The following is a 57,392-nucleotide window of genomic DNA, read 5'->3' as shown; positions in this document are numbered from 1 at the left end:
GAGAAGTTGGCGAGGTGACCCGACGCCTGCCACACCTGCGGCGGGCTCAGGATCGCTGCGTCGATCAGCACGACGTCGTCACGCTGCTGCACCATCGAGCGGATCCACGCCTCTTTGACGTTCCTGAGCAGGAGCGATCCGAGCGGTCCGTAGTCGTACGTGGAACGGAATCCTCCGTAGATCTCGGCGGACTGGTACACGAATCCGCGGCGCTTGCAGAGGCTGACGATCTGTTCGAGGTCGGTTGCGGCCATATGGCCCACAGGCTACGGGTCGCCGCTCGCGATGCCCGGATTCATTTCAGGCGGCGTTGGCGACTGGACGACGGCGCAGCGAAACCGGGCTCAGGTGATTCGGCTCCGATCTCGTTCACGTACTGCGCGGGTGCGATGCGTACGCGGGTGGACGGTCGTCGTTCCCCGACATCGTTCTCGCCGATTTTTGCAAGACCGTCGATCCGTCGTGCTCTTGTCGTGCATGTTCACATCACGCATCAACCACCGCCGCCATCGCTCGATCGCTGCACTCGCCATCGCGACACTGTTCGTCGGGTCCGCCTGCGGGTCGGCCGAGAGGTCGTCATCGGACTCCGTGGCTCCCGCCACCGCCGTCAGTGCCGAGGGCACCGTCGTCTCCGATCCCCCATCGACGGCCTCGGATCCGGAAGCTGAGCCAGTTCCGGAACCCGAACCCGAACCCGAGCCGTTGCCGGAACCCGAACCGCTGCCGATCGCCACACCGGAGCCGCAACCGGAACCCGAGCCGGAACCCGAACCGGTCGACGAGGTCGCGGTTCCCAGCGACGACGACGGCGATGGCTGGGATGGGGCCTGTGGGCCGAACGATCCGATGCCGGCCGGTGCGGAGTACATCAGCAGCACCACCGTGCAGTTCGGCGACGGCGTGCCGAACACCGCAACCGCCTACCTCCACGACGGCGAGTGGAAGCTGCGGATCGACGGACCGGTGGTGAGCGACGAGATGTCGCTGCCGGCGCCTGATTTCGGGATCGTCCGGGTCCTCACCGCCGCCCCGGTGAACGACTTCGGCGGCGACGAGATCCTGGTGCGCCTCGACACCATCGCCGACCTGAGCATGATCGGCATCTTCGGACAGCACGACGGCTGCCTGTTCCGCCACACCACCGGCGATCTCGGGCCGGTGGCGCTCACCGTCGGCGTGCACGACGGCGCCATGTTCGGCATCACCTGCCACACCGACGAGTTCGGTTCGTTCATCACCTCACGCTCCGCCACGGCGAACGACGACGACACCTGGAACATCTACGGCACCTCGTACACCTACGACTCACCGACCAGGCTGCAGGCCGGCGACGGCGCCCACGAGTTCGCCGTTCCCACCGGCGACCCGAGGCTCGAGTCGTTCACCGACATCCAGTGCGGCGACCTGCTGCCCGGCCAGTTCTGAGCTGCGGCTTCAGCTCAGCCGTGCCGCCAACTCGATGAGGTCGGCGAGTTCGTCGACCTCATCGGTGTCGATGTCGTCGGCGAGGCGACCGGCCGCCGACGCCACGTCGTCGAGGTCGATGTCGTCGGCGAACGGATTGTCACGGAGCTTCTCGGCGAACGTCGCGACCACCGTGGCCAACTGGAAGTCGACCGGCGTGTCGGCCCAGTTCGGCTCGATGTCACGCATGTCGATGTCCTCGTCGATCTCGACGACGTCGCCGGACTCCGGATCCTCCCACCGCAACGACACCACACCGAGTTCGGCCCGGTCATCGACCGACACGCCTCGGGCCAGCTCGATCTCGTAGATCGCGGTCACCTGGTGTGCGGCACCCAACTCGCCGGCGTCGACGTCGTCGTTGCGGAAGTCGCTGTCGCGGACGCCGCGGTTCTCGAACCCGATGAGTCGGTACGCCTCGACGACGTCCTCGTCGAACTCGACCTGGATCTTGCCGTCTTTGGCGACGATCAGGAGGGTCGAGGTCAGCTCGTCTTCGAACAGCCGCTCGGCCTCGTCCTCGGTGTCGACGTAGGCGTAGAAGCCGTCGCCCTGATCCGCGAGTTGCTCCATCGTCACGTCGTTGAAGTTGCCCATCCCGAAGCCGACGGTGACCAGGTCGATGCCGTTGTCGGCATCGCCGCGGATCATCGCTGCGAGTTGATCGGGGTCGGTGACTCCCGCGTTGGCCACACCGTCGGACGCGATGACGACTCGGTTGATGCCCCCGTCGTCGAACGACTCGCGAGCCAGTTCGTAGCCGAGCGCCAGCCCGGCCTGGAGGTTGGTCCCACCGGTCGAGTCGAGATCGTCGAGCGCATCGAGGATGACGTCGCGGTCCGACACCGAGGTCGGCTCCAGCACGATCGATGCGCCTCCCGCGTAGCTCACGATGGCGACCGTGTCGTCGTCGGCGAGCTCGTCGACGAGGATCGACAGCGATGTCTTGACCAGGCCGAGACGGTCGTCACGATTCATCGACCCCGAGGTGTCGATGACGAAGGTCAGGTTGGCGTCGCCGCGATCCGCGTCGTCCACCACTTCGGCCTGCACCCCGACCCGCACCAGCACGTTGTCGTCGTCGAACGGTGACGGCCCACCATCGACGGAGATGTCGAGACCGGAGCGTGGGATGTCGTAGTCGTAGTCGAAGGCGTTGATGAACTCTTCCGGCCGGACCGACTCCCGAGGCGGGAGCGACCCTTCGTCGAGCCAGCGTCGAGCGATCGAGTACGAGCCGGTGTCGACGTCGAGCGCGAACGTCGACAAGGGGTCGACGTCGGTGTCGATGAACGAGCGGTATCCGTAGTCCTCGAACCGGTTGTCGTCGAACCGAGCTTCGCTGTCGATGTCGCCCGGGTCAGGTGCCTCCTCGTCGGCGGGCGCTTCCTCCCCGAAGAGCCCGTCGTCGGTCGATTCGAGCGATGCGTCGTCCGCCGCCGCCTGCTCTTCTGCGGGCTCCTCGGCGGGTTCGTCAGCGGGTTCCTCGCTGGGTTCCTCGATCGGCGCTTCGGCGTCGATCGACTCGTCGGGCGGTGGTGCGGGTTCGGTCACCAAGTCGACTTCCGCGTCTCCGCCCTCGCCCCCTCCCCCGTCACCGAAGAGACCGTCTTCCGACGCTTCCTCGGTCGGCGCCGACTCCTCGGCATCTCCCCCGTCGTCGTCACCCCCACATGCGGTGAAGACGACTCCCAAGGCCACCAGGGCGGCCAACTGCTTGTTCACGTTGCTGCGTTTCATGGCGGGTTGGACGCCGCCGGGGACCCCGAATGTTCCCCACCGTCGCGATTTGTGCAAGATCCGGGTTCGCTGCGCCTCTTGAACGGCATGAACCCGACACGTCGCATCCAGACCGCCCTCGCCGCCAGTGCACTCGTCATCGGAACCGCATGCGGCTCCACGTCGACCACGAGCACGTCCGACACCGCAGCGCCGACAACCACCGCGTCACCGGCGACCACAACGGCGCCGGTCACCACCGACGCGCCGGTCACCACCGCGGCGCCCGCCACCACGGTCGCACCGACCACCACGGTCGCCGCCGAGGACGTGACACCTCCCACGACGACCCCGCCGACCACCACCATCGCGCCCGAGCCCGAGCCCGAGCCCGAGCCGGAGCCCGAGCCGATCGACGACCTCGTGGCCGTTCCCGAGCCCCCGGTCCCGGTGGCACCGTGTGGCTCGTTCGAACCGATCTCCGGGTCGGCCACGATCACCGCCGACCTCCTGCTCGACCTGCGAGCCGACGGCACCGCCGACGACCGGGTGCTCACCTACTTCGACGGCTCGTGGAAGGTGCGGACGATCATCGACGACATCACCTCCGAGGTGACCGTCGACGATGTCGGCCCCGCTGCAGTCCGCGTGCTCGGTGCCGCAGACGTCGGGATCGTGCGACCGGGCAACGAGATCATCGCCGTCACCGGTGCCGGTGCGTCGACTGCCAAGATCGGCGTGTTCGGCGATGTCGCCGACGGCTGCCTTGCTCAGTACACCTGGCAAGACACCACACCGCTGGCCTTCCACGTCGGCGGGGGCATCACCCACGGCGACAGCACCTGGTGCGGCGACGGCTACATCGGCGCCACGAGCTACGAGCAGGACGAGTGGGGCACCTACTCCGCAGGCGGAGCGGCCTACGAGGAGATGTCGCTCGGCGTCTTCGGCTACATCAGCGCCTCGGACGACTACAGCGAAGGCATGGCCCACGAGGACCTCACGCCGATCACCTTCGACTGCTTCGGGCTCGTGCTCTGATCAGTGCGACTCGAACATCGCCGTCGCCTTGAGCCGACGTTCGAGCTGGAACTCCAGCGCCTTGGTCGCCAGGCTCGCCACCTCGTGCGTGGCGGGCGACTCGGGCTGGGCCAACGCCCCGGCGAGACGCCCACCGAGGATGTCACGGAGCAGGCCGAGCGCTTCGGCACTGATCGCCTGACCCGACCGACACGACCGACACAGCACACCACCTTCGTTGAGGTCGAAGGCGACCATCTGCGTGTCGGGTTCGGTCTCGCCACAGCGGATGCACCCGTACAGCTCCGGGTGGAAGCCCTCGCGGGCGAGCAACTTCCAGTAGAACGCGGGGATGTTCAGCGGCGCAGGCTTGTCGGCGATGGTCCGCAACACGCCGACGAGGCTCTTGTAGAGCGCCGCGTTGGGCTCACGTTCGAGCGACAGTTGATCGACCGCCTCGAGCGCGGCGAGACCTTGCGACGCCCGGTCGAGCGACGACAGCATCGGCGACAACGGTTCGATCGCCTCGGCCTGGCTGACGATATCGAGTTCACGGCCGCGGTACAGCAGGAGCTTGACGTGGCTCATCGGTTCGAGTCGGGCACCGAACTTCGAGCGGGTCTTGCGCACGCCCTTGGCGACGGCGCGGACCTTGCCGTTCTCGAGCGTGTGGATCACGATGATGCGATCCGACTCACCCAGCTTGTACGTCCGCAGCACGACGCCGACGTCGTGATACAGCCCACTCACGATCGGGCACCGTCGCGATCGCTCAGCACCGTCACCCGACCGATTCGTCGGTCTTGTCGGCGTCGTCGAGGCCGCCGAAGCGACGCTCGCGTTGCGCGAAGTCGGCGATCGCTTCGACGAGATGCTCGGTCGTCAACTCGTCCCACCCCATCGGACGGAACACGAGCTCGCCGTACGCCAGCTCCCACACGATCGACGGCGGCAGCCGGGTCGGCTCGCCGAGGACGACGATGAGGTCGGGTTCACAGTCGGCCGGTGCGTAGAGCACCTCGGAGATGATCGCCTCGTTGATCGGTTCGTCGGGAGCGATCTCGGCCATCGCGTGAGCAAAGCGAGCTCGCCCGTCACCGATCGGGTCGATGATGACGTGGCACGAGCCGACGTCGCGTTCCCAGCGTTCGCTGTCGCTCGGACGTACTCCGGGTTCGAACGCTCGCAGCGTGAGGTAGGTGGCGCCGGCGTTGGCCGCGACCTCGCCGAGTTCGTCGACGCGCTGATCCCACCGTTTGACGCCGAGGTCATCCCAGTCGCCGAGGGTCCCGCCGACGATCATCACGTGCCGGAGGAACTGGCGCGTCGGATCGATGCTCTGGATCGCATCGGGATGTGGCGTCGTCGCGGGCGTCGGTGCCATCACACCATCATTCCACGATCGGTGCCCGATCCGACGGCCACCCCTCGCGATAGGTTCAACATTCGTGCCCGGTGAGCAATCCATGTCCCAGAACGACGGCATGCTCCATGTCGCCTGCATCATGGACGGCAACGGCCGATGGGCCGGCGCCCGAGGCCTGCCTCGTACCGACGGGCACACCGAAGGCGAAGAGAACCTCGCCCGTCTCGTGCGCATCGCGGTCACTCGTAACATCGACTACCTCACCGTGTTCGGCTTCTCGACCGAGAACTGGCGGCGACCGCGGCCCGAGGTGCGCCACATCCTCGGCCTCCATGAGAAGCTGTTCGGACGCGTCGCCGAACTCAACGAGCTCAACGTGCGCATCCAGTGGATCGGGCGTCCGTTCGATTCGAGCGAGGCCAAGACCCCGCGCTACGTGCAACGGGCGATCCGCAAGGCGATCAACGACACCGCGGGCAACACCGGCATGACGCTGACCGTTGCGTTCGACTACGGCGGCCGCACCGAACTGGTCACCGCCGTGAAAGAGGCGCGTCGCACGCCAGGCGGCGTCACGGTCGACTCGATCTCCGAGCACCTGTATCTCCCCGACCTCCCTCCCGTCGACGTCCTCGTCCGGACGAGCGGCGAACGGCGGGTGTCGAACTTCCTGCTCTGGCAAGCAGCCGGTGCCGCCATCTACTTCACCGACGCTCCGTGGCCGGACTTCGATGCCACCGAACTCGACGCGGCGCTCGCACTGGTCGCGGCTCCATGAGCGACGACCCCACGGTCGAACTGAACACATCGCTGAGCACGGTCACCTCCGAACTCGATCGAAGCGAAGTTCGCGAGGGCCAACATCGGATGGCCCGTCTCGTCGAAGATGCGATCGCGGGCAAACGCCACCTCGTCGTGCAGGCCGGAACGGGCACCGGCAAGACGCTCGCCTATCTCGTGCCGGCCATCACGACCGGCTCGTCGGTCGTCGTGGCCACAGCGACCAAGGCGCTCCAAGACCAGCTCGCCACCAAGGACCTCCCGTTCCTCGCCGAACATCTCGGTATCGACTTCGATTGGGCCGTGCTCAAGGGGCGCAGCAACTACGTGTGCCTCCAGCGCCTCCGCGAGGTCGAGAACCCGGCGCAGGGCGAACTCGACCTCGGCGACATGGCGGTGGTGACCAAGGCCGAGATCAAGAAGATCGCCGCATGGGCAGCCGACTCCGACACCGGCGACCAAGCCGAACTCGACTGGACGCCATCCGACAACGCCTGGCGAGCCGTGAGCGTCGGCAGCGACGAGTGCCCCGGCGCCGAACGCTGCCCGCTCGGCGATCCGTGCTTCGCCGAGCAGGCCCGGCGTCGGGCACAGGCTGCCGACGTCACCGTCGTCAACACCCACCTGTACGGGCTCAACGTCGCCGCCGAGGGAGCGGTGCTCCCCGACCACGACGTGGTGATCTTCGACGAAGCCCACGTGCTCGAAGACGTCATGAGCGACACCGTCGGGGTCGAGATCTCGCCCGGCCGGTTCATCGCGCTGGCCGCCACCATCCGCCGCATCATCGACGACCCGCAGCTGATCGCCTCGGTCGCGGAACTCGGCGAAGGTCTCCGCGACGCGCTGTCGGGCCACATCGGGGAGCGACTTCCCAATCCGCTCCCCGACTCGATCCAGGAGCCGCTCAACGATGCCCGCCTCAAGCTCGGCGCGGCGAACGACGTGATCGTCTCGCTCACCACGAAGAGCGAAGACGCCAAGCAGCGGCAGTTGCGCGCTCAGACCATGACCGGGCGATCGATCCAGCAACTCGACATCGCCATCGAAGGCCGCGAAGGCTACGTCGCGTTCGTCTCCGGCTCGCGTGACTCGCCGCGTCTCGAGGTCGCACCGCTCGACGTCGGCCCGACGATGGACGAAGGCGTCTGGAAGCGTCGCACCGCCATCCTCACCAGCGCAACGATCCCGTCGTCGCTGGCCACACGGGTCGGCATGCCGGCGAGCGACGTCGACGTCGTCGATGTGGGCAGCCCGTTCGACTACGAGTCGAACTCGATGCTGTACTGCGCGATCCACCTGCCGAACCCGAACTCGCCCGACTTCCGAGCGAAGGCCAACGACGAACTCGAAGCGCTCATCCGCGCCGCCGGTGGGCGGACGCTCGCGTTGTTCACCAGCTACAAGGCGATGGACGAAGCCGCCGAGGCGATGCGGTCGCGTCTCGACAACGAGATCCTGACCCAACGCGACATGCCGAAGACGGCGCTGGTCAAGGCGTTCGCCGACGACGAGTCGACGTGCCTGTTCGCCACCGCCGGGCTGTTCCAGGGCGTCGACGTTCCCGGCAAGACCCTGTCGCTGGTCGTCATCGATCGCATCCCGTTCCCGCGCCCCGACGACCCGCTGCTGTCGGCCCGACGTGATCTGCTCGGTCGGAGTGCGTTCAGCGAGATCGACATCCCACGAGCGTCGATGATGCTCGCGCAGGCCGCGGGTCGCCTGATCCGGTCGGCGACCGACACGGGGGTCGTGGCCGTCATGGACCCGCGTCTCGGCAAGGCGAACTATCGCTGGGACATCGTCAAGGCCCTCCCCCCGATGAAGCGGACGCGACACCGATCTGAGGTCGAAGCGTTCTTGCGTACGATTTCGGGGAGCCCCGACGAATAACGTCTGGGCATGGACAACGAGTCAGCCCGCACGCAACTCATCGCTCAACTCCGCCGCACCATCGAACACATCGACGCCGGCACGATCCCGCTGGTCGACGACACCATGTCGATCCCCGTCGATCGCTACCAGAACCAGGAACGCTGGGAGGAGGAGATCGAGAAGGTCTTCAAGACCGTTCCGCTCATGATGGGCTTCTCCTCCGAGCTGAAGGAAGCCGGCGCCTACAAGGCCATGGACGTCTGCGGGATGAAGTTCATCCTCACACGTGGCAGCGACGGTGAGCTCCGAGGCTTCGTCAACATGTGTTCGCACCGCGGCGCACAACTCGTCGAGGAAGGCAGCGGAGCGTCACGTCGCTTCACGTGCCCGTACCACGCCTGGAACTACGACCACGACGGCGCGCTCGTCGGCGTGACCAACCGCCAGGACTTCGGCGAGGTCGACACGAGCTGTCTCGGTCTGACGTCCCTGCCCGTCGCGGAGAAGTGCGGGCTGATGTGGGTCGTCCTCGATCCCAACGGTTCGATCGACATCGATGCTCACCTCGGTGGCTACGCGACGATGCTCGACCACTTCGACTTCGGCTCGTGGAACGTCGTGCACCAGCAAGAGGTACCCGGCCCGAACTGGAAGCTCGCCTACGACGGCTACCTCGACTTCTACCACCTGCCGTTCCTCCACCGCGACACGTTCGGACCCGACTACCCGAGCCGCCCGATCTACGACGCGTGGGGCCCTCACCAGCGGATGACCGCTCCGTACGAGGCGCTGGCGAAGTGGGCCGACGTGCCCGACGACGAGGTCGTGCTGAGCGAGATCGACGGCGGCGTCTGGACGATCTTCCCGCACGTCTCGATCGCCGGTTTCCCGGTCGGTGAGCGCGGTCTCATGGTGTCGCAACTCTTCCCCGGCGACACGCCCGACACGTCGAAGACCATCCAGAACTTCATCGTCACCGACGAGCCGACCGACGAGTTGATCGCTCTCGCCGCCAAGCACGCCGAGTTCTTCGATCACGTCGTGCGCAACGAGGACTACTACACCGGCATCCGCATCGGGAAGAACATCGCGTCGGGCGCCAAGTCGGAGTTCGTCTTCGGCCGCAACGAGGGCGGCGGCCAGTTCTTCCACACCTACCTCGACAGCCTCCTCGACACCTGACCCGCACCCCACCCGGCTTTACCCCTCAGATCCGTCATCGCTGACGCTTTGACGGGGCAGAACAGCGGGTGGGGCGCCGTTCAGTCGGCGAACGTGAACTTCAGCAGCGTCGGACGCCCCGGCGCTTCGATACGTCTGCCGTCGGCGTTCGTCCAGACGAGGTCGGCGTCATCACGACGTGTGAACCCGGCGGGCGCCATTGCCGTGTCGATCTGTTCGGTGATCGAGTCCATGGTCATGAACGTCACGCCGACGCTCATCACGACCAGTGGCGGATCATCCTCCGAGGTGACCAGCGTCGGTTCCAACCTGGCGGGAAGCAGGTCGGCCGTCGAGCGCAACGCACTCACCGATCGGTCGTCGTCCGGTGCACCCTGCACCGTCTCGTCGGCCGACCCCGACGTCTCGGACCCGCCGCTACACGAGGTCGCCAGCGCGACCGCGATCACGGAGATGAGCAGCAGTCGCATCACTCATTGTCGGCTGACGCTCGATCGAACTTGACGAATCCGGCCCGGCTCATGACGCCCCCCTTCCCGGTTTTGCCCCTGGGATCCGTCATCGGTGACGGATCGGAGGGGTGAAACGGGTCAGGCGAGGGTGTTGACGTTGTTGAGTTCGGTGAAAGCCTGCTCGAGGCGCTCGACGAAGCTCACCTCGCCGGCACGGAGCCAGACGCGAGGGTCGTAGTACTTCTTGTTCGGAGCATCGGCGCCGTTCGGGTTGCCGAGCTGGCTCTCGAGGTAGTCACGGTGCTCGTCGGCGTAGCCGCGCACACCGTCCCAGAACGCCCACTGCAGATCGGTGTCGATGTTCATCTTGATCACGCCGTAGCTGATGGCCTCGGCGATCTCCTCGGCGGTGGAGCCGGAGCCGCCGTGGAACACGAAGTTGACGGGCAGGTCGGAGTCGGTGGAGAACTTCTCGGCGATGTGCGCCTGCGCGTCACGCAGGATGGTGGGCGTGAGCTTGACGTTGCCGGGCTTGTACACACCGTGCACGTTGCCGAACGCGGCGGCGATCGTGAAGTTCGGGCTGACCTCCATGAGGCGCTCGTAGGCGTAGGCGACTTCCTCGGGCTTCGAGTAGAGGTCTTCGGGGTTGGCGTCGGAGTTGTCGACGCCGTCTTCCTCGCCACCGGTGATCCCGAGTTCGATCTCGAGGGTCATGCCCATCGGCGCCATGCGCTTGAGGTACTCGACGCACGTGTCGATGTTCTCCTCCATCGGCTCCTCGGAGAGGTCGAGCATGTGCGAGCTGAACAGCGGGCGACCCGTCGCCTCGAAATGCGCTTCGCCTTCGTCGAGCAGGCCCGAGATCCACGGCAGCTTCTTCTTCGGGCAGTGATCGGTGTGCAGGATGACGCGGGCGTCGTAGGCCTCGGCCATGGTCTGGACGTGCTTGGCGCCGGCGACCGAGCCGAGGATCGACGCGCGATCGCCGTCGACCGGCACGTTCTTGCCGCCGACGAAGGCCGAGCCGCTCGTGGAGAACTGGATGATCACCGGGCTGTTGAGCTTGCCGGCGGTCTCCATCACGGCATTCATCGAGTTGGTACCGATGCAGTTGGCCGCTGGCAGTGCGAACTGGTTGGCCTTCGCCAGAGCGAACAGTTGGTTGACGTGGTCGCCCGTCAGGACGCCGGCTGGGAACTCGTTGCTGATGTCGGTCACGCCACACAGTGTAGATGCCGACGCCGCACCGAGCCCGGTGCTCGAGCGCGAGCACCGGGCTCGGGCGCTCGGTTCGGCGCTCGCCGCGTCTCCGGCTCGGGCTCGCCGCTCGATACTGTCGACCGCCATGGACCGCGTCGTCACCATCGAACTGACCGAAGGCATCGCCTCGATCACCCTCGACTCGCAGCACAATCGCAATGCGCTCTCGAAGCAGTTGCTCGCCGAACTGCACGAGTGTCTCGACGACGCAGAGGCGGCCAACGCCCGCGCCATCGTCCTGCGTCACGAGGGGCCGGCCTTCTGCGCCGGGGCCGACCTCAAGGAACGAGCGGGCGACTCGGCGCCGGCGGGCGGCGCCGGCATCGATTCCAACCCGATGGTGCGTGCGCTGGAACGGCTCATGGACACCGAACGACCCACGATCGCTGCGGTCGACGGCGCGGTCCGCGCCGGCGGTATCGGACTGATGGCTGCCTGCGACCTCGTCGTCGTCGACGCCGCCACCACGTTCGCGCTCACCGAAGTGCGTATCGGTGTGGCCCCGGCGATCATCTCGGTGCCGATCCTGCGACGAGTACCGGCCGGGAAGATCGCCGCCGCGATGCTCACCGGTGAGCCGTTCGACGCTGCAGAAGCACGATCGATCGGACTCGTCACCCACGTCACCGACGACGTGGCTGCGACCGTTGCCGCGTTGTGTGACGGAGTCCGCGCCGGTGCACCGCGCGCCGTTCGCGAGACCAAGCGACTGCTGCGCCACGTTCCCACCCTCGAACGATCGGTCGCGTTCGCCGAGATGGAAGCACTCTCGACCGAACTCTTCGAGGGGCCCGATGCGGCAGCAGGCATGGCCGCGTTCCGCGAGAAGCGGACACCCGACTGGTCGAACGCCGACTGATCGGCGCGGCCACTTCGTCGCGGCATCGTCGTCGGCTCCGTTTCCATGATCGTGGATTCCCTGCGAGACTGAAGGCATGCCCAGCACTGTCACCAGCGAAGAACTCCACGCCCGCATCGTCGGCCAGAACATCCCGAAACGGTTTCTGGCGAACCTCGAACGCAACGGTGACATCGAGGTCTTGAACTGGCAGACCGCCGACGGCGGATGGGAATCGCTCACGCTCAGCCAGGTGGCCGATCACACCGCCCGCCTCGTCGCTGCGCTCAAGGATCTCGGCGTGTCGCCCGGCGACAAGGTCGTGATGATGATGCGCAACCGACAGGAGTTCCATGCGCTCGACCTCGCCGTGCTGTTCTGCGGCGCCACGCCGGTCTCCATCTACAACTCGTCGGCACCCGACCAGATCCAGTACCTCGTCAACGACAGCGGCGCCAGCGTCGCCATCCTCGAGGACTCGGGTTTCCTCGAGCGATTCGAATCGGTGCGCGACAAGATCCCGACCATTCAGCACATCGCGCTCATCGAGACCAACGACGAGACCGGCGACGACATCGTTCGCTACAGCGACATGGTCGCCTTCGAACCCGCCGACCTCGCCGCCGAGGCCGAGACGGCGACCCTGAGCGATCTCGCCACGATCATCTACACCTCCGGCACCACCGGTCCGCCGAAGGGCGTCATGCTCAGTCACAGCAACGTGGTCTGGACGCTCGAATCGGTCGGCCAGTCGATGCGCGATCAGACCGACATCGACGACTTCGCCGGCAAGAGCCACCTGTCGTACCTGCCGATGGCCCACGTCATGGAACGGTTGCTCGGCCACTACTACATGCTCGACTTCGGGACGAAGGTCTACTGCTGCCCCGAGACGAGCCAGATGCCGGCGATGCTGCGCGAGAGTCGCCCGAGCCTGTTCATCGGCGTGCCTCGTGTGTGGGAGAAGCTGTACGCCGGCGTCAACGCGGCGCTCTCGGCCGATCCGGACAAGGAACGCCAGTTCAACGAAGCGGTCGCGGCCGGGTCGCCGATCATGGCGAAGATGACCCGTGGCGAAGCGACCGACGAAGAGATCGCGACGTGGAACTTCCTCGACGGGGTCGGTTTCAAGCCCGTGCGCGAACTGATCGGTCTCGACCGCGTCGAGATCGGCATCTCGGGTGCCGCACCGATCCCGGCCGAGATCCTCGACTGGTTCCGCACGATCGGCGTGCCGCTCAGCGAGGGCTACGGCATGAGCGAGACGGTCGCCGTGCTGTCGTGGTCGTCGGCGGCCAAGCCGGGCTTCGTCGGGCAAGCCGCGACCGGTGTCGAGATCACGATCGCCGACGACGGCGAAGTGCTCGCACGCGGCGGCAACATCTTCGAGGGATACCTCGGGCTTCCCGACAAGACGGCCGAGACCATCGACGAAGACGGATGGCTCCACACCGGCGACATCGGCGTGCTCGACGACGAGGGCTACCTCAAGATCGTCGACCGCAAGAAGGAGCTCATCATCACCGCCGGCGGCAAGAACATCAGCCCGGCCAACCTCGAAGCGGCGCTCAAGATGATCCCGTTGATCGGCCAGGCGTGCGCCGTCGGCGAGCAGAAGCCGTTCGTCGCCGCACTCGTCGTTCTCGATCCCGACGCGTCGGCTGCGTGGGCCGCCGAGCACGGTCTCACGGGCGACGCCGCGACGATGACCGAGATGGCCAAGAATCCCGACGTGATCGCCGAGATCGAGGCCGGACTCGCCGACGCGATGGCCGACTTCAACAACGCCGAATCGGTGAAGAAGGTCAAGGTGCTCGGCGAGGAATGGCTGCCCGACTCCGAGCTGCTCACGCCGACCTCCAAGCTCAAGCGTCGTGGCATCCTGGCCACGTTCGCCGACGAGATCGAAGCGCTCTACGTCCGCTGATCGGCCGCGCCGGCCCTCGACGTCCGCGGGCGCGATCAGGGGCCGGTGCGATCAGGCGATCAGGCGGTAGCCGACCCCGCGCACGGTGACGATCAGCTGCGGATCGTCGGGGTGGTCTTCGATCTTCATACGCAGCCGACGCACGTGAGCGTCGACCAGGCGCGAGTCGCCCAGGTACTCGTACCCCCAGACGCGTTCGAGGAGCTGATCGCGCGACAGCACGGCGCCGGCATGATCGGCGAACTCGCACAGCAGGCGGAACTCGGTCTTGGTGAGGTTGATCTCGTTGCCCGCCTTGAGGACGATGCCTTGTTGACGACGTAGTTCGACGTCGCCGAACATCGAGGCCTGTGCCGTCGGCGACGAATCGTGGAGATGCACGCGTCGCAGCAACGAGCGGATTCGTGCGGCCAACTCTTTGGGCACCACCGGCTTGGTGACGTAGTCGTCGGCCCCTGCCTCGAGCCCGGCGACCATGTCGACGGTGTCGGTCTGCGCGGTGATGATGATGATCGGCACGATGCTCTTCGAGCGCAGCGCCCGACACACCTCGAAACCCGACATGTCGGGCAGCCGCAGGTCGAGCAACACCAGGTCGATACCCCCCTGGTCGAATGCGGCGAGGCCGTCGGTGCCGTTGGCGGCCTCGCGAACCGAGTAGCCCTCGTCCTCGAGTGCCAGCGACAGTGCCAGACGGATGCCGTCGTCGTCTTCGATGAACAGCAGCGACTCCATGCGCTCACCGTAGCCACTGCGTCACGATCCGACGAGTGACGGCGAACTCTCGACTCCCCATCGAAGCTTCGTCACATCTCGTGTGCGGCGGTCGTCGAGTGCCCTGTGGACGACGACGCGTCGATGCAGGTGGGCCGCGCTTTCACACACGATGATCGGTTTGTTACAGAAATCGCACACGGCTGCGGTTGCACTGTCACAGACCAGTCGCAGTATTGGTGATGTTCACGCTGCCCCGGTGAGGTACCTCCCTCCCCCTGGTGCCTCACCGGCAGCGAGAAACCCCGGCACCGGCGACACGCCGTCGAGCCACTCCCCTGCAACACTGTCTCCCGTGGCCCGCGAACGTTCACTCCGACTCCGAACTCGCGTCACGCTGTTCTTCGCACTGATCGCGCTGTTCGCCGGCACCCTGCTCATCGGCGTCACCTACGGGTTCGCGCGCAGCAACCTCCTCGACGAGCGCCAGGACTCCGCCCGCACCCAGGCCTTCGAGAACGCGGCCGCCGCCGCCGAGATCCTCGACGTCGACACCGAACAGATCGGGATCTTCTTCCGCGACGACCTCACGACCGAACCCGACGGGTTCGCGGTCCTCACCTCGTCGGGCATCGACGCCATCGAGACACGCACCGACTCCGACGTCGACATCGACGTGAGCCTCGATGCCTTCCCCACCCAACTGGTCGAGCACGTGCAGGCAGGAGGCTCCGGGCTCCAGTTCGCCGACATCGACGGCAAGCCGTACGTCACCGTCGGCGTCCACATCAACCGCCACGACGTCGGCTACTTCGAAGCGTTCCCCGCCGAGACCACCGACACCACCCTCACCGCGCTGATCACCGCACTCGGCCTCGGAGGCATCGGCACGCTCGTCCTCGCAACACTGTTCGGCTTCTCCACCTCGCGCCGTCTGCTCCGTCCGCTCTCGCGGGTCGCCGACGCCGCCGAGGAAATCGCCGAGGGTGGTCTCGACACGCGTCTCGACAGCGAGTCCGACCCCGATCTCGACCGCCTCGCCGGCTCGTTCAACGGGATGGCCGACGCCGTGCAGGCCAGGATCGAACGCGAGGCCCGATTCGCCTCCGACGTCAGTCACGAGTTGCGCTCGCCCATCACCGCCCTCACCGCGGCGGTCGAAGTGCTCGACGCCAAACGCGATGACATCCCCGAACGCACGCAGCAGGCGCTCGACATCGTCGTCAGCCAGGTGCGCCGGTTCGACAGCATGGTGATCGACCTGCTCGAACTCTCACGCATCGATGCCGGCGCCACCGACCTCAACGTCGAGACGCTCGACGTGTCGGATCTGACCCGGCGGGTCGCCGCCCGGTTCGGAGCGAGCGACGTGCCGATCTCGATGGCGCCCGACACCCCTCGCGAGATCGACGTCGACAAGGTCCGTTTCGAACGAATCGTCGGCAACCTCATCGACAATGCTCAGAACCACGGCGGCGGCGCGACGCTGATCGAACTCGGCCAGCCGCGCAGCGGGCTCCTGCGCATCGCCGTCGAAGACGCCGGGCCGGGCGTCGCCCGCAGCGAACGCGACCGCATCTTCGAACGCTTCGCTCGCGGCAGCGCCGCACGCCACCGGATCGGCACCGGGCTCGGCCTCGCCCTCGTCGTCGAACACACGAACGCCCTGGGCGGGGATGCGTGGGTCGAGGATCGAGCGGAAGGTGGCGCCCGCTTCGTGGTCGAACTCCCCGTCAGACAGGACGCCCGATGACTCTCCGTACACGCAAGCTCGCGACCGCACTCGTCGTCGCCGCGACGTTCGCGGCGGCATGCGGTGTGCCCGAGGGCCCCGACACGTTCGAGCAGATCGCCGACGCCGACGTCCCGCTCAACCTGGCATCGCCGTCGACCACGACCACCACCACGACCACCACGGTGCCCGTCGAGCCACCCGAGACCACGACCACCGCCGTCGACCCGCTGCCCGAACCCGAGACCGAACCGGTCAGGCTCTACTTTCTCGCTCGCGACGAACTCATCCCGACCCGCCGGTCGATCGAGACCGGGTTCGTGCCGTTCCAACTCATCGAACTGCTCACCGCCGGACCCGACCCCGAGACGAACCCCGGGCTCGAAACCGTCGTGCCCGACGACCTCGTCCGATCGATCGACGTGACCGCGGGTACCGCCACGGTCGACCTCGACAGCACGGTGTTCCGGCGCGTCCTGCGCTCCGACCAGCTCGCGCTCTTCGCACAGATCGTGCTCACTCTCACCGAAAGCGCGCCGCGTATCGGCATCGTCACGTTCACCATCGACGGGGCGCCCGAGAACGTGCCGATCCCCAACAACTTCTTCCGCCGCACCCTCACGTTCGACAACTACGCCCAGCTCATCGTGAACGCCGTCGTCACCCCGACCGTCACCACGACCGTTCCCCCGACCACGACCGTTCCCGAGGGCGGGGCGGAGGGTGACGCGGAGGGCGAGCCGCCGATCGACGACGACGTGGCAGCCGACGAGCTCGATGCGCCGACCACGGTGCCGACCGAGTCGACCGTGGCGCCGACGACCGCGCCGGGTTGAGTCAGTAACCGAGGCGCTCGACGCGCTCGGGCTTGCGCTGCCAGTCCTTGTCGACCTTCACACGCAGCTCGAGGTAGACGCCCTCGGGCATCTGGCGGCGGGCACGCTCGCCCACCTGCTTGAGCACCGACCCACCCTTGCCGATGACCATGCCCTTCTGGCTGTCACGCTCGACGATGATGTCGACCCGGATGCGCGGCCACTCCCACTCGACGACCTGCGTGGCGATCGAATAGGGCAGCTCGTCACGAGTCACGGCGAGCAACTGTTCGCGGACGAGTTCGGCAACCCAGCGTTCTTCGGGAAGGTCGCTCACCTCGTCGTCGGGGAAGTACTTCGGGCCGACGGGAAGACCTTCCGACAGGTACTCGACCAACTTGCCGACGCCATCACCGGTCTTCGCCGACACCGGGAAGTACTCGCGCGCTCCCAGCTCCGACGCCGCCGTGAGCATCTTGAGCACCTGTTCGGGCGACGCCGCGTCGATCTTGTTGACGACCACGATCGACTCGGCCATGTCGAGCTGACCGGCGACCCAGCGGTCGCCCTTGCCGAACGGCTTGGTCGCGTCGAGCACGAGCGCGGTCACGTCGACGTCGTCCATGCTCCCCAGCGCCGTCGCATTGACCCGCTCACCCAACGCCGTGACCGCCTTGTGGAGCCCCGGCGTGTCGACGAACACCAGCTGACTTCCCGGCCGGCTCAACACGCCCATGATGCGATGCCTCGTGGTCTGCGGTTTGTCGCTCACGATGCTGATCTTCTGTCCGCAGATCGCGTTGACGAGCGACGACTTGCCCACGTTGGGTCGCCCGACGAACGTGACGAAGCCGGAACGGTGGTCATCGTGGTCGTCGGTCATCCTCAGAGTCTGCCAACTGAAGGCGGCAAAGCAGCGCAAGTGCCGCCGCACCCGACGCTCGTCGCCCGTCTGCACCTCGCCTGTCGATGAGGTTCCGCGAGTGTGCTGCTTTGTAGTCTCCAACTCATGACACGCATGATCGAAGGAATCGCCGGACTCAAAGAGCTCGTCGGAGAGCACCTCGGCTACTCGCCCTACACCACCGTCACCCAGGAGCAGGTGCAGCTGTTCGCCGACGCCACCGGCGACCAGCAGTGGATCCACGTCGACGTCGAGCGAGCCAAGTCCGGCCCGTTCGGCGGCCCGATCGCCCACGGCTACCTCACGCTCTCGCTCGGCCCGATGCTCTCGCCGCAGATCTTCGCGGTCACCGGTATCGCCATGGGTGTCAACTACGGCGCCGGCAAGATCCGCTTCCCGTCGCCCGTCCCGGTCGGCTCGAACGTGCGCCTCGGCGTCACCCTCAAAGCCGTCGACGACATCGACGGTGGCGCACAGGTGACGCAAGAGTTCGTTTTCGAGGTCGAAGGCGCATCGAAGCCGTCGTGCGTCGCCGAAGTCATCTTCCGCTACTACGAGTGATCGGCTGAAGCGCCGTGACCGACACGACCGAACTCGGCCTCGCCGAGGTACTCGAAGCGATCTCCGACACCCGTCCAGACCAGGAATGCCTGGTGTTCGGCGATCGGCGGTTCACCTGGGCACAGGTGACCGAACGGACACGGCGCTTGGCCAACCACCTCCTCGGTGAAGGACTCGGCTGCCACACCGAGCGATCCGAACTGCCCGGCCACGTGTCGGGACAAGACCATCTCGCGATCTACCTCCACAACGGCAACGAGTACCTCGAAGCGATGCTCGGCACCGTCAAGGCCCGCGTCGCATCGCTCAACGTCAACTACCGCTACGTCGCCGAAGAACTCCGGTATCTGCTCACCGACTCGAACGCCGCGGCCGTCATCGTGCACTCGGCGTTCGCACCGACGCTCGCCGAAGTCCTTCCCGACCTGCCGAACCTGAAGGTCATCCTCCAGGTCGCCGACAGCAGCGGCAACGACCTCCTGCCCGGCGCCGTCTGGTACGAAGACGCACTCGCCGCAGCATCGGCCGACCGACCCGACGTCGAGTGGAGCCCCGACGACCTCTACATGCTCTACACCGGCGGGACCACCGGCATGCCCAAGGGCGTCATGTGGCGCAACGGCGACGCAATGCGCGCCTGCTTCGGCGGCTCCCCCACCGCCACCACGATCGACGAGTTCCTCGCCGAAGCCAACACCGGACTCAAAGCGCTCATCGGGCCGCCCTTCATGCACGGCGCCGGTCACTGGATTGCCTTTCGCACCTGGCTCGGCGGCGGCACCGTCCACGTCCCCTCGGTGCCCGAACACCTCGACCCCGCCGACGTGTGGTCGACGATCGAACGCGAGAAACTCTCGTTCCTGCTCATCGTCGGCGACGCATTCGCCCGACCACTGCTCGACGAACTCGACCGCACCACCTACGACCTCTCGTCGCTCGCCATCATCCTCTCCGGCGGAGCGGCACTCTCGGCGCCACTCAAACGCGAGTTCATCACGCACGTACCGCACCTCATGGTGATCGACGGCCTCGGCTCGTCCGAAGCGGGCGGACAGGTCTCGCACGTCTCCACCGCCGACGGCGCCTCGACCGGCACCTTCGAGATGACCGACGGCAACGTCATCCTCTCCGAAGACCTCGACGCCACCCTCGAACCCGGCCACGACGGACTCGGCTGGCTCGCCAAGACCGGACGCCTCGCGCTCGGCTACCTCGGCGACGAAGCCAAGACCGCCCGCACCTACCCCGTCGTCGACGGCGTTCGCTACGCCGTACCCGGCGACCGCGCCCGCCTCCTCCCCGGCGGCGCAACCGGCGCCGGCATCGTCGAACTCCACGGCCGCGACTCCGTCACCATCAACTCCGGCGGCGAGAAGATCTTCGCCGAAGAAGTCGAAGCCGCCGTCAAAGCCCACCCCGCGATCTACGACTGCATCGTCGCCGGACGACCGAGCGAACGCTGGGGCAAGGAAGTCGTCGCCGTCGTCCGCATCCGCGACGGCCACGACGTCACCGACGACGACCTCCTCACCGAAGCCGCCGAACACATCGCCCGCTACAAGCTTCCCAAATCCATCGTCCGAGTCGACGAGATCGTCCGCAGCCCCAGCGGCAAAGCCGACTACCGCTGGGCCGCCTCACTGGTCGCTGCACCCACCTCGTAGATCGCCACCTCACTGCGGTGAGCAGCGAGCCAGGCTTGCTCGCTGGCGCTCACGGCGCCGGCCGGCAGGCGCAACATCCTTCGCTGCACCCACCTCGTCGGTCGCCACCTCACTGCGGTGAGCAGCGAGCCAGGCTTGCTCGCTGGCGCTCACTGCGCCGGCCGGCCGTTACTCGGCTGGACGCTTCTCGCCGAAGGCCTTCCCCCTCTCGTTTCTCGACCTGGTTATTTTCATCCGGGATGGAAATAACCAGGTCGGGGGGCTGGGTGGGGTGGAAATTGCGGCATTGGTTCGGGGTCGTCATCTAGGGTCTGAGCAGGACTTCGGATACCGAAGCACAACACGACGCAGTGTGAACCTCACATGCAAGAAAGGCGGACCTCATGGGCCTCTTCGACAAGATCAAAGGCGAACTCGTCGACATCATCGAGTGGATGGACGACTCGCGTTCCACCCTCGCCTGGCGCTTCCCGCGCTACCAGAACGAGATCAAGAACGGCGCACAACTCATCGTGCGCGAAGGCCAGAAAGCCGTCTTCGTCTACCGCGGAGCGCTCGCCGACCAGTTCGAACCCGGTCACTATGAGCTGAAGTCCGAGAACCTCCCCATCCTCTCGACCCTCCAAGGCTGGAAACACGGCTTCGACAGCCCGTTCCGCAGCGAGGTCTACTTCATCAACACCCGCCCCGTCACCGACATCCGGTGGGGCACCCCGCAACCCGTCACCGTTCGCGACCCCGACTTCAAGATGGTCCAGGTCCGCGCCAACGGCCTCTGCGTCGTCAAGATCGAAGACGTCGAGATCTTCCTCAAGGAAGTCATCGGCACCGACTCCGCCGTCGAAGCCGACGAGATCACCGAACTGCTCCGCCGCGTCATCTCCATGGCGTTCTCCGACATGGTCATGGAGACCGGCCTCGGCGCCATCGACCTGCAAGGCCAACAGGTCGCACTGTCGGGCAAGCTCCGCGAGTTCGTCGAAGAGCGCGTCGACGACGAGTTCGGACTCGCCATCCCCGACATCACCATGAACATCTCGTTGCCCGACGAGATCACCCAGGCGATGACACGAGGCGTCGCCAAGGGCGTCGAAGCGTCCGGCTTCGTCGAGAACGTCGACCTCAACAAGTACCAGCAGGCGCAAGCCGCCGACGCGATGCTCGCCGCCGCCGAGAACGAAGGCGGCTCCGTCATGGGCGACATGATGCAGATGGGCATGGGCGTCGCCATGGCCGGACAGATGGCCAACCAGATGGGCGGGATGGGACAGCAGGCACCGCAACAGGCCGCACCCGCCGCCGCACCCGGTGGCGCTCCCCCGCCGCTGCCCGGACAGCGCATGTTCCACGTCGACCACGGCGGCAACGCCGGCGGCCCGTACAACATGGCCCAGATGCAGTCCGGCATCCAGGGCGGACAGGTCACCGGCCAGACCCTCGTCTGGGCCGAAGGCATGGCCGGATGGGCGCCGGCCCAGACCGTCCCCGAACTCCAGGCGATGTTCTCCGCCCCGCCGCCGATGCCGCCCACCTCGCCGACGCCGCCCCCGGTGCCGCCGACACCGCCGACGGAGTGACGCAGTGAGCGACGCACCGCAACCACCACCTCCCCCCGACCCGAACGCCTCGGCACCCCCGCCGCTCCCCGACCCCGGAGCCCAGGCGGCGCCCCCGGCCGACGACGCCAGCGGGGCCTTCGACCCCGCCGAAGCGCTCCGCAAGGGCTCCGAGCAACACTCGATGGCGCTCAAGCACGAGACGCAGGCCTCGCGCACCTATCCGTGCGAAGCGTGCGGCGGCGAACTCCACTTCGACATCCCGACCCAGATGCTCAAGTGCCAGCACTGCGGCAACACCCACGAACTCGTCGACGTCGACGGCGACGTCAAAGAGCGCGACCTGCGCGAAGCGCTCGCCCTCGTGCGGCAGGGCAAGATGCAGCGCTCCGCCAACTTCCTCACCGACGAGAAGGAGATCGTCTGCCAGAACTGCGGTGGACACACCACGTTCACCGGCAGCCTCACGGCGAACAAGTGCCCGTACTGCGCCACGCCGATCCAACGTGACGACGTCCACGCCGCTCCCGAACGACTCCCCGTCGACGCGGTGCTCCCCTTCTCCGTCGACCAGAAGTCGGCCGAAGACCTCATCGACAAGTGGATCAACGGCCGCTGGTTCGCCCCGTCGGAGTTCAAGACCTACAACCGCACCGGTTCGTTCCAGAGCGTCTACATGGCGTACTTCACGTACGACGCCGACACCCAGACCCACTACTCCGGACAACGCGGCATCACCCGCACCCGCACGGTCGGCCACGGCGACAACCGCCGCACCGAGACCTACACCACCTGGCATCACGTCAGCGGCGTCGTCGGCAACGTGTTCGACGACATCCCCATCCTCGCCAACACGGGGTTCGAGAAGAAGCGCATCGACAAACTCGAGCCCTGGCCGACCGAAACGGCCAAGCCGTACTCCGCCGAGTTCGCCGCCGGTCACCTCGCCCGCACCTACGACCACGACGTCGAAGAATGCCTCGGCGAAGCAACCTCCATCATGGAGAACGACATCCGCGCCACCGTGCGACGCGACATCGGCGGCGATCAGCAACGCATCTCGTCGATGAACATCAACTGGCGCGAGATGACCTACAAGCACATGCTGCTGCCGCTCTGGCTGCTCACCGTGATCTACGACGGCCGACCGTTCCAGGTGTACATCAACGGTGTCACCGGCGAAGTCCACGGCGCTCGCCCGTACAGCAAGGTCAAGATCATCACCGCCATCGCGCTCGCACTGTTGGTGGTGATCCTGATCGCCGTTGCCGTCAGTGCTGCCGGAGGAGGCGACTCACCGTGATCACCACGCTGCTCGTCATCGCCGTCGTGGCCGTGGTCGGCTTCGGCGTCGCGCTCGCCGTCCGGTCGAAACAGGAGTTCTCGAAACAGAACGAAGTCGTCCCCGGCCGGAAGTCGCCGGCGCCGGCGAGTTGGGCCGGCGCTCACAGCCGTGAAGCCAAGCTGCATCGACGGCTCGGCGACGCGGTCAAGGGAGCCCGCCAAAACCCTCGCTTCGTCGAACTCGGACTGGCGGCACAGATGAACTCCATCGAAGCCGAAGCCCTGGCCATCGACGAACGACTCGTCGCTGCCGCCTCGCTGCCCGCCGCACACCGCGATGCGGCGATCGACCCGCTCGAAGCACACGTCGACGAACTCGAAGCCACCATCGCCACGATGATCACCGGTATCACCGTCGCCGACTCGAAAGAGTTGCTCGAACAAGCGGTGTCGGCCGCCGACATCCGTCTCGAAGCACTCGCCAAGGCACGCGCCGAGATCGAACAGGTCGATCGAGCCGCATCTGGTGTCGTCGACCCACCGCCGATGCCGGCACCCGATCCCGACGACCAACCGGGTACGGCGACCGCCTGACCGGCATATCCTCGACGCGTGGCCTCTTCCGACACGCCCGCACCCGCCTCCCGTCGCTGGGACACCGAACAACTTCCCGAAGGCGAGGAGAAGGTCGCGGCGGTGCGCGACATGTTCGACGCGATCGCGCCGAAGTACGACCGCCTGAACCGGATCATCTCGTTCCGGCTCGACGTTCGCTGGCGCAAGAAGGCGATCAAGCAACTCGCACTCCCGGCCGGATCGACCGTGCTCGACCTCGCCAGCGGCACCGGTGACCTCTGCATCGACCTCGCCGCAGCGGGCCTGCGCCCGTTCTCGATGGACCTCAGCTACGGCATGCTCGCGGCCGACCGCTCGGGCGTGCCTCGGGTGCAGACCGACATCTTGAAGTTGCCGGTCCCCGACGCCTCGGTCGACGGCGTCACCTGCGGCTTCGCCCTCCGCAACCTGCTCGACCTCGACGTGTTCTTCCACGAGCTCGCCCGCGTGGTCGAGCCCGGTGGACGCATCGCACTCCTCGACGTGAGCACGCCGCCCAACCGTGTGCTGCGCTTCGGCAACAACATCTACTTCGGCAAGATCGTGCCCAAGATCGGCGCCGCGCTCTCCGACGGGGCTGCCTACAGCTACCTCCCCAAGAGCGTGGCCTACCTGCCCGAGCCGGCCGAACTGGTCGCGATGCTGCACCGTGCCGGCTTCGCCGACGCCACCCATCAACAGCTGACCGGCGGACTCACCCAACTCATGGTCGGCACCCGCTCCTGACGTGCGAGCGATCACCCGCCCCCTCTCAGCGTTCGTCGACCATCTCCCCGACCTCAACGACGTCGCCGGCGGCGACGGCATGCTCTTCGTGCGTGACGGCGTCGGCCTCGCTGCTCGTGGCGTCGCTGCTCGGGTCGCCATCGACGACGCCGTCGACCTGCTCGCCTCGATCGACCACGACTCCACGGTCGACGACGCGGCGCCGCTGGCCCTCGGCAACGTACCGTTCATTCCCGGTGCCGACGGTTCGCTGATCGTTCCCGAGGTGGTCGTCGTCAAACGCCACGACCAGGCGTGGGTCACGGCGATCGACGGAGCCGACGTGGCGACAGCGCTCGCCGCCAGACCCGACCCGCTGCCGAGCAGTGCCTCGTGGGCCATCGAGTCGATCGTCGACGAGGAGGTCTACCTCCGCGCCGTCACAGCGGCACGTGACGCCGTGCGCGGAGGCGAACTGACCAAAGCCGTCATCGCCCGACCGATTCGCGTGTCGTCGACGACGCCGATCGACGTGCACGCGGTGATCCGTCGTCTCAAGGCGTCGTTCGGATCGAGCTACCGGTACTCGATCGACGGGTTCGTGGGAGCGTCGCCCGAACTCCTCGTCGAGGTCGACGGCGCGGTCGTCCGGTCACACCCGCTGGCCGGCACCACTCGTCGTTCGGGCGACGTCGACACCGACCGCCGACTGGCCGAAGAATTGCAAGCCAGCGAGAAGAACCAGATCGAGCACCGGGTCGTCATCGACGACGTGCACGACCGACTGCTGCCCTGGGCCAGCTATCTCGACTGGGAGCCGGAGCCGTCGATCGTCAAGGTCGCCAACGTCCAACACCTCGGCACCCGGATGGAAGGCATGCTCTCGCAGCCGGGCCCCACCGTCGTCGAACTCGTGCGGGCCCTGTGCCCGACGCCGGCGCTCGGCGGACACCCTCGCGACGCGGCGATCGAGTTGATCCGATCGGTCGAGGGGTTCGAGCGCGGTCGCTACGGCGGCACCGTCGGGTGGGTCGATGCAAACGGCGACGGCACCTGGGCGGTCGCCATTCGCTGCGCCGAGTTCTCCGACGACCGACGGTCGGCCCGCCTCGTCGCGGGCGGCGGCATCGTCGCCGACTCGGAGCCGCTCGCCGAACTCGCCGAGACCCAGGCCAAGTTCCAAGCGATGCTCTCCGCCATCGTCCGCCCGTGAAGCAAGTTGGTGGCATCGCTCCGGGAGCGTTGTCACCAACTTCAGTCGAGGGCGGCGGTCGCCGCAGCGTGCAGCGCGGCGTGGACCTCGACGTTGGCGGCGCGGTCGCTGGGCACCCGGCAGACCCACGGGCCCCGCTGAGTCATCTGCGCAGCGAGTTCGTCGCGGCTGGTCGCCGTGACCGTCGCGAGGCCGTGAGCGGCCGCGACCGCGAGGACGTCGCTACCGAGCGGCGTGCCGAACAACTGCTCGAAGCGGCCGTGGTCGAGGGCCGTGGCCTGCGGCAGAAACGAGAAGATGCCGCCGCCGTCGTTGTCGACCACGACGACCCGCAGATCGGCCGGGCGAGTTGCGAGTGCGACCAGCGCGTTCGAGTCGTGGACGAACGCGAAATCTCCGATGAGGACGAATTCGGGCCGACCCGACTCGAGCGCCCGCCCGACCGCGGTCGACATCACACCGTCGATGCCGTTGGCCCCGCGATTGCAGTGACAACGTGCCTGCCGACCGCCGAACCATTCGAGGTCGCGCACCGGCATCGACGACGCCACCGTGAGCCCGGCGTCGGCGGGAAGGTGATCGGCAACACACCGTGCGACCCCCGGCTCGCTGAGCGTCGATTCGGTCGTGAGCGCCTGGGCGATCGCTGCGCCGGCTCGCTCGTCGGCGCGCCGCCAGCGGGTGAGCCAGGTCGTGCCCGTGGCCCCGGTGGGTGCGGCATCGAGCAGCGTGGCCATCGAGCACACCGCGCTGACGTTGTGGTCGGGGTCGATACGACCCGGTCCGCCGACCTGCACCATGGTGATGCCGTCGCGACCGCTCCACTGTGCCAGCACCTTCGAACTGGCTGGTCGACCGACTCGAACGATCACGTCGGGAGCGTGGTCGGCGGCGAAGCGCTCGTGGCGCAGCAACGCATCGGCCGTGCTGATCGCGCCGTCGAGGTGGCGCATCGCCGACATCGCATCGGCGATGATCGGCCACTGCGTCATCTGGTGGAGCCTGGCGACGTCGTCGGGATCGACGCCGCTCGCTCCCCCGACCAGGATGACGCCACGCTGTCGATCGAAATCGGCCGGGGCCGCGTGGGATTCGAGGGTCGGCTCGGGCGTACTGGGAGCGGTCATCGGATCGGGCAGCGCCAAGGGTGTGCCGACCAGCGGCTCGCGGAACGGCAGGTTGAGCTGCACGGGTCCCGCCTGGGCGTGCAGCCACGCCTGACCGGCGAGCGGACGCCAGGAGTCGAACGACGCCGCGACCGGTACGTCGGGGTCGTGGAACCAGCGAACGTGCGAGCCGTACAACTCGATCTGGTCGATCGTCTGCGGAGCGCCGACGTTGCGGAGTTCCTCGGGGCGGTCGGCGGTGAGCACGATCATCGGTACGGCCGACAGCCCGGCCTCGACCACCGCCGGGAAGAAGTTGGCCGCCGCCGTTCCGCTGGTGCACAGCAGGAGTGCGGGTGAACCGCCGAGGCCGAGTCCGAGGGCCACGAAACCGGCGACCCGCTCGTCGTGGACGACGTGGATCGCGATCTCGGAACGAGCTGCGAGTGCCAACGCCATCGGTGTCGAGCGAGATCCTGGAGCGACCACCGCATGTCGCACGCCGAGCCGCAGCCACTCGTCGACCAGCGTGGCGCAGAACGTCGCCTGCACGTCGGGAGCGGGCGCCGAGGCCAGTGCCTCACTGGTGTGTGGTGTTCGGTCGACCATCAACCGGTGACACTAGGGCTCTACCCTGGTCTTCATGACAACGAGCGAGACATCCTCTTCGACGCCCGCGACGGCCCGCCCGGTCGTCACGGTCGACATCTTCTCTGATGTCGTCTGCCCGTGGTGCTACATCGGCAAGCGGCGATTCGAGAAGGGGCTCGAACTCGCCCGCGCCGACGGAGACCTCGGCGTCGATTTCGCAGTCACGTTCAAGCCGTACCAGCTCGACCCGCGAGCCGCTCCGGGCGTGGCCGGGCCGGTCTCCGAGGCCTATGCCAAGAAGTTCGGCGGACCCGAGAAGGCCGCCGAGATCCTCGACCATCTCACGAAGACCGCGGCGGGCGACGGACTCGAGTTCCGGATGGACCTCGCCCAGCGCGCCAACACGCTGCTCGCCCACCGCCTGATCTGGCGCGCCGGGCTCCCCGACTCCCCCGTCACCCAGGATGCGATGAAAGAACGACTCCTGCGTGCGTACTTCATGGAAGGCGTGCACATCGGGAACGCACAGGCGCTCGCCGACACGGTCGCCGACCTCGGTCTCGACCCGGACGAGACCCTCGCATTTCTCGAGACCGACGACGGTGCCGACGACGTGTCGGCCGAGCTGAAGCACGGCTACGAGAACGGCATCACGGCGGTGCCCACGTTCGTCTTCAACGACTCGTGGGCCGTTCCTGGAGCCCAGGACCCCGAGACCTTCGCGAAGGTGCTCGAGAAGCTCGCCAATGCTGCGCTGGAAGCGGCAGCCGATTGACCGTCGCGCTGGCCCACGGCTTCACGCAGACCGCGCGGAGTTGGCACCGCATCGAGGAGTTGCTCACCGACCGGGTCGACACCGAGACCGTGGCGGTCGACCTGCCCGGACACGGCGCCGCGAGCGCGGTGCGCACCGATCTGTGGGGTGCCGCCGACCACCTCGTCGATGCGGCCGGCACTGCGACCTACGTCGGGTACTCGATGGGCGGCCGGGTGGCGCTCCACGCCGCGTTGGCGCACCCGACGAAGGTACGACGACTGGTGCTCATCGGAGCGACCGCCGGCATCGACGACCCGGCCGAGCGTGCTGCTCGACGCGCAGCCGACGAGCAACTGGCCCGCCGCATCGAGACCGAGCCGCTCGGTGACTTCATCGATTCCTGGCTCACCAATCCGCTGTTCGCCGGTCTCCCCGCCGAGGCCGCACAGCGCGACGACCGCCTCCGCAACACGCCGGCAGGTCTCGCCAGCAGCCTGCGGCTGTGCGGGACGGGCACCCAGGAACCTCTCTGGCAACGGCTCGGCGAGATCACGGTGCCGACGCTGGTTCTCGCGGGCGAGCACGACGCGAAGTTTCGGGCGCTCGGTGAACGCCTCGCCGACGGCCTCGCCGACTCCCGGTTGTGCGTGATCGGCGGCAGCGGCCACAGCGTGCATCTCGAGCAGCCGGAGGCGACGGTCGACGCGATCGTCGGGTTCATCGGCCGCTCCTGAAACGGCGGGCGCCCGGCGTCAGGAACTGATGGCCAAGCCGACCGTGGCGGCGAATCCGAACGCCAACTGGAGCTTGCCGGTGGCGCCGAGCACCGGGATCAGCGCTGGCCCGGTCGCTCCCCCGAGCACCGCCTTCGACGGAGCGAACGCGAGTGGTGCAGCGGCGAAGCCCAGCAGCGCCCACGGACGCTCGAACGCCGCGACGGCGAGGAGCGCGAACGAGGCGACGACGAGCAGCACGTAGAACCACCGAGTTCGAGCGTCGCCGAGGCGGACCGCCAACGTCTGCTTGCCGACCTCGCGGTCGGTCGGGATGTCACGCAGGTTGTTGATGACGAGCAGCGCACAGGCGAGCGAACCCGCCGCGCTGCCCATCGCGATCGACAACCACGTGATCGTCTCGGTCGCTGCGAACGTCGTACCGACCGTGGCGACCAGGCCGAAGAACACGAAGACGAAGATCTCGCCGAGCCCGAGGTAGCCGTACGGCTTGGGCCCGCCGGTGTAGAACCAGCCGGCAGCGATCGCCGCAGCACCGACCGCGAGCAGCCACAGCGAGGTCGACACCGCCACCGCCAGCCCGGCGACCGCGGCCACGCCGAAGGCGGCCATCGCCGCCATCTTGACCTGCTTGGCCGGGGCGAGACCGCTCGCCACGAGACGCTGCGGACCCACGCGGACGTCGTCGGTGCCACGGATGCCGTCGCTGTAGTCGTTGGCGTAGTTCACCCCCACCTGCAGGGCGAGGCTGACGATCAGCGCCAGCGCCACGCGCCACCACACGACCCCGACGTGATCGGCCGACACGACGACGCCGTCACCGCTCCACCAGCCGAGCTCTCGCGGGGTTCCGAGCCCACAGGCGGCGCCGAGCGCCACGGGTACGACGGCTGCGGGCAGCGTGCGGAGCCGAGCTCCGATCATCCAACGATTCATCTGTGCGCCATGATGGGGGCGATGGCGGCACCACGGCAACTTCGAGCGGAGAACCGATGCCCCGCCTGATCGCCCTCGACCGTCCGGGAGGCCCGGAGTTCGTCACCGATCTCCTCCGGATCTGGGACGCCGGCGACGCCGCGTGTCCGATCGATCAGCGGTTGCCGGACGAGGCGAAGCGTCGTCTCATGGCGGCGCTGCGAGTGGGCGACGAGGTCGAGTCCGGTGACGCGCTGGTCGTGGCCACCAGCGGCTCGACCGGTGAGCCCAAGGGCGTCGTACTCACGCACGACGCCGTCGCCGCGTCGGCCGAGGCGACGAGTCGACGGCTCGCCGTGACCGACGACGATCACTGGCTCGCCTGCCTGCCGCTCGCACACGTCGGCGGACTGTCGGTGGTCACCCGAGCGTTGCACACCGGCACCGATCTCACCGTGCTGCCCGGATTCGATGCCACAGCAATCATGGCGAGCGAGGCGACGCTGGTGTCACTGGTCGCCACCACGCTTCCCCGCGTCGATGCGACGACGTTCCGCACGATCGTGCTCGGCGGGAGCCGCCCTCCGGCCGATCGACCACCGAACTCCGTCACCACCTACGGGCTCACCGAGACCGGCAGCGGCGTCGTGTACGACGGCGTCCCACTCGACGGCGTGGAGGTCGCCATCGCCGAGCCGGAGCGCGTGGGCACCGACGGCGAGATCCTGCTGCGCGGGCCGATGCTTCTGCGCACCTACCGGCACGGCGTCGACCCGAAGACCGACGACGGCTGGCTTCCGACCGGCGACCTCGGCCGCTGGCTCCCCGATGGCCGCTTGCACGTCGTGGGCCGGCGTGGCGACATGATCATCACCGGCGGCGAGAACGTGTGGCCCGAGGCGGTCGAAGCGGCGCTCGCCGACCACCCACAGGTCGCCGACGTGATGGTCCGCGGCATACCCGACGACGAGTGGGGCCACCTCGTCGAAGCGGTCGTGGTGCCGCGAAGCCAGGCTCCGACACTCGACGCGCTGCGCGCCCACGTCAAAGCCGAGCACCCGGCCTTCATGGCGCCGCGCCGCCTCGTCGTCGTCGACGAACTGCCGCGTACGGCGCTGGGCAAACTCCGCCGATCGAGCTGACGCTCGTCGACGCGGCGTTCACTCGGCGGGTTCGAGCGCCCCACCGGCGACGCTGGCGCCGCCGTCGATGACGTACGTCTCGGCGGTGATCCACGACGCCAGATCGCTGGCGAGGAACGTCGCCAGGTTGGCGATGTCCTGCGGTTGTCCGAGACGACCGACCGGCATGCGGGCCGCCAACGCGTCGCCGAAGTTGTCGACCAACACCTGGGCGAAGTCGGTCTCGACCAGGCCGGGAGCGATGCCGACCACCCGCGTCGGCCCGAGTTCGTGCGCCAACTGCTTCGTCAGATGGATGAGCGCCGCTTTGGTCACGTTGTACACACCGAGGCCGACGCCCTCGACACGGAGTCCGCCGACCGAGGCGACGTTGATCACCGTGCCCGGCCGCTCCGCGAACGCATGCTTCCAGGCAGCCTGCGTCCAGCGGAGGGGCGCATCGAGGTTGACCTGGAACGTCTTCTGGTACCGGGCGTCGTCGATGTCGAGCGTTCGTCCGTAGTACGGGTTGGTCGCCGCGTTGTTGATCAAGATGTCGAGCTGGCCGAACCGTTCGATCGTCGCGAGCACACCGCGCTCGGCTGCGTCGTCGTCGCCGGCGTTGGCGGCGAAGATCTCGACCTCGCCGTCCATCTCGGCCCGTGCCGCTTCGAGCGACTCCTGTTTGCGACTGTTGATCATCACCTTCGCGCCCGATGCTGCGAGTGTCGCCGCCATCGCCTTGCCGATGCCGCGCGATGCACCCGTGACCAGTGCGACCTTGCCGTCGAGAGAAACGTCCATGCCCGAACTGTAGGAGCCGCCGACGACCCCGTGGTGCAACGACGGGTCAGTCGTGATCGTGGCGGAACGCCGAAGGTACCGGACCGTTCCAGTGATGCGCCTCGAGCAACGCTCGTTCGCGTGACCGCATCAGCGCCGTCTCGTCGGGTTCGGCGTGATCGTGCCCGAGCACGTGCAACACGCCGTGCACGACCAGCAATGCGAGTTCGTCGTCGTACGTACCGGCGTGCTCGCCGCACTGACGATCGGCCGCCGACGCGCTGATCACGATGTCGCCGAGCAGCGTCGGCACGCCGGGCAGCGACGGCGCATCGTCGTCGTCGATCGGGAACGACAGCACGTCGGTCGGCCCCTCCTTGCCCATGTACTCGGCGTTGAGTTCGGCGATCTCGTCGTCGTCGACGAAGGTCAGCGTCAGCTCGCCCACTGCGCCTTCGGTCGTGAGCGCGGCCTCGGCGAGCGCGGCCCAGCGACCGAGGTCGACCGGGAGTTCGGTGGCAACCGACCGTTCGTCGGAGGCGACGACCGTGATGTCGCTCACGAGCCGTTGCGAGACTCGTCGCGCTTCTCGTACGCCGCGACGATGTCGGCAACGATCTTGTGGCGCACGACGTCGGCCCCGGTGAGCCGGACGAAGGCGAGGTCGTCGATGCCGGCCAGCGTTCGTTCGAGCCCCGCCAACCCGCTCTTGCCCGTGGGGACGTCGACCTGCGTGGCGTCGCCCGTGACCACCACGTGTGACCCGAAACCGATACGCGTGAGGAACATCTTCATCTGCTCGGGCGTGGTGTTCTGTGCTTCGTCGAGAATGATGAAGCTGTTGTTGAGCGTGCGGCCACGCATGAACGCGAGCGGCGCGATCTCGACGATCTGCTTCTCGATCATCCGGGTGATCGCATCGGGGTCGAGCATGTCGTACAGCGCGTCGTACAGCGGACGCAGGTACGGATCGATCTTCGCCATGAGGTCGCCGGGCAGGAACCCGAGTCGTTCACCGGCCTCGACCGCCGGCCGAGTGAGGATGATCCGCTGCACCTGTTTGGCTTGCAACGCCCGCACCGCCATGGCCACGGCCAGCCACGACTTGCCGGTACCGGCCGGGCCGATGCCGAACGTGATGACGTTGTTGGTGATCGCGTCGATGTAGCGCTTCTGACCACCCGTCTTGGGCTTGATGATGCGTCCCTTGGCACCCTTGAGGATCTGGTGCGAGAGGATCTCGGACGGTCGCTCGTCGGCGCGCACCATCGCGAACACCCGATCGAGCAGCGCATCGTCGAGTGTCTGGCCGGTCTGGATCAGCGTGACGAGTTCTTCGAACAATCGAGACACGCTCGTGACTCGCGTCGTGTCGTCGCCCTCGACCCGGATCTCGTTGCCGCGCGCCGTGATCAGGACCTGCGGGAACTCCTTCTCGATCCGGCGCAAGAACTGGTCTCGCGGCCCGATCAGTGCCGACATCACGTGAGTTCCGGGAACGACGACCGTCGTGGTGGTGGAGGGCATTCAGCGTGACGTGGAGAGAATGATGTTCAGGTGAGGTGTCAGGTGTTGATGCGCTCGGCTTCGACGAGCACCTCGTCGGTGACCGACGCTGCCGGATGAGCGAAGTCCAGAGCGTAGTACCGAGACATCCCGAACGACTCCAGTTCGACCTCGGCAAACGACTTCGCCGCGCGGTAGAGCAGTTCGGCGCCACCGCCCGTCTCGTTCGGCTGGTTCGACTCCGGCAGGTCGAACACCAGGAGGGTGCCGCTCTCGGCTTCGGGCTGCAGACCGGCGCGGATCAATTCGAACACCGCTCGGCTCGCCTGATGATCGGGGTGCACGACGGCCCACATCACGTAGTGGACGCGGCCCTCAGCGAGGCGATCGGGGTACAGACGCTGGAAGTACGGGCGGCTCAGGTACCGGGTGACGCCGATGTCGGTGGCGATGACCGACATGGCGACCGCCGCTCCGCCGTCGTCGCGGACCACCGTGGTGCGGTAGGTGGAGTCGGACATGATCTCGTCGAACTCGGTGCGGTAGAGGATCTCGCGCGTCACGTCGAGCTCGGCGATCTTGACGTAGGCCAGCTCGTACAGCGTCCACAGTTCGTCGACGACACGACGGTCGGTGACAGTGTTGTGACGGGTGATGTACATGTGTGCTCCTCCTACGACCGCCGAGGGCAGTCAGCAACTACTCATTGTGATCGTTTTGCCCGCCAGTTAGAAAGTACTACGGATTCAGGACTTCTTGACCGATACATGAACTTGTGTGAGTGGTCGTCGACCGCTGACGCACGACGAACAGCACTCTCTGCCCACCAGGAAGCACTCCATGCCACCACTCAGCGAGCTGAATCCGAGCAAGCGGACGCTCGCGCTGCTGTCGTGGGTCTACGTCGCCATCGGGTCGCTGCTCGCCGTCTTCTACCTCCTCGGACACGACTCGGTACGAGACATCGCCACGGTGCTCGCGATGGTCCTCCTGCTCACCGCGAGCCTCGTCGCGTGGCGTGTCCACGAGTTCAGCTCACGCTTCATCTGGGCGCTCATGGCCGTCGGCGCGATCTACACGCTGGGCGAGGTCGTCGCCGCGCTCGTCTCGCCGTCGAGCGAACTCGCCGTGCTGTCGATCTTCGACGTCGCCGCGAACGCCATCATCATCGTGCTGCTCGCCTCGGTCGTCCGTCGGCGACGCGGGCTGCTCTCGACCGGCGACGTCTTCGACGGTGTGATCGTGGCGTTGGGAGCCTGGCTGGTCGCCTGGGTCCTGTTCGTCCAACCCTTCCTCGACGATCCGACGCACTCCAACCTCGGACTCATCGTCAACGCCCTCTACCTGCCGATGTCGATGCCCGTGCTGGCCCTCGTCGCCCTCCTGTTGTTCGGCAGCTCGAAGCCCGGTGCGGCGACCTGGTGGATCTCGCTCGGGTTCGTCGCCAACCTCGGCGGCGACGTGATGTACGCCCTCGAAGAGACACGCGGAACGGGGCTGTGGGCCTACACCACGGCGTCGGTGCTCTACATCTTCGCCTTCGCCTTCACCGCAGCCGGCATCTTGCACCCGAGCGCTCGCGAACTCGGCGAGGAGTCGACGGGCACCCTGCGGATCAAGCTGCCGGGCCGTGTGTTCATCACCGTGCTGGCGCTGGTGGTGCCGGTGTTGATGATCTCGGTGCTGCCCGCCGCCTCGTTCACCGACCAGGTCGTCCGATCGGTGTCGGTCCTCGTGCTGCTGGCGCTCGTCGGCTCGCGACTGTTCCTGTCGACACGCACCACACTGCACGCACAGGACAGCATGCTCGAGATGGCCCGCACCGACGTGTTGACCGGCCTCCCCAACAAGGGCGCGCTGCTCGAACAGACCAAAGACATCATCGACTCGGTCTGGAAGACCGAGACGCAGCCGTCGCTCTATCTCATCGACCTCGACCGCTTCAAGAACATCAACGACTCGCTCGGCCACAAGGCCGGCGACGAGGTGCTCCAGGTCGTCGCCGACCGGCTCAGCCTCGCGGCGTCGTCGTTGGGCGCGATCGTCGCTCGCCCGTCGGGCGACGAGTTCCTGGTCCTCGACCCGACCCCCACGTCGTCAGGCCTCGCGCTCGCTCACGCCGAGGTGCTCCAGTCGGTGTTCGATCAGCCGATGACCCTCGACCACGGCACGATCTTCGTCACCGCCAGCGTCGGTGTGGCGGCCATGCCCCAGGGGCGCCCGCTCGAAGCCGAAGAACTGTTCCGCCAGGCCGACATCGCGATGTATCGGGCCAAAGACGCCGGACGCAACTGCCTGGCCCTCTACGACCAGACGATGCAGGAGCGCGTGTCGCATCGCATGAAGGTCGAGACCGAACTCCACGGAGCGCTCGACCGTCGCGAGTTCCGACTCTTCCACCAGCCGATCGTCGACTCGGTGTCGGGTCGGGTGTCCGGTTTCGAAGCGCTCATCCGCTGGCAGAAGGCCGACGGCACCATGGTGTCGCCCGCCGAGTTCGTCCCCATCGCCGAAGACACGGGCATCATCACGTCGATCGGGAGCTGGGCACTGCTCGAAGCGTTGACGCAGCTCCGCACGTGGACCGCCGACGGCGTGGTTCCCGAGCACACCACCGTGTCGGTCAACGTCTCGCCCCGCCAACTCGAGGACCCGCACTTCACCGACGTCGTCGAGGAAGCGCTCCGTCGAGCGGGCATGCCGTCGCACCTGCTCTGGCTCGAAGTCACCGAGAGCATGATGATCGAGAACCCCGAACTCGCCCGCACGACGCTGCAGCGCATCCGTGCCCTCGGCGTGCGCATCGCGCTCGACGACTTCGGCACCGGGTACTCGTCGCTCTCGCTGTTGCAGCAGTTCCCGCTGCAGCGCATCAAGATCGACCGCACCTTCGTCAACGGCATCATCGACTCGTCGAACGACCGCTCGCTGATCCGCACCATCATCGGTCTGGGCGACTCGATGGGGCTCGACATCGTCGCCGAAGGCGTCGAGACGGTGCAACAGCTCAAGATGCTGCGTGAACTCGGATGTGCCAAGGCCCAGGGTTTCCTCATCTCGCACCCGGTGCCCGCCGAGGCCATGCGCTCGACGATCGCTGCGCTCGAATCGCTCGCCGAGTGGCCCGAGTTCACCCAGATCCTCGGCGACTCCCCGCTCTCGGGTCGCTAGGCGCCACGGACCCGGCCCGCCGGCCACCCGCGGCCCACTCGTCACGGCAAGTTCTGACGAGCGCGCGGCACATCCGAATCGGGCCGAATGCCCGTTGTAGCCTTTGGGGATGCTGGTCGCGTCGCTTCGCCTGGTGCTCTTCGTCGCCATTCACGCCGCGCTGTCCACGCTCGGTTTCGCTGCCGACCACCTCCTCGTCTGGGTCGCCGTCTGGGCGTTGCAGTCGGTCAACTTCCTCACGCTGGTCGGAGTGATCCACGAGAGCGTCCACCAGCACTTCTTCCCGACGCGCCGAGCGAGCCGAGTGGCCGGAATGCTGGCCGGTGCGGTCGCCTTCACCTGCTTCGAGGCCTATCGGACGCAACACATCCTCCACCACGCTCACACCTGCGACGAGGGCGACAGCGAGGGCGAGCCGTACAAGTTCACCGCACGCTGGCAGATCGTCGGCGCCTTCCTCGGTGGCGGCCTGATCTACGCCGTCGCGCTCTTCTTCGGTGGGATCGGCGTCGCGTTCGGCTGGACGCCCTCGTGGATCACCAAGCCCTCGCAACGCCGACGCATCCGGGTCAACGTCGCCGTGCTCGCCGTCGTGCTCACGGCGCTGATCGCGTCGATCGCGACGGGACTGGTCACGTTCCAGGCCGTCGCCTACGTCTGGCTCATCCCCACCGCCTTTGCCCTGCTCGGCCCGTTGCCCTTCGTGCTGATCCCCGAGCACTACGACGCCCCCGGCCCCGGGCCGACGGTCAGCAACACCCGCACGTGCGTCTCGAACCCCGTGATGCGGTTCGTGTTCCTCAACACCAACCTGCACACGGCACACCACGACCGCCCGTCGGTGCCGTGGCACGCGCTCGGCACTCATCATCAGAAGATCGAGGCCGACATCCACGACGAGTGGATCTTTCCGAGCTACACCGCGTTCTACGTCTGGATGTGGCGCACCACGTCACGGCCACCCGCTCACGCCGCGGCAACGGCATGAGCACCGATCCGGCCGGCGCCGGCGAGCCGTCGTCCACGCTGGTGATGGCGCCCACGGTGGCCGCCGATTCCACGCTGCCGCGATTCGCCGTCAGCTCAGCGGCCCGAGCCTGGGCCAAAGAACACCAGATCGCCCAGCGACGGCCTGGCAAGGCCGCGCTGATGCTCGTGGCCACCGCCGCCTGGTACGCCGCACTCGTTGCGCTGGGCGAAGCGATCGACGCCTGGTGGGGTTGGGCCATCGCGTGGGTCGGCCTGGTCGCCGTGATGATGCGCATCGACGCAATTCACCACGAGGGCGTGCATCGCAGCCTGTTCGAGAACCGTGCCGGCAACGACGTGGTCGCCACGGTGACCGGCGCCCTCGAAGGGTTCCATGCACCGATCTATCGGTGCTTCCATCTCGCCCACCACGCCCTCACCCGCAAGTCGAGCGACCCGTCCGACCCCGAGGACTTCTACGACGAGATGATCACGAGCCCCATGCAGGTCGGCCCGATCACGCTGCCCGCCCGGATGTCGTACGTGGCGGGGAATCTGCTCGGGGGCATCACCTTCGCCGTTCAACTCGCCATCGACGCCGTGGCGACCATGTTCGGACGACCGCCCGGCTATGTCCGCACGGCGTCACTCGACCGCTACGTGCGCCGATGGGGGCTGCTCCCGTTCGCGCTGTGGGGCGCGGCGATCGCAGGTGCCGTCGCGACCGGGCACGTCGGCGAACTCCTGCGCTGGTGGGTGGTGCCGATGCTGCTCTTCCTGGCCGGGCCGTACACGTTTTTCGCGCTGTCGGAGCACTACGGGGCGGCGCACGACGGTCAGATGGTCGAGTCGACCGGTTCGGTCGAGACCAACGCCGTGTACCGCTGGATCACGCTCGACGGCAACTATCACCTCGCTCACCACGTGTTCCCGAATGCATCGTGGTGGTGGCTGCGAGCCGCCGACCGTCAACTGCAGTCCGACACGACGCTCCATCACGACGGGTATCTCGCGTTCCATCGTCAGGTGTGGGCCGACATGGGGTCGACAACTCGGTCGAAAACGACCGCAGCTCCGAATCGCTGAGCGATCCGGAGCTGCTGCACTGGGAGGCGACGATGGGAATCGAACCCATGTACACGGCTTTGCAGGCCGTTGCCTAAGCCACTCGGCCACGTCGCCAGTGTTGCGTTGCGCACGATAGCGGCAACTTCGCTGCGTTGGGGGTCTGGTTACGATCCGTGGCGGGTTTGCTGCTCGAACCACGAGGCGAGTTCGGCCAAACCGTCGTCGATCGACACGGTCGGAACCCATCCGAGGTCGTCACGCGCCGGGCGCGGGTCGAACCAGTGCGCGGTACCGAGCTGATCGGCCAGGAAGCGCGTCAACGGCGGCTCCTCGCCCGACCTGACCCGAGGCCAGAGGCGCTCGATCAGCGAACCAGCGGCACGCGCTGCGGCGAGCGGAACCTCGCGGGGTTCGAACGGCGCGCCAGCCGCTCGACAGATGCCCCCGACCAGTTCACGAACCGGCCGCGGTTCGCCGTTGGCGATGACGTAGGCACGCCCCGCACAGACGGCGCCGGGCTCGACGGCGTCGAGCGCAGCGCACAACGCCGACCGGGCATTGTCGATGTAGGTCGTGTCGACGAGGGCTCGGCCGCCGCCGACGAGTGCAAGCCGCCCCGCACGTGCTCGTTCGACGATACGACCGACGAGTTGCGTGTCGCCCGGGCCCCACACCAGGTGCGGTCGCACGACCACGACGGCCATCTCGGCGTCGTTCGCGTCGAGGGCGAGGTTCTCGGAGATCGCCTTCGTTTCGGGGTACCACGCGCCGGGATGCGAGGTCTTGGGAGTGTCGGCGAGTCCCCCGATGATCGGTGAACCGTCGTGAGCGACCGATGGCGACGACACGTGGACGAACCGGCGGATGCCGGCGCGTCGTGCTGCGTCGAGGAGGTTGCGGGTTCCGGTCACGTTGACCGCGACGAACTCGTCGCGTGTGCCGACGATGCCCACCTTTGCGGCGAGGTGTACGACGGCGTCGCAGCCGGCCACTGCAGCATCGAGATCGTCGGGCTGCGTCAGGTCGCCGAGCCGCTGTTCGACACCCGCGACGTCGTCGAGGGCCTCCACCCGGTGCCGTTGGAAGCAGCGGACCTCGTCGCCACGAGCGGCCAGGTCACGGGCGAGGCCGGTCCCCATGAGGCTGGAGCCACCGGTGACGAGCACCTTCATCGGTCGAGCGCCTTCATCGTCGGAACCGGCGGCGCGGTGTGGCCGAACCGTCGAGCACTCCCCCGGCCCAGGTGGCCACGGCGGTGCGATCGATCTTTGCGTTGTGGCGGATGTCGACCGGCAACCCGTCGGTGATCAGCACGGCGGCCACCGGGTGGTCGACGATGTCGCGAACGGCGGCGACGGTGCCGGCCGGGGCGAGCCCGACGCTCTGGTCGGGCGATTCGATGACGACGACGAGCTGTTGCACTCCGGCGGGGCCGACGCCGATTGCGGCGACCCGCCCGGCCGTGACGCCGTCGATTCCGGCGCGCTCGACGCTGCGTTCGACCGGCACCGACGTGATCGGACCGTCGACGGCGTCGATGACGTGCACCGAACGGCCTTCGATCCAGAGCCGTCCGTCGCCATCGAGATGGCCGACGTCACCCGAGCGATGCCATCCCGAGCCGGGACGAGCCTGCCGCTGCGTTCCCCACAACCCGAGGTATCCGTCGGAGACCCACGGCGCCCGAACGAGTACCTCGCCCATCCGACCCGTGGGAAGCGGGTCGGGCACGCCCGCGGTGGCGTCGAAACCGAGCGCGGCGATCATCACCTCGGCGCCCTCGACCGGATGGCCGACGCACACTCCGGCCGTGGGCCGATCGTGCTCGGCGTGCTCGATCGCAGCGAGATCGATGTCGGCGACCGGGAGCGCCTCGGTCATCCCGTACGGGGTGTGCAGCGTGGCCTTCGGCGTGAGCGCAGCCACCGCACGCAACGTCTCTGCGGGCACCGGCGCGCCGGCACTCTGCACGAGACGAACGCGGGCCAAGGCGGGGTGCTGGGCTCGACCAGCGGTGCGCAGCACGTTGGTGAGCGCAGCCGGCGAGGCGAACACCATCGTCGCCTCGACCGCTGCGCACGCTCGCTCGACCGCATCGGCGGTGAGTTCGCCGGGCTTGGTGACGTCGCAGTCAGCGAGCACCGAGGTGATCCCGAGTGCCGGGCCGTAGAGCGCGAACGGAGCGAAGGCGGCGACCAACCGGTCGCCTTCGGTGATGCCGTAGGTTCGAGCGAGCGCGTCGCGCTGCGCGGCGAACTGACGGTGGGTGTAGCGAACACCTTTGGCCGGGCCGGTGGCGCCACTGGTGAACAACACGGCAGCGAGCTCATCGGGAGCCGGCACGTCGAGCTCGCCGGTGGCGGCCGGTGCCGCCACGAGGTCGTCGACGTCGATCATCGTGGCCCTCGGAGCCCACCGGAGCGTCCGTGCGGCGACGCGGGCCGGACGCGGGCCGATCACCCACGAGGGCCGGGTCTGACGAACCGCTGCGCCGAGTCCACCCAACCCGAGTCCGCGATCGGCGACCACGGTGACGCCCCCGGCGCGCCACACGCCGTACACGGCGGCGATGAGCCCGACACCCGGTGGTGTGAGCATGGCGACGCGGTCGCCGGGTTCGAGCCCCCGCGTGCGCAGGTCGGCGGCGATGTTGTCGACGAGTACCGCGAGCTCACGGAAGCTGATCGACTCGCCCGTTGCATCGTCGTGGACGGCCACGGCGTCGTCGTGACGGCGACGCTCGATCGCCGCCCAGATCACCTCGGCGTCGAGGTCGTGCTCGATGGCGCCGGCGGTGTCGCTCGCCGCGACGGCGTGGTTCGACGGGTCGACCAGATCGGCCAGCCAGGCGTCGACGGTCGAAGCCACGTCGGCTTCGGCCATGACCAGGTGGTTCGCGTCGGGGTACCGCTGCAGCGACGAGTTCGGAAAGCGTCCGGCGAGGTCGGCGGCGAAGTCGTCGTCGAACACCGGATCGGCGCTGCCCCAGGCGAGCAGCACCGGCGCCTCGACGGTGTGCAACCGGTCGGCCACGTCGAGGAGGTCGGCCTCGCTCGGGTGCGGCGACGTCAGCGGCACGTCGCCGACGAAGTCAGCGATCGCGCGGCGATCCGCTGCGTTGCGGTACGGGGCGCGGAACGCTTGGCGGTCGACCTTCGAGATCCGCCGACCCGAGAGCCGCACGGTCCCTTCGACGAAGGTGGACGTGCGTCGACACACCAGATCACGCAGCGGTTTCGACGCCGCCAAGCTGATGAGTCGCGGTGCCGAGCGCCCGGCGGGAACACCGATGCCGGTGTTGCACAGCACGAGACCCGCCAACTCGTCGGGGTGGTCGACGGCCCAGCCCATGGCGATCGCGCCGCCCCAGTCGTGTGCGGCGAGCACCAACGGTTTCGAGCGATCGATGTCGAGTGCGGCGATGACGTCGGCGAGATCGTCGACGCGCGTGCGATACCGGCGCAGGTCGGTGCGCTCGCTGTACCCCATGCCGAGTTGGTCGAGTGCGATCACGCGGTGGTCGTCGCCGAACGTCGTCATGAACGACTTCCAGGCGTACGCCCACGTGGGGTTGCCGTGCACGCACACGACCGTCGCCACGGTGGAGTCGGCCGCGGGCGCAGTGTCGAGGAGGTGCCAGCGGTGCGTGGAGCCGTCGTGGCTCGCGACGTCGAGCGTGCGCGACCAGTCGGGGTCGATGCCCCAGGCCCGCCACGTCGCCGCGTCGGGAAGCGCGGTCACCAGACGATTTCGGTGAAGCTCGTGTTGAGACCGGAGCCGATGCCCATGCACAGCACGCGCTGGCCCACTTCGATCTGGTCCTGTACCGACGCCAGCGTGATCGGAATGGCTGCCGGGCCGACGTTGCCGAACTCGGGGAACGTGCGCGGGCAGCGTTCGGGGTCGATGCCGAGTCGCTCACACAGCAGTTGCGTGTGACGCTCACTCACCTGGTGCAGGACGTACCAGTCCATGCCGACTTCCCAGTCGAAGTCGTGGCCGCTGTGCTTCCACGCCGCTTCGGCGAGATCGAGGCCGGCGTGCAGCAGACCGTTGGTGTCGGTCTGCATGCGATCGAGGTCGCCGATGCACAACTCGTGGTGCTCCGTGCCCGACCGCGCGATGCCGCCGACGAGGCGGTGTGCTTCGGGGTGCTGGTCGAGACGGCAGATGATCGCTGCGGCCGCACCCGACCCGATGGTGAGCGAGGCGAACTCGGCGAACACGTCGGCGGCGGTGGTCGTCGGGCTCTGCAGGCGAGCGATCGTTGCCTCTTGCGTCTGCCGACTGCCCTCGCCGTCGACGACGAGTGCGTAGTCGATGGCTCCGGCGTCGATCGCCGCGGCAGCGATCTGCATGCCGTTGATGAAACCGAGGCAGGCGTTGCCGACATCGAAGTTGAGGCAGTTCGACGGGAGGTCGAGGCGGTGGTGCACCGCACAGGCGATCGAGGGTTCGAGATGGTGTTTCGACACCGAGGTCGAGATGAGCATGCCGATGCGTGACGGGTCGATCCCCGCCGACTCGATCGCCAACGCCCCGGCCTCGGCCGCCGCCGCGTCGAACGTGACGCCTCGCGGCCACCACCGACGGGCGTTGATTCCAGCGAGTTGCTGCAGCGTGCCGGCGGTGAGCCCGACGCGTCGGAAGGTCTCGGCCAGTTGTTCGTCGATCCACGCAGACGTGACGATCTCGGGGGCTTCGGCCGCAGCCACGGTGAGCACGCCCACGTTTCGGTGGGTGAGTACCGAGTTGGCTGACATGAGAGTCCTTTCGAGCGAAAACTCGCGGGTTTGGCGGATGGCAGATTCTACGTGATGAAGCGACGTCGCTGCGACGTCCCTGCGACGTCGCTCCGATCGGCCGTGACCGCAGCGGAGAAAGACGAAAGCCCCGGCGAGTCGCCGGGGCTTTGCGTGGAGCGGACGACCGGGATCGAACCGGCGACCTTCACCTTGGCAAGGTGACGCTCTACCAACTGAGCCACGTCCGCAAACTTTCGCATCCGATGTCTCTCGGATGGAGGAACACAGATGTTAGCGGCTCCGCGATCGGAGCGGACAACCCGATGTGCACGGATGTCGAGAACTTTCGCACACGCTCGATTCGGAGGTGATCGGAGGTGATCAGAGATGGTCGGCGTCGGAGCGCGGCCGGCGGAGCAGCCCTTCTCCCGGCATCAGCGGCACGTCGAATTCGGCGTCGTTGGCCAGTTCGCCGGTGTCGTCACCGTTGGGCGCCACGACGTCGGGCTGTTCGAGCGGCGACGTGTCGTCACCCGGCGGGACCGCGTCGTCCGAGTCGGCTGCGACGGTGGATGCGGCTGCGGGCGACTCCGCCTCGGCGACCGACTCCACGACCGGTTCGACCGGCTCGGGTTCCACGGCATCGATCGTCACCGTGTCATCGCGCTCCTCGACCGGCGAGTCGTCGGGTTCGTCGGCCGAGGTGCCAGCCGGGGTGCCCGCTGGCTCCGTGGCCGGGGCGTCGGCGAGGTCGCTGAAGTCGCGCACGGGGCGCGTCGCGGCGAAGTCCTGATCGACCTTGGGTTCGCTCTTCGCTCGATCGAGCGGGATCGCGCCGGCGGGGCGTACGTCGTCGAGCGCTCGTCGGCGGTCTTGCGGGCCGAGCTTGCGCCACTGCCGCGCCTCCATCCGCTCGAGCGGAGCGAGGAGTTCGGGGTCGGGTCGGGTCTGACGAACGAGCCACAAGGCGAGCGCGATGAGGAGCACCCCGATCACGATCAGCACGGCGATCACCACGTACACCCGCAGCGAGGCGGCGTCGTCGCCGACAGCGTCGGCCTGTCGCTGCAGCACAGCCGACGTGCGGAGATGATCGATCGTCGTGTACAGCACCGGGCAGCAGTCTGCCAGCATCGGCACCGTGTCACATGGCTCCATCGCTCAGAGCTGGTGATGCGGACACCAGACGGTGGTCCGTCCGCCGACCTTCGAGCGGGTCAGCGGCGTGCCGTCGAGCGGACAATCGCCCGCAACTCGACGCAGTTCGGGCGTCAATTCGCCCATGGTCGACCCGCCGCGCCGCAGCATCACCGGGAGGCGTCGGCGGCAGGCCCGCGCGATCGCCGTCACCTCGGCCGCATCGAGGCGATCGGACGGCCGGTGTGGCGCAATGCCAGCCGTCCAGAGCACCTCGTCGACGCACAGGTTGCCGAGTCCGGCCACCACCGACTGGTCGAGGAGGGCCGTCTTGATCGCCACCCGCCGTCCGCTCAGGCGTCGGCGCAGCTCGGCGCTGGTGAGCGTCAGCGCGTCTGGTCCGAGTTGCGTCAGGTCGGCGTCGAGGCTGATGCGGCCGAGACGTCGCGGATCGTTGAGGCGCAGCGACGGGACGTCGGCGGGTCGGTGATCGCGTTCGGTCCAGAGGCGCAGCCTGTCCCACGACGGCCGATCCGCGCCCGACGCGTACTCGAGACGTTCGATGGCTGCGTCGCCGTCGACGACGAGGCGGCCGGTCATGCCGAAGTGGAGCCCCAGCTTCGTTCGGCCCGTCGATGTCTGCATCTCGACGACCAGCACTTTGCCGACACGATCGACGCCGGCGATCTCGGCGCCGACGACGGCGTCGCGAAGTCCGACCGAGGCCACGCGTTCGTCGACCCACACGTCCGACACCGTGCGCCCCACCAGCGGTGACGCCGCCACCCGCCAGATCTCGGCTTCGAGCCCCTCAGGCACCGCGAGCGGCGGGCCGGCTTAGGACGAGACGGTTCACGACGTCTTGCTCACGTCGCCGATGAACCGCTCGATCGGACCGGCGATCTGGTCACCGTTGATCAGGAAGGCGTCGTGGCCGTGCGGCGAGTCGATCTCGACGTACTCGCTCTGCACGTCGTTGGCCGCAACCGCCTCGTGGAGCTGTCGCTGCTGATACGACGGGTACAGCATGTCGCTCCAGATACCGACGGCCATGGTGGGCACCTGGATGCGGGCGATCGCCCGCTCGATGCTCCCACGGCCACGAGCGATGTCGTGGAGGTCCATGGCCTTGCCGATCGCGAGGTAGCTGTTGGCGTCGAAGCGACGGGCCAGCTTGTTGCCGTGATGCCCGAGGTAGCGCTCGACCTCGAACTGCTGCCACATCCCCAGCGTGTCGCCGGTGTCGCCTCGATCGGCGAGCTCGCGCCCGAATCGATCGGTGAACACGTTGTCGGAACGGAACGTGACCTGCGCGACCATGCGGGCGATCGCGAGGCCCTCGGACGGCCCGTCGCCGGGGGCCGCGTCGTAGTAGTCGCCGCCTCGCCAGCGCGGGTCGAGCCTGATGGCGCGGCGACCGATCGCTCCCCAGGCGATCTGTTGCGCGGTGGCCTGCATGCACGTGGCCACGGCGACGAGCGACCGGACACGGCGCGGGTACATGACCGCCCATTCGAGCGCCTGCATGCCGCCCATCGAGCCGCCGACCACGGCGAGCCACTGGAAGACGCCGAGATGATCGGCGAGTCGAGCCTGCGCTCGGACCATGTCGCGGATCGTGACGACCGGGAAACGGGAGCCGTAGGGCAGGCCGTCGTCCGGGTGCGGCGACGACGGGCCCGTGGAGCCCTGGCAGCCACCGAGCACGTTCGCGCACACGACGAAGTACCGGTTGGTGTCGATCGGCTTGCCGGGCCCGACCATCGCGTTCCACCAGCCCGGCTCGAGGTGACCGCGCCCGGCCGGGCCGGCGGCATGTGAATCCCCGGTCCAGGCATGGCACAGCAGAACGGCGTTGCGCCCGTCGGCGTCGAGCGTGCCCCAGGTCTCGTAGGCGACCACCACGTCCGACAGCGTTCGCCCCGAGTCGAGCGCGAAACGGCGGTCGGTCGCGAAGGTGAAGAAGCGTCGTTCGCCCACGGGGTCACCCGGGAGCCATGCGCCGGTGGCCGGAAGAGGCGGAGGAGTCGTCATCGCGTCGGGTCGATCCGACCGGTGTCGGCGTCGACGAGGTGACGGTATCACCGTGGCCTGGGGCGAACCGTGTACGAATCGCCGCGACCGCACTCCCGAACAGGCATCGTGCCTTCTGTCGAGCGAAGCCATCGATCGAGGCCGTCGATCAGGCCGTCGGTGGTGTGACCAGGATCACGCGCGACTTCGACGGGTTCGGTGGCGTCTCCCACCATGATCGGGGGCTTCGATCAGCACCGACCGTCACGAAACCACCACTCATCGCTTCATTCTGGCGACGATCCGGTTACGAAACGGTCGATTTCGCGGCTCGATACCAGGTCAGCGCTTCGCGACCAACCACGATCTGATCAGCGGAAAACGGCGGAAGCCACAGTGCGGGCGCACTCACCATCACTCACAAGAAGCTCTTGGAGGGCTTTCGGTTTGCGTCTCACACACGATCACATTGCAATACCCGTCGAAGTTCGCGAGCTCGGGGCGAACATCGGTCAAGGCCTTTTCGTTCGTTCCCCCATCGCCACCGGCGAGGTCGTCGCCGTGTTCAGCGGGTTCGCCGTGCCGGCCCATCAGTTTCGAGAACTGCCGGCCGACCGCCAGCGACACGCCATCCAGGTCGCCGACGAGATCTACCTCGTCGGCGGAGAAGAACGCTCGCTCGGTGACTACGTCAATCACTCGTGTGATCCGACCACGTACCTGTCCGGCGAGATCACGCTCGTCGCCGCTCGTGATCTCGCGGTCGGCGACCAACTCACCTACGACTACGCGACGAGCGACTCGACGCCGTACGACGAGTTCGAGTGCGAATGCAACGCGGCGCGCTGTCGCGGCAAGGTCACCGGCGAGGACTGGATGAACCCGATGGTGCAACGCTGGTACGAAGGTCGCTTCTCGCCCTACCTCCAGCGCCGCATCGACGCACTCGATCGCTGACGAGACGCGCTCGTCGCCGGCGGCGCCGTCAGCCGAAGGTGCCGATGACGGGCTGCGCGAGTCGGAGTCGCTGTTCGTAGCCGGCCTCGTACGGCATGAAGCCGTTTCGATCCGGGTACAGCAGTTGGACCATCGGACGAACGTCGCCGCGATACCACGCCGTGGCGGTGGTGAAGAACGCTCCCCACTCCCCCAGGTCGATCGGCGCGAACACGCAGCGCAGGTCGTTGTCGAGCAGGCCCACCAGTTCGACGCCCAACGGGATCTCGGTTCCGCCGCGGCAGGCGTCGGCGACCAGGGTGACGAGCCCGTTGGCCGCGACCGGGGTGAGCCCGAAGACGGCGACGTCCGGGAACGAGACGGCGTCGGGCAGTCCGATCGAGTAGGCGTAGCCGGGCACCGGCGGGTCGCTCTCGGGTTGCGCGGCCACCGGTTCGAGCGCCCAGCCATTGGTCTCGATCATCCACTCGATCTTCTCGGCGTGGGGGATGTGGAAGTCGGGCAGGTCCATCGAGTACTCCAGTCGGATGGGCGGCGTCAGCTGCGTACGAGGTCGAGCGCGTCGAGGTCGAGCGCGTGTTGCAGATGTCGGGTGGCCATGGCCGCGAACATCGATTCGCTGCGGTCGCTGCCGCCGACGACCTGGCTCGCCACCACCGCCATGATGACCCCGGCGAACGCCTCTCGGCGGTACTCGTCCCACACCCACGACCGGTCGACGTCCACGCCGTAGCCGCCGAGCGATGCGACGTAGTCGTCGAGCAGACCCGCCTCGGCCTCGCGCCGGTTCTCGGGGAGCAGCCCCGCTCCACAGAAGTAGGCGAGATCGGCGATGGGCGTGCCGTGTCCGGGCGTCTGCCAGTCGACGGCCGTGACCGGTGGTCCACCGGCCGCTGATTCGAACAGGAGGTTGTCGAGGCGGTAGTCGCCGTGCGTGACGGTGACCGGACCCGAGCGAGCGTCCATCCACGGCCCGATGTACTGGCCGAACTCGGTGACGAGTGCTGTGGCCTCGCTGCTGAGGTGTTGCTCGTAGGTGGCGAGGAACCCCGGGAAGAAGATCTGCCACAGCCCTTCGAGCTGAGCGATGTCGTCGGGGCCGCTCCGCCGCCCGAGGAACTCGTGGTCGTCGAGCGTCGGGTCGTTCCAACGCGGTCCGTGCAGCTTGGCGAGTTCGGTGACGGCGTTGCGGGCGGTCACGACGTCGCAGCCGGTGATCTGGTTGCCCTGCTCGGCGGGCGCCATGTCTTCGAGCACCAGCGCGAAGTCGCCGGTCGTCTCGTCCCACTCGCCGTGCCAGCAGTGCGGCACCCGGATGTCGACCGTGCTCGCGATGTGCTCGTAGAACTTGACCTCGCGCTCGTAGTTGCGCAGCCCGATGCCGGTCGCTCGGCTCGTCTCGTCGAGTGACGGAAGCTTGATCACGACCGATGTCGGCAGGGAACTGTCGCTGTCGGCGAGGTCGAGCGCGACCCGCAGGTTGAGCCCGACGAGGCCGTCACCGATGCGATCGTGGTGCACCGTGCGCACGTCGGCGTCGAGGATCTCGGACATCCAGGCAGCGGTCACATCATCGGGGCCCATCCGCCGGACGGTAGTCGTCGGTGCCCGGTACCGTCATGGTCGAGATGTACCGGTTCCTGTTCCGACCGTTGTGGATCCTGTTCCACGTGGTGGTGGCCGCGGCGATCATCCTCATGGTCAACCTCGGGTTCTGGCAGCTCGATCGGCTCGACGAACGTCAGACATTCAACCGTCAGGTGATCGAACGATCGCAGCAGGCGCCGCTCCCGTTGGCCGACGTCCTCGACGAGATCGAGCGAGGCGGCGTGAGCACCGACGAGGCCGAGTGGCTGCCGGTGACGGTGGCGGGTTCGTTCCTCCCCGATCAGATCGTCGAGTTCAACCAGTCGCAGGGCGGACGCGCCGGTGAGAACGTCCTCGCTGCGCTCGCGGTCGACGACGGGACGACCGTGATCGTCAACCGGGGGTTCATTCCGCTCGGGTTCGAAGTCCCCGCCGCTCCGGCCACCGAGGTCAGCGTCACCGGCCTCATCCGGATGTCGGAGGTCCGCGACCGTGGGGGTCTGACCGATTCGGCCGACGGCCCGGTCGACGAGGTCCGACGTATCGACATCCCGTTCCTCGCCCAGCAACTGCCGGGCGACGTGGCACCGGTCTACGTGCAGCTCGTGAGCAGCGAACCGAGCGTCACCGTCGGCGATCCCGAACCGATCAGCCGTCCCGAACTCGACAGCGGCCCGCACCTCTCGTACGCGATCCAGTGGTTCATCTTCTCGCTCGCCGTCGCCGTCGGCTGGGTGCTCGCCGTGCGGCGCTCGCTCGCCACTCGGCGTCGAGCACTCGCCGCCGAGCAGGCGGTCAGCCCGGCCGCAGCAGACGAGCGAACCGCAGTGGGTTCTGGCTGACCAGCAGTCGACGCAGCCGCCACGGGGCGGCCGTGAACATGGCGGTCATCACCCTGGCCAGGCGTTTCGGGGTGGTGGTGATGCGGAGGTAGTCGGCCCACACGTCGACGTCGAGGTCGAAGAACGTCCCGAAGAACGAGCGGACGTCGTCGGCGTCGAGGCCGAGTACGACCTGCGCGCCGTAGTCGTGTAGCACGCGGGTTCGCCGGGCCGAGGTGGGCCAGATCGCGTCCCACACCGTCGAGTGGTCGACCCGCTCCGATGCCAGCTCGGCGACGATCGCGTGGGCGACCGGATCGGCGAGTTCGAGCGACGTGGCGAGCGAGTATCCCGTCGCCGGGTGGATCAGGCTCGCCGCCGCTCCGAACGCCAGCAGCCGCGACGCCGTGTCGGGAAGCGGACCGCCCATCGGGATGTCGACGCGTTCGGTCCGTATGGCGGACGCCAGCAACTCGTCGTTGGTCATGGCGAGCCGGGCGGCGAGCCGGGCGATGAGCGCATCGGGTGGCACCGCGGGCTGCGCGGCCAGCACGGTCTCCTCGACCAGCCAGCCGTCGTCGACCGGGAGGGCGTAGGCGAACGACGGGCCGATCCCGTCGTCGTCGCATCCCGGCGCACTCGTGAAGTCCATGAGCATCGGCTCGCCGAGGCGCCCGGCGGGTGGCTCGGCGAACACGACGCCGAACGCCGTCTGACGCGGCGGTGACGGCTCGCTCGGTCCGGGTCCGTCGGCTGCCCAGCCGGGCCAGCCCGTTGCGTCGACGACGAGACGGGCCTCGAGGACGTCGTCGTCGCTCGTGACGACCCGGTCGCGCTCGTTCGACCCGGCGGGCGCGAGCGCGATCTCCGAGACGTGCGCCCGATGGTGGTCGACGTCGTTGCGAAGCGTCGCCCGCAACGCGGCATTGTCGATCACCCCGTAGGGCCGTTCGAGGCACCGACGGCCGCCTGCGTCGACGGCGATCGACTCGAAGCGTTGCGCCCAGATCGAGTTCGTGTCGAACCAGGTGATGGCGTCGACGTCGTCGGCCCAGGTGCCGTAGGTCGCCCGCCAGGGAGCGTCGGCGCCGACGAGCACGACGTCGCCGCCGCGCCGCACGAGTGCCGCGGCCAGCGCCGAACCGGCAGGGCCGTCGCCGATGACGACCACGTCGACCTGGCGATGCATCAGTGCGCTTCGAGCGACGCCATGCGGCGGAACTGTTCGACGACGTCAGGGCTCTCGTGTGCGGCGTCGAGGCTGCGATACACGGTGTCGACGTTGACCGCGATGCGCCCGTACTCCCCCAGCTCGGAGAACCTGGCGTCGGCGCCGAGCAAGGCAGCGATGTCGCGTGCGGCGTCGAAGGCGTCGATGCCGGCAGCGTGACGCCCCGATGCCTCGGCGTCGACGAACGCCAGGTACTCGCGCACCGCCGTGATGCCCGCCGAGTCGGTGATCGGCCCGTGACCGGGCACGACGGTCTGGACGTCCATGTCGAGCATGCGGTCACACGCGGCGACCCAGTTCGACAACGGACCGGCCCACACGATCGGGGTCCCACCGATGAACAGGATGTCGCCGGTGTAGACCGTGGCGCAGTCGGGAACGTGCACGATGACGTCGCCCTCGGTGTGCGCGGGGCCGACCTCGATCAGTTCGACGGTCCGGCCACCGACGTCGACGACGAGTTGGTCGTCGAACGTGGTGGTCGGCAGCGTGAGTTCGATCCCGCCGAAGTCGAACTCGCCGAAGAAGCTGCGGAAGAGATCGCCCACGTCGCCGGGAGCCTCGTTGAGTGCGTGGAGCATCGCCGGAGGCACGTCGCCCATCTCGTCGGCCGCCGCGGTCGATGCGACGATCGATGCGCTCGGCCACCGCTCGGCGACCTCGCTGTTTCCGTAGCAGTGGTCGCCGTTGGCGTGCGTGTTGACCAGCGACCCGATCGGAGCAGCATCGGTGAGCGCCGACATCGAGTCGAGCATGTCGGCCGTCAGCCGCAGGTCGAACAGGGTGTCGACGAGCAGCGAGGCGCCGTCGCCGACGATCAGGCCGGCGTTGCTCCAGCCCCAACCGCCGTCGGGTTGCAGGTAGCCGAAGCATCCGTCGCCGAGTTCGTGCAGTCCGCGGGTGTAGCCGGTCGTGCTCATGCCGTCATCTTCCCACGCACCAGCGGCGTCAGCGTGCCCGCTCCGCGGTCCACCCGGCGACGAGGCGCTCGGCGAGCATCGTGGTCGGCACGTGCGTGTTGACGTTCGGGATCGTCGGAAACAGGGAGGCGTCGCAGACGAAGAGATTCCGGTGGCCGCGTACCGAGCCGTCGTGCTCGGTGACGCGACCGATCGCACAGGTCCCGCTCGCATGGACGTAGTCGGCGCTGTGCGAGCGAAGCCAGTCGTCGATCGCTTCGTCGCTGTCGAGCGTGTCGGTCGTGGTGCCCCGGTCGTCGATGAAGACACGCTCGACGATCGAATCGAACGCCGGGTGAGCGAGCAGATCGAGCGCCATGCGCACGCCGGACCGAAGCGTCTCCACGTCGGCCGGATCACTCAGGAGGTCGAAGTCGACGATGGGCTCGGTGGTCGGATCGTCGGCTGCCAGCCGCACCGTGCCGCTCGCCGACACCGGCCGCATGTTCGCCACGAGCAGCATGCCCGGTCCGGGCTCGGCACCGAGGTGGTTCAACGCCAGGATCTGAATCGGGTCGGCGTCGACGATCGTCGAGGTCGAGAGCCCGATCGCCGTTTCGTGGTCGGACCCGACCACGCCGCGACGAAGCTCGAGGAGCAGCGCAGCCGCCGGATGGTCTTGCAGCCCCTCGCCGAGACCGTCGACGTCGACAGCGGACCGCAGCAGGATGGCCGGCGAGTGGATCGCACCGGCGCACACCACGACGCGGTCGGCAGGCACGAGTTCGCCGTCGACCAACCGGACGCCGACCGCGCTCCCCTGGTCGATCTCGACACGGTCGACCGGCGCGTCGGCGCGAACGTCGAGTCGCTCGTTGCGCAGGATCGACCACAGGTAGGCCTCGGCCGACGTGACCCGCCGGCCTCCGCGTCGAGTGAGTGGCGCTCGGCGCGCCTGCGGTGACGCGGCGAGCAGCGCCCGATCGACTCGGCCGAGTTCGTCGCTGCCGGCAACGGCGAGGGGGAGCAGGTGATGCCGCGAGTACCACTCGGCGTCGTCCCAGCCCCACGAGCGGTACAGGTCGGTGTCACCCGTGAGCCCCACCATCGCGTTGACCGCGCTGGAGCCGCCGACACCCCGGCCGCGCAGGTAGCGGCGAGGTTCGCTCCCCGCAGTGCGCGTGGCCAGCAGGTCGGCGTACCACCGATCGTCGATCAGCGCAGCGAAGCTGTTGTCGGCGTCGATGCCCGCCGGAACGGCGCCCGGCTCCAGGGGCGGACCCGCTTCGACCAGGGTGACGCGGTGGCCGGCATCGACGAGACGTCGAGCGACCACGCATCCGGCGGATCCGGCTCCGACGACCACCCAGGCGAGGGTTGCGTCGCCCGAGTCGGTCGTCATCGGGTTCACGACGAGCTGTTCTGCTCCTGCGCTTCCATCCACCGGCGGCCGACGTCGGCGTACATCTGTGGCGACGGCAGCATGGTGAGCGACGCTCCACCGTCGACGCACAGGGTCTGGCCGGTCACGAACGAGCCGAGATCGGACGCGAAGAACAGCGCCGCGTTGGCGATGTCTTGGCTGGCACCCATGTAGCCGAGCGGCGTGGCCTCCGTGAGCGCCTGGATCGCCGGGCCCGACGTGAAGTGCTGTGCGGTCATCGGCGTCTCGATCAGCGAGGCGGCGATGCAGTTGAAGCGCACGCCGTACTCGCCGTACTCGACCGCGGCGATCTTCGAGGCGTACTCGAGCCCGGCTTTGGCGCTCGCGTAGGCCGCGAGTCCCCGAGCCGGGTTCTGTGCGGTGAGCGAACTGATCGAGATGAACGACCCGCCGTTGCCGAGGTCGCGCATGGCGTTGCCGGCGTGCCGGAGGCAGTACATCGCACCTGCCAACTGCACGTCGTGCATGGCGTGCAGCTTCTCGGGCGTGAGATCGGAGATGGGCGTCGACTCCTGGAAGCCGGCACAGTTGACGAAGATGTCGAGGCGACCGGTCGCCTCCACGGCGTGCGCCACGATGCCCGCCACGTCATCGTCCGACGTGATGTCGCACCGCATGCCGATGCCGCCGACTTCGTCGGCCATGGCGGTCACCTCGGGGAGTCGTCGTCCACCGATGACGACCTTGGCGCCCTGCGCTGCGTACGTGCGACTGATTGCTTCACCGAAGCCGCTGTGGCCTCCGATGACGATTGCCGTGAGGCCTTCGAGTGATCCCATCGCCACAATGTAGGCAGCGGCCGTCGCTCGATGAGACTCCGAGGAGACTCGTTCTCCCAGGTCAAGCGCGCGGCGTCGCCTCGGGCAGTCCGGCGAGGTGTGCGGCGTCGTTGTAGCGGACCAGACGCCACTGCTCCGAGTTCGTCGACACGAACTCGGTGATCGAGGTGTTGAGCGCTTGCAGCTCGAAGCCCCCGGTGATCGGCAGGCCGAGCAGATGCCGAAACACGGCATCGACCACGCCGCCGTGACACGACACCACGATCGACGACCCGGCGTGTCGTTCGAGCACCTCGCCGATCGCCGTGTGCACGCGGCGGTGGAACTCGAAGGTCGTCTCGCCGCCGGGGAAGATCTCGACGTTCGGGTCCCCCGACCAGTCGGGTGTACCGAACCGTTCGACGTACGCGGCGAACGTCATCCCGTCGATGTCGGGGCCGGGGTCGTGCTCACCGAGGCCCGCCAGCTGCTCGAACTCGCGCTCGGCCAACGCCGGGCCGAACGCCGGACGGATGATCTCGGCGGTCTCGATCGCGCGCTGGAAGTCGCTCGACAACAACACGTCGGGCTCGATGTCGTCGCCACGGGAGAACCGTTCGCGGAGCCGTTCGGCCTGACGCCGACCGAGGTCGCTCAGGCCGACGCACGATCGCACCCCGCCGATCGTGCGCTTGACGGTGACGATCGACTCACCGTGGCGGATCAGGACCAGGCGTGTCGTTCGGATCTCGGTGTCGTCACTCATCCGCCGTCGAGCGTAGGACCCGCCGACGGCCCCGGCCACATCGGCTGGGCACCGCGACCTTCGGGGAATTCTCAAGATGTGGCCGGTGTGACCGATAGCTACATGTATGACCAATCTCGCCGACGCCGATCTCCACGGTCCTGCCGTCGGCGCGCCGGCGTGGCCGTCACCCGACTCCGGAGCGCCGCACACGGAACTGCCGCCTCCCCCTGCACCCGCAGCATCCACAGCGATCGACATGCCCGCTCCGCTGGTGCTGGATTCGGCCACCGACACGCCACGCCGCCCGCCGACCGCGGCAACCACCGAACTCCGGGCCACGGCCGTGTCGACCATCGCCTCGTTCACGCCCCGCCCGCTCGCCGCGTCGAAGCCCGAACCCGTGCTTCCCGTGAGCGAGCCCAGCATCCCGGCCGAACCGGCCGTGTCGACCGTGCCGACCGGCTCGGCGCCAGCCGCCGACGAGCCCGACCACGGCCCCGACTCCGACTTCGACACTGCGCCGATCGCCGACATCCCCGTCACCCAGGTGACCGACCCGACCCCGATCGCCGAGCCTCGCCCGATCGCCGAACCGGTCCAGGAATTCGTCCCTGAACCCGTCCCTGAGATCACTACGGCGACCGAACCGGCGCCGGCCATCTTGACCGGACCGTCGGCAATCCTCGCTCCCGACACCGCCGTCGCACCGATCGACAACGCGGCGATCACGCTGCCCCCGGTCGCGGCCAAGCCGTCCGCTCCCAAGCCGGTCGCCTCGATCGAATCGTTCCTGGCCCCCGATCCCGACGACGCTCGCCCTCGGACGACGAAGAAGTCGGGCGGCGGTCGCCTCGCCAAGCTGCTCGTTGCGGCGCTGGTCGTGGGTGGACTGGGCTACGCAGGCGCCACGTACGGTCCAGGCCTCTACGACGAGTACATCGCCGACGAGGAGCCCGCAGAACCGGCCGCTCCCCTCGCCTTCCCCCGTGCCCGCACGACGGCGCCCGAGGTTCGCACGGCGACCTTCGTCCTCGAAGGCCTCACCACCGGGTCCGAAGCGTCGTACACCGTGACCGTCGACTTCGACACGCACGTCTCGCGGGTGGTCATCGACCGCACCGACGCCCCCGACCTCGAGGTACTCACCTTCTCCGACGACGCATTGGTGCGCAGGCTCGACTCCAACTCGTGGTTCCAGATCGAACGCGGTGCATTCCCGCTCGACGACCAACTGCAGCGAACCGACTGGGTTCGCATGATCGACGAACTGGTCCCGCCCGAACGGCGAGCCGGGGTCGTCATCGACGACTCGACCATCGCCACCGTGGCCGGCATCGAGACACGCCATCTCGTCCTGACGCTCGACCCGGCGCTGCTCGAACTCGTCGACGAGACGGGTGCGGCGCTCGACCCGATCCAAGACATCGCCGATGCCGCGGCGTCCGCCGAGACCGCAGCAGCGTCCGCCGTGACCGACGACCCGAACGGCGACGTGACCGGCGACCCGGCCGCCGCCGCGCCAGCGGGTGACGCCGTCGACGCACCAGCGGCGTCGACCGACGTGACGACCACCATCGCCGCCGGCCCCGACATCGAGACCGTTCCCGTCGCCGGAGAACCTCTGAGCCCCGACGCCGTCCAGGTCGAACTGTGGATCGATCGTCAGGGCGTCGTCCGCCGGTCGGTCGGTGCCGACGTGCTCGGCGCCAACAGCATCACGATCCTCGAGACCACCACCGAGGCCTGGATTCCGGACTACCCGGACGCCGCGCAGGTGCAGCCGATGACCGCTGCGGCGCTCATCGAACTCGGCCTCTGAACGACGCTCCCCCAGGCACCACGGAACCACCCGGTGTCTCGCGTGCGCACGGCGCCTGACGTTGCGTGCGCGGACTGCGCGACGGCTCTGTGACATTTCGTGCAAAAGCTGGTCGAAACGGTCTGCACTGCCTATGGTCGCGCCGGTGTCCGATCCGAGTGTGACCGTCGATCAACCCAACCGGAACCGGATGACCATCCGGTCGATCGATCCCGATCCGCGGGCCCGCGCCATCGTCGACGGCGCTGCGGCGCTCGGTCTCGCTCCGATCGGTGACGTCACCGTGTCCGACATCGTGTTCATCGACGCCGAACTGTCGAGCGACGAGCGACAACTGCTCCACGGCGTCCTCGTCGACCCGTTGTTGCAGATGGGCACCTGGGACGTCCCCAGCGGTCCCGGCGTCGAGATCGCCCTGTTGCCCGGTGTGACCGACAGCGGTGCCGATGCGGTACGCCACGCGACTGAACGCCTCGGCATCGAGATCGACCACGCCGCGACCGGAACACGCGTCGAATTCGACGACTCGCTGAGCGACGAAGCGATCGCCGCGGTCGTCGAACGACTGTTGGCCAACCCGATCATCGAACGGTGGGCGCCCGGCACCATCGAGCCGCCGCACCCGAGCACGGCCGACCGCCAGATCGACGCCACGGTCATCGCGATCCGCGGCCTCGACGACGACGGACTGGCCGCCGTGAGCGCCGAGCGGGCGCTGTATCTCGACCCCGAGGAGCTGCGGGTCATCCGCGACCACTTCGAATCGATCGATCGCGACCCCACCGACCTCGAACTCGAGACGCTGGCGCAGACCTGGAGCGAGCACTGCGCTCACAAGTCGTTCCGTGCCGTCATCCTCG

53 protein-coding genes and 2 tRNA genes (2 of these 55 only partly in view) are annotated in these 57,392 nt (G+C 67.8%); 26 read left to right on the top strand and 29 right to left on the bottom strand.

The features are described 5' to 3' along the window. A protein-coding gene (locus YM304_RS12150) for a glycine--tRNA ligase (RefSeq protein WP_015441987.1) crosses the window boundary here: on the bottom strand, positions 1-254 show its beginning. 1,057 nt of this gene lie to the left of the window's left edge; only the first 254 of its 1,311 coding nucleotides appear in the window; the start codon lies at positions 252-254; the stop codon falls past the left edge of the window. A 223-nt stretch (positions 255-477) separates the two neighbouring features. Here YM304_RS12150 and YM304_RS25290 point away from each other — a divergent pair, with 223 nt between their 5' ends. Next, complete coding sequence (locus tag YM304_RS25290; protein ID WP_015441986.1) at positions 478-1,428, top strand: hypothetical protein; 951 nt, start codon at positions 478-480, stop codon at positions 1,426-1,428. Positions 1,429-1,437: 9 nt separating this feature from the next. Here the strand turns inward: YM304_RS25290 and YM304_RS12140 are convergent, their stop codons facing one another. Further along, positions 1,438-3,207: a vWA domain-containing protein gene (locus YM304_RS12140; RefSeq protein ID WP_015441985.1), complete on the bottom strand. Its 1,770-nt coding sequence runs from the start codon at positions 3,205-3,207 to the stop codon at positions 1,438-1,440. 87 nt (positions 3,208-3,294) lie between these two features. On the opposite strand from YM304_RS12140, the gene YM304_RS12135 reads away from it, so the two are divergent. After that, complete coding sequence (locus tag YM304_RS12135) at positions 3,295-4,227, top strand: hypothetical protein (RefSeq protein WP_154723434.1); 933 nt, start codon at positions 3,295-3,297, stop codon at positions 4,225-4,227. Here the strand turns inward: YM304_RS12135 and recO are convergent, their stop codons facing one another. Together recO and YM304_RS22545 are read right to left on the bottom strand one after the other, a co-directional pair. Next, positions 4,228-4,956 (bottom strand): DNA repair protein RecO, encoded by a 729-nt coding sequence (gene recO, locus YM304_RS12130; RefSeq protein WP_015441983.1) that lies wholly within the window; start codon positions 4,954-4,956, stop codon positions 4,228-4,230. Positions 4,957-4,987: 31 nt separating this feature from the next. Further along, complete coding sequence (locus YM304_RS22545; protein ID WP_015441982.1) at positions 4,988-5,590, bottom strand: undecaprenyl diphosphate synthase family protein; 603 nt, start codon at positions 5,588-5,590, stop codon at positions 4,988-4,990. An 82-nt stretch (positions 5,591-5,672) separates the two neighbouring features. On the opposite strand from YM304_RS22545, the gene uppS reads away from it, so the two are divergent. The 3 genes from uppS to YM304_RS12110 are packed head-to-tail and all read left to right on the top strand — an operon-like array spanning position 5,673 to position 9,409. Then, positions 5,673-6,350 (top strand): polyprenyl diphosphate synthase, encoded by a 678-nt coding sequence (uppS, locus tag YM304_RS12120; RefSeq protein ID WP_015441981.1) that lies wholly within the window; start codon positions 5,673-5,675, stop codon positions 6,348-6,350. Further along, positions 6,347-8,245, top strand: coding sequence for an ATP-dependent DNA helicase (locus YM304_RS12115; RefSeq protein WP_015441980.1), 1,899 nt, complete (start codon positions 6,347-6,349; stop codon positions 8,243-8,245). The genes uppS and YM304_RS12115 overlap by 4 nt, the downstream gene beginning before the upstream one ends. 9 nt (positions 8,246-8,254) lie before the next feature. After that, positions 8,255-9,409, top strand: coding sequence for an aromatic ring-hydroxylating oxygenase subunit alpha (locus tag YM304_RS12110; RefSeq protein ID WP_015441979.1), 1,155 nt, complete (start codon positions 8,255-8,257; stop codon positions 9,407-9,409). Between the two features lie 80 nt (positions 9,410-9,489). On the opposite strand, the gene YM304_RS12105 is transcribed toward YM304_RS12110, so the two are convergent. Further along, positions 9,490-9,879, bottom strand: a complete 390-nt coding sequence (locus tag YM304_RS12105) for a hypothetical protein (RefSeq protein ID WP_015441978.1) — start codon at positions 9,877-9,879, stop codon at positions 9,490-9,492. Between the two features lie 120 nt (positions 9,880-9,999). Then, the gene (gene fbaA, locus YM304_RS12100) at positions 10,000-11,073 is read right to left on the bottom strand and encodes a class II fructose-bisphosphate aldolase (RefSeq protein WP_041299721.1); all 1,074 of its coding nucleotides are present in this window, start codon (positions 11,071-11,073) and stop codon (positions 10,000-10,002) included. Here fbaA and YM304_RS12095 point away from each other — a divergent pair. Together YM304_RS12095 and YM304_RS12090 are read left to right on the top strand one after the other, a co-directional pair. After that, positions 11,072-11,983 carry an enoyl-CoA hydratase-related protein gene (locus tag YM304_RS12095; RefSeq protein WP_197536878.1) on the top strand — a complete coding sequence of 304 codons (912 nt, stop codon included), beginning with the start codon at positions 11,072-11,074 and terminating at the stop codon, positions 11,981-11,983. The genes fbaA and YM304_RS12095 overlap by 2 nt on opposite strands. A 76-nt stretch (positions 11,984-12,059) precedes the next feature. After that, positions 12,060-13,889 (top strand): AMP-dependent synthetase/ligase, encoded by a 1,830-nt coding sequence (locus tag YM304_RS12090; RefSeq protein WP_015441975.1) that lies wholly within the window; start codon positions 12,060-12,062, stop codon positions 13,887-13,889. Positions 13,890-13,940: 51 nt separating this feature from the next. Here YM304_RS12090 and YM304_RS12085 read toward each other — a convergent pair whose 3' ends face one another. Then, positions 13,941-14,624: a response regulator transcription factor gene (locus tag YM304_RS12085; RefSeq protein ID WP_015441974.1), complete on the bottom strand. Its 684-nt coding sequence runs from the start codon at positions 14,622-14,624 to the stop codon at positions 13,941-13,943. A 334-nt stretch (positions 14,625-14,958) separates the two neighbouring features. Here YM304_RS12085 and YM304_RS22540 point away from each other — a divergent pair, with 334 nt between their 5' ends. Both YM304_RS22540 and YM304_RS12075 read left to right on the top strand, forming a co-directional pair. Next, positions 14,959-16,356: a sensor histidine kinase gene (locus tag YM304_RS22540; protein ID WP_015441973.1), complete on the top strand. Its 1,398-nt coding sequence runs from the start codon at positions 14,959-14,961 to the stop codon at positions 16,354-16,356. Next, positions 16,353-17,171 carry a GerMN domain-containing protein gene (locus YM304_RS12075; protein WP_015441972.1) on the top strand — a complete coding sequence of 273 codons (819 nt, stop codon included), beginning with the start codon at positions 16,353-16,355 and terminating at the stop codon, positions 17,169-17,171. Before YM304_RS22540 ends, YM304_RS12075 begins: the two co-directional genes overlap by 4 nt. Position 17,172: 1 nt before the next feature. Here the strand turns inward: YM304_RS12075 and era are convergent, their stop codons facing one another. Further along, positions 17,173-18,033, bottom strand: a complete 861-nt coding sequence (gene era / locus YM304_RS12070) for a GTPase Era (protein ID WP_015441971.1) — start codon at positions 18,031-18,033, stop codon at positions 17,173-17,175. A 135-nt stretch (positions 18,034-18,168) separates the two neighbouring features. Between era and YM304_RS12065 the strand changes: the two genes are divergently transcribed. From YM304_RS12065 to YM304_RS12035, 7 genes are all read left to right on the top strand, one after another. Then, the gene (locus YM304_RS12065; RefSeq protein ID WP_015441970.1) at positions 18,169-18,615 is read left to right on the top strand and encodes a MaoC family dehydratase; all 447 of its coding nucleotides are present in this window, start codon (positions 18,169-18,171) and stop codon (positions 18,613-18,615) included. A gap of 14 nt (positions 18,616-18,629) precedes the next feature. Further along, entirely contained in the window at positions 18,630-20,279 is a 1,650-nt protein-coding gene (locus tag YM304_RS12060; protein WP_015441969.1) for an acyl-CoA synthetase, read from the top strand. Between the two features lie 383 nt (positions 20,280-20,662). Next, positions 20,663-21,856, top strand: a complete 1,194-nt coding sequence (locus YM304_RS12055) for an SPFH domain-containing protein (protein ID WP_015441967.1) — start codon at positions 20,663-20,665, stop codon at positions 21,854-21,856. A 4-nt stretch (positions 21,857-21,860) separates the two neighbouring features. Next, on the top strand, positions 21,861-23,138 hold the full coding sequence (locus YM304_RS12050; RefSeq protein ID WP_015441966.1) for a hypothetical protein: 1,278 nt from the start codon (positions 21,861-21,863) through the stop codon (positions 23,136-23,138). After that, the gene (locus YM304_RS12045) at positions 23,135-23,713 is read left to right on the top strand and encodes a hypothetical protein (protein ID WP_015441965.1); all 579 of its coding nucleotides are present in this window, start codon (positions 23,135-23,137) and stop codon (positions 23,711-23,713) included. Before YM304_RS12050 ends, YM304_RS12045 begins: the two co-directional genes overlap by 4 nt. Before the next feature lie 18 nt (positions 23,714-23,731). Further along, on the top strand, positions 23,732-24,460 hold the full coding sequence (locus YM304_RS12040; protein WP_015441964.1) for a ubiquinone/menaquinone biosynthesis methyltransferase: 729 nt from the start codon (positions 23,732-23,734) through the stop codon (positions 24,458-24,460). A 1-nt stretch (position 24,461) separates the two neighbouring features. Further along, positions 24,462-25,652 carry an isochorismate synthase gene (locus tag YM304_RS12035; protein WP_015441963.1) on the top strand — a complete coding sequence of 397 codons (1,191 nt, stop codon included), beginning with the start codon at positions 24,462-24,464 and terminating at the stop codon, positions 25,650-25,652. Positions 25,653-25,693: 41 nt separating this feature from the next. On the opposite strand, the gene menD is transcribed toward YM304_RS12035, so the two are convergent. Next, positions 25,694-27,367 (bottom strand): 2-succinyl-5-enolpyruvyl-6-hydroxy-3-cyclohexene-1-carboxylic-acid synthase, encoded by a 1,674-nt coding sequence (gene menD, locus YM304_RS12030; protein ID WP_015441962.1) that lies wholly within the window; start codon positions 27,365-27,367, stop codon positions 25,694-25,696. Positions 27,368-27,401: 34 nt separating this feature from the next. On the opposite strand from menD, the gene YM304_RS12025 reads away from it, so the two are divergent. Both YM304_RS12025 and YM304_RS12020 read left to right on the top strand, forming a co-directional pair. After that, a complete protein-coding gene (locus YM304_RS12025) occupies positions 27,402-28,124 on the top strand; it encodes a DsbA family oxidoreductase (RefSeq protein WP_015441961.1) in 723 nt (240 codons plus the stop codon). After that, entirely contained in the window at positions 28,121-28,840 is a 720-nt protein-coding gene (locus YM304_RS12020; protein ID WP_015441960.1) for an alpha/beta fold hydrolase, read from the top strand. Before YM304_RS12025 ends, YM304_RS12020 begins: the two co-directional genes overlap by 4 nt. 18 nt (positions 28,841-28,858) lie before the next feature. Here the strand turns inward: YM304_RS12020 and YM304_RS12015 are convergent, their stop codons facing one another. Next, positions 28,859-29,815 carry a 1,4-dihydroxy-2-naphthoate polyprenyltransferase gene (locus tag YM304_RS12015; RefSeq protein WP_269448320.1) on the bottom strand — a complete coding sequence of 319 codons (957 nt, stop codon included), beginning with the start codon at positions 29,813-29,815 and terminating at the stop codon, positions 28,859-28,861. A gap of 17 nt (positions 29,816-29,832) precedes the next feature. Here YM304_RS12015 and YM304_RS12010 point away from each other — a divergent pair, with 17 nt between their 5' ends. Further along, positions 29,833-30,897 (top strand): class I adenylate-forming enzyme family protein, encoded by a 1,065-nt coding sequence (locus YM304_RS12010; RefSeq protein ID WP_015441958.1) that lies wholly within the window; start codon positions 29,833-29,835, stop codon positions 30,895-30,897. A gap of 18 nt (positions 30,898-30,915) precedes the next feature. On the opposite strand, the gene YM304_RS12005 is transcribed toward YM304_RS12010, so the two are convergent. Genes YM304_RS12005 through YM304_RS11990 form a run of 4 tightly spaced genes read right to left on the bottom strand, consistent with a single transcriptional unit; the run spans position 30,916 to position 33,827 of the window. Further along, positions 30,916-31,680, bottom strand: a complete 765-nt coding sequence (locus YM304_RS12005) for an SDR family oxidoreductase (RefSeq protein WP_015441957.1) — start codon at positions 31,678-31,680, stop codon at positions 30,916-30,918. A 46-nt stretch (positions 31,681-31,726) separates the two neighbouring features. Continuing rightward, a complete protein-coding gene (gene ybeY, locus YM304_RS12000) occupies positions 31,727-32,221 on the bottom strand; it encodes an rRNA maturation RNase YbeY (RefSeq protein WP_015441956.1) in 495 nt (164 codons plus the stop codon). After that, positions 32,218-33,186 carry a PhoH family protein gene (locus YM304_RS11995; RefSeq protein WP_015441955.1) on the bottom strand — a complete coding sequence of 323 codons (969 nt, stop codon included), beginning with the start codon at positions 33,184-33,186 and terminating at the stop codon, positions 32,218-32,220. The genes ybeY and YM304_RS11995 overlap by 4 nt, the downstream gene beginning before the upstream one ends. 38 nt (positions 33,187-33,224) lie before the next feature. Continuing rightward, positions 33,225-33,827 (bottom strand): hypothetical protein, encoded by a 603-nt coding sequence (locus tag YM304_RS11990; RefSeq protein ID WP_015441954.1) that lies wholly within the window; start codon positions 33,825-33,827, stop codon positions 33,225-33,227. A gap of 178 nt (positions 33,828-34,005) precedes the next feature. Between YM304_RS11990 and YM304_RS22535 the strand changes: the two genes are divergently transcribed. The 3 genes from YM304_RS22535 to YM304_RS11975 all read left to right on the top strand — a co-directional run bounded on the left by YM304_RS22535 (position 34,006) and on the right by YM304_RS11975 (position 38,391). After that, on the top strand, positions 34,006-36,336 hold the full coding sequence (locus YM304_RS22535; RefSeq protein ID WP_015441953.1) for a putative bifunctional diguanylate cyclase/phosphodiesterase: 2,331 nt from the start codon (positions 34,006-34,008) through the stop codon (positions 36,334-36,336). A gap of 109 nt (positions 36,337-36,445) precedes the next feature. Then, complete coding sequence (locus YM304_RS11980) at positions 36,446-37,324, top strand: fatty acid desaturase family protein (RefSeq protein ID WP_015441952.1); 879 nt, start codon at positions 36,446-36,448, stop codon at positions 37,322-37,324. Beyond that, positions 37,321-38,391: a fatty acid desaturase gene (locus YM304_RS11975; protein ID WP_154723432.1), complete on the top strand. Its 1,071-nt coding sequence runs from the start codon at positions 37,321-37,323 to the stop codon at positions 38,389-38,391. The genes YM304_RS11980 and YM304_RS11975 overlap by 4 nt, the downstream gene beginning before the upstream one ends. Before the next feature lie 24 nt (positions 38,392-38,415). Here YM304_RS11975 and YM304_RS11970 read toward each other — a convergent pair. The 8 genes from YM304_RS11970 to metX all read right to left on the bottom strand — a co-directional run bounded on the left by YM304_RS11970 (position 38,416) and on the right by metX (position 46,289). Next, a tRNA-Cys gene (locus tag YM304_RS11970) sits at positions 38,416-38,487 on the bottom strand. Positions 38,488-38,537: 50 nt separating this feature from the next. Then, positions 38,538-39,545 (bottom strand): NAD-dependent epimerase/dehydratase family protein, encoded by a 1,008-nt coding sequence (locus YM304_RS11965; RefSeq protein WP_015441950.1) that lies wholly within the window; start codon positions 39,543-39,545, stop codon positions 38,538-38,540. A 13-nt stretch (positions 39,546-39,558) separates the two neighbouring features. Then, positions 39,559-42,114: an alpha/beta fold hydrolase gene (locus tag YM304_RS11960; RefSeq protein WP_015441949.1), complete on the bottom strand. Its 2,556-nt coding sequence runs from the start codon at positions 42,112-42,114 to the stop codon at positions 39,559-39,561. Then, positions 42,111-43,136, bottom strand: a complete 1,026-nt coding sequence (locus tag YM304_RS11955; RefSeq protein ID WP_015441948.1) for a 3-oxoacyl-ACP synthase III — start codon at positions 43,134-43,136, stop codon at positions 42,111-42,113. Before YM304_RS11955 ends, YM304_RS11960 begins: the two co-directional genes overlap by 4 nt. Before the next feature lie 154 nt (positions 43,137-43,290). After that, positions 43,291-43,366: transfer RNA gene (locus tag YM304_RS11950), tRNA-Gly, on the bottom strand. A gap of 133 nt (positions 43,367-43,499) precedes the next feature. Continuing rightward, a complete protein-coding gene (locus YM304_RS11945) occupies positions 43,500-44,231 on the bottom strand; it encodes a hypothetical protein (RefSeq protein ID WP_154723431.1) in 732 nt (243 codons plus the stop codon). Positions 44,232-44,279: 48 nt separating this feature from the next. Further along, positions 44,280-45,074: a DNA-formamidopyrimidine glycosylase family protein gene (locus YM304_RS22530; RefSeq protein ID WP_015441946.1), complete on the bottom strand. Its 795-nt coding sequence runs from the start codon at positions 45,072-45,074 to the stop codon at positions 44,280-44,282. A 33-nt stretch (positions 45,075-45,107) separates the two neighbouring features. Then, positions 45,108-46,289, bottom strand: a complete 1,182-nt coding sequence (gene metX / locus YM304_RS11935) for a homoserine O-acetyltransferase MetX (protein ID WP_015441945.1) — start codon at positions 46,287-46,289, stop codon at positions 45,108-45,110. A 426-nt stretch (positions 46,290-46,715) separates the two neighbouring features. On the opposite strand from metX, the gene YM304_RS11930 reads away from it, so the two are divergent. Next, a complete protein-coding gene (locus YM304_RS11930; RefSeq protein WP_015441943.1) occupies positions 46,716-47,225 on the top strand; it encodes an SET domain-containing protein in 510 nt (169 codons plus the stop codon). Between the two features lie 28 nt (positions 47,226-47,253). On the opposite strand, the gene YM304_RS11925 is transcribed toward YM304_RS11930, so the two are convergent. Both YM304_RS11925 and YM304_RS11920 read right to left on the bottom strand, forming a co-directional pair. After that, positions 47,254-47,736: a DUF4262 domain-containing protein gene (locus YM304_RS11925; protein ID WP_015441942.1), complete on the bottom strand. Its 483-nt coding sequence runs from the start codon at positions 47,734-47,736 to the stop codon at positions 47,254-47,256. Between the two features lie 26 nt (positions 47,737-47,762). Then, positions 47,763-48,809, bottom strand: a complete 1,047-nt coding sequence (locus YM304_RS11920) for a phosphotransferase family protein (protein WP_015441941.1) — start codon at positions 48,807-48,809, stop codon at positions 47,763-47,765. Positions 48,810-48,829: 20 nt separating this feature from the next. On the opposite strand from YM304_RS11920, the gene YM304_RS11915 reads away from it, so the two are divergent. Next, the gene (locus tag YM304_RS11915) at positions 48,830-49,654 is read left to right on the top strand and encodes an SURF1 family cytochrome oxidase biogenesis protein (RefSeq protein ID WP_154723429.1); all 825 of its coding nucleotides are present in this window, start codon (positions 48,830-48,832) and stop codon (positions 49,652-49,654) included. Here the strand turns inward: YM304_RS11915 and YM304_RS11910 are convergent. The 5 genes from YM304_RS11910 to YM304_RS24745 form a co-directional block, all read right to left on the bottom strand. Further along, positions 49,608-50,822 (bottom strand): lycopene cyclase family protein, encoded by a 1,215-nt coding sequence (locus YM304_RS11910; protein WP_015441939.1) that lies wholly within the window; start codon positions 50,820-50,822, stop codon positions 49,608-49,610. The two genes, YM304_RS11915 and YM304_RS11910, sit on opposite strands and share 47 nt — an antisense overlap. Beyond that, positions 50,822-51,784, bottom strand: coding sequence for an MBL fold metallo-hydrolase (locus YM304_RS11905; protein WP_015441938.1), 963 nt, complete (start codon positions 51,782-51,784; stop codon positions 50,822-50,824). Before YM304_RS11905 ends, YM304_RS11910 begins: the two co-directional genes overlap by 1 nt. 28 nt (positions 51,785-51,812) lie before the next feature. Next, positions 51,813-53,165, bottom strand: a complete 1,353-nt coding sequence (locus YM304_RS11900) for a GMC family oxidoreductase (RefSeq protein ID WP_015441937.1) — start codon at positions 53,163-53,165, stop codon at positions 51,813-51,815. A gap of 5 nt (positions 53,166-53,170) precedes the next feature. Further along, on the bottom strand, positions 53,171-53,986 hold the full coding sequence (locus YM304_RS11895) for an SDR family NAD(P)-dependent oxidoreductase (RefSeq protein WP_015441936.1): 816 nt from the start codon (positions 53,984-53,986) through the stop codon (positions 53,171-53,173). A gap of 61 nt (positions 53,987-54,047) precedes the next feature. Further along, positions 54,048-54,731, bottom strand: coding sequence for a histidine phosphatase family protein (locus YM304_RS24745; RefSeq protein WP_015441935.1), 684 nt, complete (start codon positions 54,729-54,731; stop codon positions 54,048-54,050). A gap of 106 nt (positions 54,732-54,837) precedes the next feature. Between YM304_RS24745 and YM304_RS11885 the strand changes: the two genes are divergently transcribed. Together YM304_RS11885 and purL are read left to right on the top strand one after the other, a co-directional pair. Continuing rightward, on the top strand, positions 54,838-56,532 hold the full coding sequence (locus YM304_RS11885; RefSeq protein WP_015441934.1) for a hypothetical protein: 1,695 nt from the start codon (positions 54,838-54,840) through the stop codon (positions 56,530-56,532). A gap of 145 nt (positions 56,533-56,677) precedes the next feature. Further along, on the top strand, positions 56,678-57,392 hold the beginning of the coding sequence (purL, locus tag YM304_RS11880) for a phosphoribosylformylglycinamidine synthase subunit PurL (protein WP_162142066.1). The gene runs 2,189 nt beyond the window's last position; only the first 715 of its 2,904 coding nucleotides appear in the window; its start codon is at positions 56,678-56,680; its stop codon lies beyond the right edge, outside the window.

The organism is Ilumatobacter coccineus YM16-304 (assembly GCF_000348785.1).
GTDB classification, from domain to species: Bacteria; Actinomycetota; Acidimicrobiia; order Acidimicrobiales; family Ilumatobacteraceae; genus Ilumatobacter_A; species Ilumatobacter_A coccineus.
The sequence above is the reverse complement of the archived record's forward strand: the minus strand, read 5'-3'. Positions and strand labels throughout refer to the sequence as shown.

What these genes read in the sequence shown, in the direction of transcription:
- YM304_RS11990 (WP_015441954.1), bottom strand. Translation starts at nt 33,827, where the DNA reads ATGTACATCACCCGTCACAACACTGTCACCGACCGTCGTGTCGTCGAC.
- YM304_RS12090 (WP_015441975.1), top strand. Translation starts at nt 12,060, where the DNA reads ATGCCCAGCACTGTCACCAGCGAAGAACTCCACGCCCGCATCGTCGGC.
- YM304_RS22535 (WP_015441953.1), top strand. Translation starts at nt 34,006, where the DNA reads ATGCCACCACTCAGCGAGCTGAATCCGAGCAAGCGGACGCTCGCGCTG.
- YM304_RS11905 (WP_015441938.1), bottom strand. Translation starts at nt 51,784, where the DNA reads ATGAGCACGACCGGCTACACCCGCGGACTGCACGAACTCGGCGACGGA.
- metX (WP_015441945.1), bottom strand. Translation starts at nt 46,289, where the DNA reads ATGACGACTCCTCCGCCTCTTCCGGCCACCGGCGCATGGCTCCCGGGT.
- YM304_RS11995 (WP_015441955.1), bottom strand. Translation starts at nt 33,186, where the DNA reads ATGCCCTCCACCACCACGACGGTCGTCGTTCCCGGAACTCACGTGATG.
- YM304_RS11900 (WP_015441937.1), bottom strand. Translation starts at nt 53,165, where the DNA reads ATGACGACCGACTCGGGCGACGCAACCCTCGCCTGGGTGGTCGTCGGA.
- menD (WP_015441962.1), bottom strand. Translation starts at nt 27,367, where the DNA reads ATGGTCGACCGAACACCACACACCAGTGAGGCACTGGCCTCGGCGCCC.
- YM304_RS11955 (WP_015441948.1), bottom strand. Translation starts at nt 43,136, where the DNA reads ATGTCAGCCAACTCGGTACTCACCCACCGAAACGTGGGCGTGCTCACC.
- YM304_RS12065 (WP_015441970.1), top strand. Translation starts at nt 18,169, where the DNA reads ATGATCGAAGGAATCGCCGGACTCAAAGAGCTCGTCGGAGAGCACCTC.
- YM304_RS12010 (WP_015441958.1), top strand. Translation starts at nt 29,833, where the DNA reads ATGCCCCGCCTGATCGCCCTCGACCGTCCGGGAGGCCCGGAGTTCGTC.
- YM304_RS11925 (WP_015441942.1), bottom strand. Translation starts at nt 47,736, where the DNA reads ATGGACCTGCCCGACTTCCACATCCCCCACGCCGAGAAGATCGAGTGG.
- YM304_RS12135 (WP_154723434.1), top strand. Translation starts at nt 3,295, where the DNA reads ATGAACCCGACACGTCGCATCCAGACCGCCCTCGCCGCCAGTGCACTC.
- uppS (WP_015441981.1), top strand. Translation starts at nt 5,673, where the DNA reads ATGTCCCAGAACGACGGCATGCTCCATGTCGCCTGCATCATGGACGGC.
- YM304_RS12005 (WP_015441957.1), bottom strand. Translation starts at nt 31,680, where the DNA reads ATGGACGTTTCTCTCGACGGCAAGGTCGCACTGGTCACGGGTGCATCG.
- YM304_RS22545 (WP_015441982.1), bottom strand. Translation starts at nt 5,590, where the DNA reads ATGGCACCGACGCCCGCGACGACGCCACATCCCGATGCGATCCAGAGC.
- YM304_RS11920 (WP_015441941.1), bottom strand. Translation starts at nt 48,809, where the DNA reads ATGGGCCCCGATGATGTGACCGCTGCCTGGATGTCCGAGATCCTCGAC.
- YM304_RS11895 (WP_015441936.1), bottom strand. Translation starts at nt 53,986, where the DNA reads ATGGGATCACTCGAAGGCCTCACGGCAATCGTCATCGGAGGCCACAGC.
- YM304_RS12075 (WP_015441972.1), top strand. Translation starts at nt 16,353, where the DNA reads ATGACTCTCCGTACACGCAAGCTCGCGACCGCACTCGTCGTCGCCGCG.
- YM304_RS25290 (WP_015441986.1), top strand. Translation starts at nt 478, where the DNA reads ATGTTCACATCACGCATCAACCACCGCCGCCATCGCTCGATCGCTGCA.
- YM304_RS12105 (WP_015441978.1), bottom strand. Translation starts at nt 9,879, where the DNA reads ATGCGACTGCTGCTCATCTCCGTGATCGCGGTCGCGCTGGCGACCTCG.
- YM304_RS11910 (WP_015441939.1), bottom strand. Translation starts at nt 50,822, where the DNA reads ATGCATCGCCAGGTCGACGTGGTCGTCATCGGCGACGGCCCTGCCGGT.
- YM304_RS12110 (WP_015441979.1), top strand. Translation starts at nt 8,255, where the DNA reads ATGGACAACGAGTCAGCCCGCACGCAACTCATCGCTCAACTCCGCCGC.
- YM304_RS11965 (WP_015441950.1), bottom strand. Translation starts at nt 39,545, where the DNA reads ATGAAGGTGCTCGTCACCGGTGGCTCCAGCCTCATGGGGACCGGCCTC.
- YM304_RS11885 (WP_015441934.1), top strand. Translation starts at nt 54,838, where the DNA reads ATGACCAATCTCGCCGACGCCGATCTCCACGGTCCTGCCGTCGGCGCG.
- YM304_RS12025 (WP_015441961.1), top strand. Translation starts at nt 27,402, where the DNA reads ATGACAACGAGCGAGACATCCTCTTCGACGCCCGCGACGGCCCGCCCG.
- era (WP_015441971.1), bottom strand. Translation starts at nt 18,033, where the DNA reads ATGACCGACGACCACGATGACCACCGTTCCGGCTTCGTCACGTTCGTC.
- YM304_RS12115 (WP_015441980.1), top strand. Translation starts at nt 6,347, where the DNA reads ATGAGCGACGACCCCACGGTCGAACTGAACACATCGCTGAGCACGGTC.
- YM304_RS12095 (WP_197536878.1), top strand. Translation starts at nt 11,072, where the DNA reads ATGTCGGTCACGCCACACAGTGTAGATGCCGACGCCGCACCGAGCCCG.
- YM304_RS12140 (WP_015441985.1), bottom strand. Translation starts at nt 3,207, where the DNA reads ATGAAACGCAGCAACGTGAACAAGCAGTTGGCCGCCCTGGTGGCCTTG.
- YM304_RS12085 (WP_015441974.1), bottom strand. Translation starts at nt 14,624, where the DNA reads ATGGAGTCGCTGCTGTTCATCGAAGACGACGACGGCATCCGTCTGGCA.
- YM304_RS11975 (WP_154723432.1), top strand. Translation starts at nt 37,321, where the DNA reads ATGAGCACCGATCCGGCCGGCGCCGGCGAGCCGTCGTCCACGCTGGTG.
- YM304_RS12055 (WP_015441967.1), top strand. Translation starts at nt 20,663, where the DNA reads ATGGGCCTCTTCGACAAGATCAAAGGCGAACTCGTCGACATCATCGAG.
- YM304_RS24745 (WP_015441935.1), bottom strand. Translation starts at nt 54,731, where the DNA reads ATGAGTGACGACACCGAGATCCGAACGACACGCCTGGTCCTGATCCGC.
- YM304_RS11980 (WP_015441952.1), top strand. Translation starts at nt 36,446, where the DNA reads ATGCTGGTCGCGTCGCTTCGCCTGGTGCTCTTCGTCGCCATTCACGCC.